This window comes from Helicobacter sp. WB40 (assembly GCF_027859275.1).
Taxonomy (GTDB): Bacteria; Campylobacterota; Campylobacteria; order Campylobacterales; family Helicobacteraceae; genus Helicobacter_D; species Helicobacter_D ibis.
The window spans coordinates 1-43,755 of the sequence record NZ_JAQHXS010000011.1 but is presented as its reverse complement, the minus strand read 5'-3'; the positions used below and the strand labels follow the sequence as shown (position 1 = coordinate 43,755).

Below are 43,755 nucleotides of genomic sequence, written 5' to 3'. Positions count from 1 at the left end.
CAAATAACATATAAACAAAAGCAAAACCAAGAAAAAACACTCCTAGCAGAAACAAAAGTATTGCAACAAGAAATAGACTCACTAAGAACTTAACATAAATCAATGCAATATTTTTTCTATCACTATACAATTCATATTTTAAACTTAAGGAGAATAAATGCTTGATTCAAAAACAATAGAAATAATAAAATCTACAATCCCGGCATTAAAAAATTGTGGTGAGGATATTACAAAGGTATTTTATAGAGAACTTTTTACAAGATATCCACAAGTGCAAAGTATGTTTGATATGGAAAAGCAAAAAAATGGAAAACAGCCAAAGGCATTGGCTGCTGCGGTTTTAAATGCTGCTATGAATATTGATAATTTAGAAAACATTAGGAAGAGTGTTGAAAAAATAGGCAAGATTCATGTTGAATTAAATGTAACTAAGGAGCACTATCCTTTAGTTGGTGAGTGTCTTTTAATAGCCATTAAAGAAGTCTTACAAGATGCGGCAACAGATGAAATAATGGAAGCCTGGGAGAAGGCATATGGAGAAATAGCAGAGTTCTATATCAATATAGAAGAAAAATTATATAAACAAAACTAAAATTTATAAAAATCTAACTTCATTATTTTTTTATTTACATTTTTCTGAAATAATATAAATTACACTTTGTAAAAGGAGAAATGATGAAGATTAGAAATTTACTCTTAGGTGCGTTGTTAGCTTCTAATGTGCATGCATTTGAAGTTAGCGAGCTACCTCCTGTAAGCTCTCGTGAGATGCCTGATGTATCTCAAAATAGAATCTACTCATATTATAATTCAATTAAAGATGCAAAAAATGCAGTTGTAAATATATCAACCCAAAAAAAAGTAAAAGCACCAAACATACAAGGACACCCACTCTTAAATGATCCATTTTTTAGGCAGTTCTTTGGTGATGCTTTTGGTTCTATAGTACCAAAGGATAGGATTGAGAGAAGCCTTGGAAGTGGGGTTATCATCTCTAGTGATGGATATGTTGTAACGAATAATCATGTAATAGATGGTGCAGATAAGATTCTAGTATCATTGCCAGAGAGCAATAAAGAATATGAAGCAAAATTGATAGGAAAAGACGAAAAAAGCGATCTTGCAATTGTTAAGATAAATGTTAAGAATCTTCCATTTTTAAAGTTTGCCTCAAGCAGTGATTTGCAAGTTGGCGATGTAGTTTTTGCAATAGGCAATCCATTTGGGGTAGGTGAGAGCGTAACTCAAGGGATAATTTCTGCTCTAAATAAATCTGGTATAGGAATCAATGATTATGAAAATTTCATTCAAACTGATGCTTCAATTAATCCCGGAAATAGTGGTGGTGCATTAGTTGATAGCAGAGGCGGACTAATAGGAATAAACACAGCGATACTTTCAAGAACTGGCGGGAATCATGGTATAGGATTTGCCATACCTTCTGAAATGGTAAAAAAAGTATCAAAGGCACTAATAGAAGATGGTGTAATAGAGCGAGGTTATCTTGGGGTTAGCATACAAGATATAAATAGTGATTTAAAAGATATGTATCAAAATCAAAGCGGTGCAGTTGTTTTAGCTATTGATGATAAATCTCCCGCTAGTAAAGCTGGATTAAAAGTATGGGATTTAATAACTCATATTAACAACAGGGCAATTAAAGGTGCAGCAGATCTTAAAAATGTAGTAGGAACATTTAGCCCAAATGATAAAATCACACTCACATATACAAGAGATAAAAGAGAGTATAAAACAACAATAGTGCTAAGCAAAGCTCCAAGTGGTAGCGATGGCAGTGTCGTATCTGGTGGAATCAAGGGGCTTGATGTAACAACTCTAAGTGCTGATATAAAGGCCAAATATGGAATCCCAAGCAATATAGCAGGTGTGTTTGTAGTAAATGTTGATCAAGGTAGTAAGGCGGATGAAATTGGATTTGTCGAGGGAGATATAATAGCTCAAGTTGAAAGCTACATGATAAAAGATACAAAAGACTTTAATGATGTAATGAATCGCTATAAAGGACAAGCAAAGAGAATGATTATAAATCGTGGAGGCAGAATCCTAACAATAGTAGCAAGATAAATAAATGCCAAACTCTTGGGTTTGGTATTTAGGACTTTTTATAAAAAGTCTGCTACCTGTTCATATAATAAAGGAAGTATCTGTAAACAAAACTATTGACTTATATATCCTTTATACCACACTTCTAATGCGTATAGATTCCATAGCATTTTGGCTCTTTTTTCCTCTCCATAATTTTGTGTGTTGTTACAAAGCGATAAAATCTCTCCTTGTGATAGAAAATTATTAGATATTTTTGGATTTGTTAGAGAATCTAAGATATTGTCTTTTAGGTCTTTATTTACCCATTTTTTAAGTGGCACTTCAAAGCCTCTCTTTGGTGCATTAAAGATTTCTTTTGGCAAATATTTTTGAGCTAGGATTCTAAGGATATATTTTGTCTCTCTGCCTCTTATTTTGAAATCATCATTGATTCTTGGTGCGAATTCTACAAACATCCTTGAAAGAAATGGACTTCTTGCCTCTAGTGAATGTGCCATTGTTGCTATGTCCATTTTTGGTAATAAATCGCTAAGTAGTATGTTTTTTGAATCTAATAGAAGCATTTTTGATAGCGGGGTTAGATTTGAGTTAAATATATCTTCTACTTCATTGCTAAATTTTTCTAGCATATTGCTTGATAGATTCATGTCAAATATATCGGTGGTAGATTTTAGGTAGTATTTACTTGGGTTTTTATCATAGTATTTTGCCATTTCCATAAGGCGATAGAAATATGTATAAAAAGAAGCTTTTTTGCTTGGTTTTGGCAAAAATTTGCTTATAGGTGCTAGATATGATACCTTTGGCATTAGCAGATGCCCTACATATCGTCTATATCCTCCAAATAATTCATCTGCACCATCTCCTGTTAGAATCACGCTTAGATGCTTTTTTGCCTCTTTTGCTACATAATAGCTAGGTATAGCACTGCTATCAAAAAATGGTCTTCCGTAATTTTGTAAAATTGTTTCTATATCATCTTTTAGATTTGTGCTTATTTTTATTGTTTTGTGGTCTGTGTTATATTTGTTTGCTGTTAGCTGTGCTAGATGAGATTCATCATAAGAATCTTCAAATGAAATTGTAAATGTTTTTAAATTTGGCTTTAGATTTGATGCTATTGCTACTATTAGTGAGCTATCAATCCCACCACTTAAAAATGCACCAACTTCTATATCTGATGATACAAGTCTGTTTTTTATGCTTTCTTTTAGTATTGATTCGCAGTTTTCTAGGATTTCATTTTCATCATTTATTTTATCCATTTCATAATATCTTGCTAAATCAAAATATTGATGAAATTCTAAGACATGGCTCTTTAAGTCATATATCCCATAGTATCCATTTGGAATTGAGTGCGTATGCTTATATGGTGTGCCATCATGGTAAAAAAATCCACTCTTTAAAAAGAAAGCTATATTATCTAACTCTAACTCTAGCTTAGTGATACTAAGGAGTGTGTTTAGCTCACTAGCAAATGCGAATTTGTCATTTTCTTTGTAGAAAAAAAATGGCTTTTTGCCCATTCTATCTCTAGCCATGAATAAAGTATGACTCAATCTATCATATATAACAAATGCAAACATTCCATCTAGCATATTTAAAAATTCACTACCATAATTATCATATAGTGCCAAAATCGTCTCTGTATCGCTATGTGTTTTAAAGTCAAACTTCAAGCCTTCTCTTAAGTGCAGATGATTGTAAATTTCTCCATTAAAAATTATGCTCAAATGCTTATAGTGCATAGGTTGAGAGGCACTAGTGCTTAAGTCTTGTATGCTAAGGCGAGAGTGAAATAAATTTAAAATTCCCCCCAAGCTCATCTCTTCTAAGAATCCCTTATCATTTGGTCCTCTATGATATAGCATGGATTCTATTTTTTCTCTATTTGTAGATATATTTAGGCTTCCGGCAATTCCGCACATTTATTAATCCTTTATTTTATACACTACGATTTTATCATTTTTTAGGATTAATTCCATTTCTTTATTGTTGTTAAATAATATCCATTGTAATACATTGCTATTTTTGTAGGTTTCATCGATTGTTAAGACATTGTTTTTGAAGTTAAAGATTCCACGATTTTGCAGTGTTTTTCCATTTTGTGGGTTGATATTTCTAAATTTATTTATATTTGCAACTAGAGGTATCATTCTATATGGAATAATCCAAAAAATATCATAGTTTGAATCTTTTTTGATATTAGTATTTTCTAGCATTTTTATGTATTCTAGCGGAGTTTGGTTATTGAGTGAGTTTGTAAATATAAAATTCCATTGCGACTTTTCCATGCTTTTCATGTTTTGTGCAAGTTTTATTGATAGATTTTTGGCGAATCTTTGATTTGTATTTAGCAGTATTTCTGCTATTGGATAGTTTATTATCCCTGCATGTCGTCCGCCATCTAGGAGTGTTATAGATTCCGTAAAATATGATATTGCATATCCATAGTCCCACCAAGAAAATGCAATATCTCCATTTTTTATTGGTAGCTTTTGCAAACTTTGTATTTCGCTCTTTGATAGAATTGGTTGTGGAATCTCATATTTCATACATGCTATAAATAAGCCAAGCGCTATGATTGACATGCCTAAGATTATGTTTTTGTATTTTTGAAGTTTATGCAACAAAAATGCTATTAATAAAACAATGCCAATAGCGATAATTGGGCTTAAAAACATGCTAAATCTAACCCCAAGCTTAAATGAGGCAATCCCTAGTAGTAAAAATGGTATCAAAAGCAAATAAATATATGCAAAGTTTCTATTTTTTAGTGCAAATATTAGTCCTATCACACAAAACCCAAAGATTCCACATATAAATACAATAATACCACCGCTTCTACTTGCCATATCTATAAAAGTCGCAGGTGTAGTCTCTAAAATCAAATTTACAACAGATGTATAAATATAGCTATTTGAATGCTGAATCTCTCCAAATAGATAAGCATTCACTTGAGAGATTATTGGGTTAAAAAGCCCAAAATAATACGCATAAATAATTGAAATTACTAGTATTAGATATTTATACTTTTTTAGCACAAAAACAATAAATAATGCAACAAAAGAATAGCTAAAGGGCGTTAGTGCAATTAAAAAAACACTTATTATATCTAGTTGTAACTCTTTTTTTATTGTGGTGTATAGCAAGTAGAGCATAAAGCTACTTAGAAGAATGCTAGAAATCCCATTGTGCCAATTTATAGAGGCAATAGAGAAGATTCCAAAGGCTAATAATGAGTAGCTCCTACCTTGTAAAATATATTTCCATAAAAATAAAATGCTAAGTAATGGTAGGGATAAAATTAACATATCAGTATCAAAATAGCCAATAATTGTTCTTTGAAAATAATGTGGAGCAAGCAAGCTTAGCATACTGCCTATAAGGGCTAGAATCTTATTTTGTGTTGTAGATTCAGTGTTTGTAAATTGCAAAATTTGCAGTATGCAAACATACATAATAATCCCAAAAATCACCCCAAATACAACACTGCTATATGTAAATGCAGTCTCTTTAAAGATTGCACTAAGTATCCCACCAAGTATAGAAAGTGGTGGTATGGAAGATAAAAGTGATAGTTGCTCTTTTATGTTTGATAGTGCAAATTCTTTTGCAAACTTTGCATAATAATATGAATCATAAGAAGTTAGAATAAGTGTGTCATTTATGAAATTCTGTGGATTTTGTGCAAATTTGTAGAACTCTAAATATTGAAATAAAAAATATACAAAACAAATAGTAAAAATAAATAAGCAGTGAAGATAAGCATCCTTGTGCTTGGAGAAAAAAGATTCCAAGATAGAATCTTTTTTATCTCTTTGAGAATTGAGGACTTCTTCTTGCCTTTCTTTTTCCGTATTTCTTTCTTTCAACAACTCTTGAATCTCTTGTTAATAATCCTTTTGGTTTTAGGATTGCTCTGAAGTTAGTATCATATGCTACAAGTGCCTTTGAAATACCATGTCTTAGTGCTTCAGCTTGTGCTGAATATCCACTTCCCATAGTAACTGCAACTATATCAACGCTCTTTTCTTGCTTAGTTAATAAAAGTGGTTGCATAACTTTCATTTTGATAGCCTCATGCCCACCTAGCCAATCATTCAAACTAACGCCACCATTTATTGTAAGCTTCCCTGTTCCCGGTGCTAACCAAACTTTAGCGACTGCTGTTTTTCTTTTTCCTGTTGCATAAATCTTTGCCATTATCTATCCTTATTTTGATACTTGCGCACTGTGAGGGTGAGTTTCGCTGTTATATACTTTTAGCTTTTTTATCATCGCTCTGCCTAGTTTTGTCTTTGGAAGCATACCTCTAACAGCTAGTTTATATAGCTTTTCTGGGTGCTTTTCTAGCATTTCTCTTAGTGTTTTTGACTTTGTGCTACCAAAATAACCTGAATGCGTAAAATACTCTTTGTCATCTAGCTTCATACCGCTAAACTTAGCTTTGCCAGCATTTATAACCACAACAAAGTCTCCACAATCTACATGAGGAGTATAGCAAGGTTTATGCTTACCTCTAAGTAGAGTAGCAACCTCTGTTATTAATCGTCCAAAAGTCTTGTCTTTAGCATCAAGAACAACCCATTCTCGTTTAATTTCGTTGGCTTTTGCCATTTTGGTAATTTTCATTTCTTTACCTTTATAACTTTAAGTTTTAAGTCGCAAATTATATTGAAAATTTGTTAAATTTTGCTTAAATTAAGTTTTGTAAAAGCTATTGTATTTCTTGTGGCATGAAGTTTTCGTTGTATTTTGTTATTTCTATTTCTTTGTTATTAATAATTGCTCTTGCTGGTTTTAATAATCCAGATTTACCACAATCAAACGCTCTTAAGAATCTGCTTCTATGCTCCAAATCCCAATTACTATCAAAAAGTCCATCATTCGGTAATTGTGATTTATAATAGAAGCTCCCACTACCTGTCATAGGTGTGCCTTTTAATTTTTCATTTAATAAATCTTGCAAAATCGATTCTAATGTCAAAACCCCAAGTTCTAGTTGCTCTTGTGTGAGTGATAAGAATGTATGATTTTTGTTTAAAATTATTTCTTTTTGCACTAGAATCTCTCCACTATCTATATTTTCATTGACCATATGCCATGTAATTCCGCTTTTTTCTTCATTGTTATATATACACCATAGTGCAGCATTTGAGCCTTTATATTTTGGTAGTAGAGAGTTATGGTAATTAATGATTGTTAGATTATGTTTATTTAGAATCTTTTTTGTAAAAATAAAATAATTATTTGCACTAATTACTAGAGTCTTTGAAGCAATTTGCATAAATATATTTTCTAGTTCATTTTTGTCATCTATGTTTTGATAGCCGATTTCTTGTTTTTTGCAAAAATTGCTAAATAATGATAACTTTGGTTCATGTTGGCTTAGGGCAAATAGTTTTTCTTTTGGTAGCTTATATTTTTCATATAGAAGTTTCATTATTTTTAGTGCCAAGTTTCCACTGCCTATTATGCATATTTTGTCAAACTTCATATTATTCCTTGTTAGTATCTATAAAGATTCTAACATAATATTTTCTCCATTTTTAAAAGTCCAAAAATGTTTAGGAGGCTCTTTAAGTAATAAAAATGGAGATTTTTCTAGCTCTTTTGTAACAAATTTAGAAAATTCTTTAGCCTTAAAATAATAGATAAAAGAAGCACCAAGTTTTTTTGATTTGATAACCCCTAAAGAGAGTAAAGCTTTAAACATTTTAGAATAATCTACCACAATCTCGCCATTAGATGGCAGACAAAAATGATAAAACTCTCCCCTATGTGATATTCCCTCTAAATCCACCACTTCACCAGAAAATGGCTTGAAATAGCGGTATTTAACGCCAAAATTTGCTTCCACAAACACCATAAAAGTGCAAACTCTAATATCAATCCCTAAAAACACCATTAAAGCATTTGAATCTAGCAATCTTTGATATACGCAATCTCCTAAAAATGGATTAGATTCTGCAGTTTTACCTATGCTTTCTCCTGTATTGGAGCAAAAGCTAAACATAGGGTGGATACTTCTATATTTAGCAACCTTTCTGTATGTTTCTGTTAGGATTCCAACCTCGCTTGGCAAACTCCTTAAATCGGCAAAATGTGTTTTTGGAAAGGAGTAGTTAAAACAAGGCATTAAAATTTCGCTATTGCATTTCAATAGAATATCTAAATAATTATCCATTATTTCTTGTGGTGGTATTTTTTGATTGTTTTTTGTGGGAATTCCTAAGTTTGCAATGGCACTATGTATTAGGATATTTTTAGAATCTTTTGTTTGTGTTTTTAAAAAAGACTCGAACTCTTCTAATGCATATGTTTTCACAAAAACTCTCCAAAGTTTTTAGCAATTTTCTCATAGCTTTGCGTAATTTCTTGTTTGAAATTTTCATTATTCCATGCTTTACGACTTAAAAGTAAGAATTCTAGTTTTTTGTTTAATGTGTTTATATCTTGTGTCAAATCAAGTTTTGCTAATAAATAAGAATACACAATCTCCAATACCTTAAAGGCAAATATAAGCTTTGGTTCATGCAAAAGTGGTTCTAATTTTTCTTTTAAATTTTCAAAAATTTCTTCTTTATGCTCCCTTACTAGTGTGCAAGGATGGTTTGTATCATTGTAAATTACATCAAAAAATGAAGCATATAAAAACCCCTCACATTCGCCTTTATACGATATTTTGGGGATAAAGGGATAGATTCTGCAAATTAATGGTCGCATAGAGTGAGGATTGCATAGTCCCTTACAATCACATATCAAATAATAAAGCGTAAGATTTTTGCCATTTAACAAGGTAAATTCTTCTTTTTTAATTTCATCTATATTGCTAATCCCGCCATTTTGTTCGTAGTAGCTATACTCATCTTCTAAGAGTGGAAGCGTTATTTTAGAAAGTATGGAGAATTCTTTGTTCATAGTGCAACAATATCCATTGCAAGTTAAATGGCAGTCTTTGAAGGCCACAAATTCTGTGTTGTAAATATATTCCCATATCATTTTAGGTTTTCCTTCTTTATTATCTCATACAGACCGTTTAAAGTACCAAACTCAACTGGGTCATATTCGCTAAAGTCAAGTTCTATTTTCAGTTCGTCTTCTAAAAAGCTAAGCAATTCTAAAAATCCAACAGAATCAATTCCATTATTTCCAAAAATAGCTCCTCCATCGAAGTTTGGATTTTTTGTTTTTATAAAATTTTCAATTTTTTCTTTCATTTTTATCCTTTACATAATTAAATTACTTCTTCAATTAATCCGCATTCTATGAACTTGTTTATATATTCTTTCATACTAAGCAAATTAAAGCTACAAATTTCTGCAATTTCTAGCAAATCTCTCTTACCATCGCAATACATCAACAAATTCCGCATATCTTTAATTGCTTTTATGCTTTCTTTAGTTGATAGTGTGGGATATAGTCCATATTTTCCAAGCTGTGGCTCACAAAGAATTTTGTTTTTATACACTCTATTTAGTTCTAGTGCTTCTAAGATTCTTTTTGCAAAAGTATATCCACCCTCTAAGCCCTCTTTGCTGATAAAGTCTAAATTGTCTAGTGAAGTGTGATATTCTTTATACTCGCCAAATTTTGTGCGAGAGATGGTGCAAAATGGCAAATCAATCCCCGGCGCACAATACTGCCTCTCATCACTCCCACGCTCCAAATAAGAATATTCCCTATATCCTTTATAATAGTGCTTTAGGATATGCCTTGTGCTCCTATCTGCTAGATTGTTTCCCATTTGAGAAGTGACAAAAGAGTAGTTTTGATTATCTCCTAAGCAAGTTAGCACAAATCCAGCTATGCAATTTTCTTGCATTTGTTTTAAATGTGTGGAGAGATAATAAATTGCCCCTATGGTTTCTGGCAAGAATAAGATTCTATAAGAATAATATGAATCTTTTTCTAACAGATATTTAGCTAAGTATGTTGCAACACAAATTCCAGAAATTTCATTGTTTGCCATTTGTGGGTGACAAATATATGTGCTAAGAATTATTTCTTTTTTGCTTTTTCCCTCTATTAGAATCTCTCCATAACTAAGAGAGCCATTTTCTAGACTAGAATTAATCACTACTTCAAACTTTTCTTTGCTGTTTTTGTATTTTTTTTCTAGCTTCTTTTTTAGTCTATCTTGCAAACAGAATCCCCAATATTCTTTATAATAAGAAGTGATATAAGGAATCGCCTCACTTTGACTTTCTAGCGAATGCAGATGTGTTTTTAGTTCATTAAACTCTAGCTTTAAATTTTGTGGCGTGGAATATCCAACTAAATGCAGATTATTTTCTTTAAAATCACATATTTTCTCACCATTTGGGGTTACAATATAGGCATCTTTTACATTCCATTCTTTTGGAATTGTCCAATCATAAGCCTTTGTGCCACTTGCAACTTCGCAAATTTCTAGCTTATGTTCTAGGATTTTATCAATTTCTTTTAGAGTTTGCCTATTGCCATCACCACTAAGAGAGCGTGGGATTTTAAAGAGGAGCTTGGCAAATAAATAGAGTTCATAGCCAATATCATTATGCCCCCCCCCCCCCCACCACTTATTTGCTAATTCTTGCATAAAATCTCTTCTTTAATTTTATTTCTATCTATTTTGCCATTTGCATTTAGGGGGAATCTCTCTAGCGTTACAAACTTGCTTGGTATCATAAAGTTAGGCATTTCTTCTTTGCATTTTGCTAAGATTTCTGCTTGGTTTATTTCTATAGCTTCTATTACGCCTATTAGCTTATTTATACCATTTTCTGTAATTACCACTGCAATACTAGGTAGGTTTGTGATTTTGCTAAGCTTTAAATCCACCTCTAAAAGCTCGATTCTATATCCTTGAATCTTTACTTGATCATCAATTCTACCACAATAGCAATACAAAAGCTCATTTCCAATCTGCTTTTTTATACCGATATCGCCTGTTTTATAATAATGTTTATTATTTATATATATAAATTTCTCATTTGTTTTTAGTTTATCATCTAGGTATCCTAGGGTTACTTGATCGCCACTTATCCAAATTTCCCCCATTTCCCCATTTTCTACTTCTTTGCCATTTTCATCTCTTAGGCTTATTTCTAAATTTTCTAGTGGAAATCCAAGTGGGATCCCCTCTACATTTAATGCTTCATTGCAAGGTTTGCCAAATTTATAGCACAGATATTGTGTGGCAGCAATTGTGGTTTCTGTGGGACCATAGAGATTATAAACTTCGCTTCTGTTAGCACATGTTGCCCACGCTTGTGCATTTTTTAAGCTTAGAGCTTCACCGCAAAATAATGATAGTCTAAGATTGCTTAATGCTCCAACTTTTAGTGCTTTTAGTTTATTTAAAAATGCTATTAAAGAAGGCACAGCAAAGAAAATGTTTATATTTTTATCTTGTATGAAGCGTATTGGATTTATTAGGATTTTATCAGGTATTACACACAATCTAGCCCCACTTAACAAGGTGCAGAAAATATCATGTATGCAAAGATCAAAAGTTATGTCAAAAAAGTTTGAGATTCTATCTTGTGGAGTTATTTTTAAGAGTTTTTGCATTTTTGAAATGTAGGCAAAAAGATTGTCTCTACTTACCTGAACACCCTTTGGAATCCCAGTGCTCCCAGAGGTAAAGAGTATGTAGGCAACTTCATTTTGTGTTACTTTATAAAGATTATTAGTGCTAGATTTTTTAATTGTGCTAAAAACTTCAAGTTCTAGCTTTAGCTCATTTTGTAATTCTAAAAAAAGCTCTTTGCAAGATTCATCTACTACGATTTTTGTGGCTTTTGCATTTTGTATCATTAGCTTTAGGCGTTCTTTTTTGAACTTCGGATTTAGTGGGATAAAGGTTAGATTTGCTTTTATGCAAGCTAAAATAGAAACATATGTAAGATAACTTCTAAAGCAAAATATTAAAACCCTCTCTCCTTTGTTTTCTAAAAGAGAATTAGCAAGAGTGCTAGAAACTCTATCTAGCTCTTCATAGCTAAAAGTCTTGTCGTCTATTTCAAGGGCGATTTTATCTTTGTGAAGCAAAAGAGATTCTAGGAGGGAATTTTTTAGATTCATTGTTGTCCTTGTGAGGCTAGATACTCTTCATAACTTCCACGAAAATCAACTATTTCATTGTTTTCTTTAAACTCTATAATCCTATTTGCATACGCATCAATTAACTCTCTATCGTGGCTTATACAAATGACATTTCCACTATATTTGTATAATGCCTCTCCAAGTGCGATGATAGCCTCTAAATCAAGGTGGTTGGTAGGCTCATCAAGCACTAAGAAATTCCCACCTTCTAGCATGAGCTTGCTTAACATCATTCTATGTTTTTCTCCACCGCTTAGGGAGTTTATGTTTTTTTCTTGCTCTTCTCCGTTAAATAGCATTCTACCTAGTGCGTTTCTTATCTCTGTGGCTTCTTTTTTCTTATCAAATCCTCTTAGCCATTCATAGAGGGTTTCTTCGCCCTTTATAAGCTCGGTGGTGTTTTGAGGGAAGTAGCCTCTCTCAATCGTCGCACCCCATTTTATGCTTCCACTTTGTGGCTTTAGGTTTTCACATATTAGCTCACAAAATGTAGTCTTGCCAATACCATTTCTCCCAATAAGTGCGATTTTATCACCCGGAAGTATGGTTAGGTTTAAGTTTTTAATCACTTCTAAGTCTTCATAAGAAAAGTTCAAGTTTTCAATGTTTAATGCCTCATTTCCTATGGTGCGGTTTGGCTTAAAAAGTATGCTAGGATCGCGTCTAGAGGATACTTCAAGTGCTTTTATGTCTAGCTTTTCTAGTTGTTTTTGTCTAGAAGTGGCTTGTTTAGCCTTAGAAGCATTTGCCGAAAATCTAGCGATAAAAGATTCTAGCTCTTCTTTTTCTTTTAGCTTTTTGTTTCTCTCCATTTCTTGTTGTTTGGCAATGAGAGTTGAGGCAATATACCAATCATCATAGTTTCCACTAAATTCTCTAACAGATTTAAAATCCAAGTCCAAAATATGTGTGCATACGCTATTTAAAAAGTGTCTATCGTGTGAGATTACTACAAGTGTGCCTTCATGGCGTCTTAATTGCTCTTCTAAGTAGGAAATCGTCTTTAAATCTAGGTTGTTTGTAGGTTCATCTAAGAATAAAACATCAGGTTTTGGGAATAGAACTTGTGCTAGAAGCACTTTAAACTTATCTCCACCCGTTAGCGTTTTCATAAGCTCATCGTGGATTTTAGCAGGGAATCCTAAGTCTTCTAAAATCTTTTCTATTTGCACATCATATTCATAGGTGGGATCTTCTTCAGCGCAAATCATCTCTAATTCACCTAAGCGTTCATTAACTGGGTCGCTAAAGTCTCCTGCTTCATAAAGCCTTTCTTTTTCTTTAATTGCTTCATAAAGTCTTTTATTGCCATAAAGCACACAATCTTTAATGCTAAAGTCCTCATATGCAAATTGATTTTGCCCAAGCACTCCAAGTCTAGCATTTGGGTCAAATGAAATATCTCCGCTTGTATGCTCAATCTCTCTACTTAAGATTTTTAAAAAAGTGGATTTTCCAGCACCATTTGCACCTATTAGCCCATATCTTTTGCCCTTATCAAGCCTTAAATTTACATTTTCAAAAAGTTTTTTGGTAGCATATTGCATACCAAGCCCGGTTATTTGAACCATAATAATCCTTAATTATCCGCCTAAATATCTCTTTTTTATATCAGGGTCGTTTAGTATATTCTCCGCTGTATCATTCATCGTTATTTTGCCATGCTCTAGCACATAGGCACGATTTGCTATTTTTAGTGCTGCAAATGCGTTTTGCTCTACTAGTAGTATTGTAATTCCATTTTCTCTTAAACTCGTTAATATCTCAAATAGCTCTCCAACTATTTTTGGCGCTAGACCCAAGCTTGGTTCATCTAGCATTAGCAATTTTGGCTCACTCATCAATGCTCTTGCAATGGCTAACATTTGTTGTTCTCCACCGCTCATTGTTCCTGCCATTTGCTTGTGTCTTTCTTTTAATCTAGGAAATAATGCATACATTTTTTCTTTCATAACAACAAAATTTTCATCATTGTTATAAGCACCCATTCTTAGATTCTCATCAACACTCAAGTTTGTAAAAACTCTCCTACCTTCAGGCACTAAGACCAAGCCTCTTTGAATTATTTTATGTGTAGGTATATTTGAAATATCAGCACCAAAAAATTTTACTTTACCCTTTGTTTTAACGCTATTTACTATGCCATTTAGAGTAGAAGTTTTTCCAGCACCATTGCTACCTATTAGTGTGATTATTTCGTGTTCTTCTATGTGGAAGCTAACACCCTTTAGTCCATTTATAAGTCCGTATTGAACTTCAAGATTCTCAACTTGTAGCATAATAATCTCCTAAATATGCAGCAATTACATCTTTATTATTAATAGCGTCAAATGGGCTACCGCTAAATAGTTTCTTACCATAATCTAAAACAAGAACCTCATTGCATAATTTATTTACAAAAGGCATATCGTGCTCTATTAGCAATATGCTTAAATTAAAATCTTTTTTCATTTTGAAAATTAGTGTTCCTAGCTCCTCTGTTTCTATTGGATTCATGCCTGCTGCTGGCTCATCTAGTAAAAGAAGTTTCGGATCTGTCGCTAATGCCCTTGCTATTTCTACCTTTCTGCTATTTCCATAGCTTAGAGAGTTGGCTTGCATGTCTGCCTTGTCTGCTATGCCTAGATAGTCTAGTAATTCTAATGCCTTTTGTCTTATTCGTCTTTCTTCTTTAAAGAATCTGCCTATTCTAAATGCTGCTTCAAAAAAGCTATATTTTGCATTATTATGTAAGCCTATTAGCACATTGTCCAACACACTCATTGAATTAAAAAGCCTTATGTTTTGAAATGTTCTTGCTATACCCAAATTTACTATTGTGTTTGGCTTATAGTTTGATATATTTTTGCCATTGAAGCTAACTTTTCCAGCGGTAGGTTTGTAATTTGCTGTAATTATGTTAAACATTGTTGTTTTTCCAGCACCATTTGGTCCTATTAAGCCAAAGATTGTGTTGTTTTCTATGCAAAAGCTTACATTATCTATTGCCTTTATTCCACCAAATGAGATACTAACATCTTTTAGCTCTAGCAATGCCATTTCTAGCCTTTAAAAAATTTTTTCTTTGGGTTTAAATCCCATAATTCTTTTTTTCCCATAATCCCCTCTCTTGCAAAAAGCATGATGCATAGAAGTATAAGTGAGAAAAACACCATTCTTAAGCCGGGATATGAACCAAAATCAGTCCCAAAAAACACAAGAGGTTGATCTAAGAATCTAAGCCATTCTCCACCACCTATAACTAAAATAGTTCCTAAAATGGCTCCAGTAGTGCTACCAAGTCCGCCAAGAACAATTATTATAAGCAACTGAAATGTAAGTTCAAAACCAAATATTTTTGGATCAATCGTAGTTAGCCAAACAGCCATTAATCCACCACCAACACCCTCTAAAAATGCACTTGTAGAAAATGCAAATGTTTTGATTTTAAATGTATTAATACCCATAGCAATTGCTGCATCTTCATCATCTCTGACCGCCTTCATTGCACGACCAAATTTGGAATATACAATCTGTAAAATCAATATAACCGAAGCTGTTGCAATAATGCCACTCCAAAAGAAAATTGTGATATTTGCTCCATTCTCAAAAGAATGAGTATATAAATATGACATGAAAGCTTTTATGGATTCTGGCATATTTGGTGAGTTTGCAATGCTATACATAAAGGCTTGTATAGAATTCATTATTGTGTCGTTGTTGTTTGGTATTTCATTTAGCCCAATAGCACCATTTGTCCATTCTGGGTTGTTGATTGCTAGGATTTTTATTATAAATCCAAAACCAAGAGTAACAATGGCTAGATAATCGCCTCTAACCCTAAAAACAGGGAATGCTAATAGTATAGAGATAAATGCAGCTACAAGACCGCTACACAATAATGCAGGTAACAACTCACTATACATGCTTAATACAAATGGGTGAGGATCGCTTAGCTGAAACATACCAAGCTTAGAATCTGAATCTAAAAGCATTAATGCAGTTACATAAGCTCCAATGGCCACAAAGCCATTTGGCTCTAGCGATAGCTGTCCAGTAACACCATTTATTAGGTTATAGCTAACTGCTAAAATCACAAAAATAAGTATATTATTAAATACTCTAAGCAAGTAATCATCAAGCACACTTTGTGCTAGAAATAACACAACAATCATTAGTATGTAGACTAGTATATGCCCACTAAATGTTGTGGCAGTAGGATTATTATGGTATAAATTTTTTACTTTCATGTATTAAAACCTACTTTTTTCTAATTTCCAATCACCCATGATTCCAACTGGGCGGAATAGTAAAACCAATATCAAAAATAAAAATGCAAATGCATCTTTGTAACCACCAAGATTTGGGAATATAGCCACAGCCATAACTTCTGTGAATCCTAAAATAAATCCACCAAGCACAGCACCGCCAACGCTCCCTATGCCACCTAAAACAGCAGCTGCAAATGCTTTTAATCCTATTAAAACGCCCATTAGAGGATCTATTGTAGGATATGAAACAGCATAGAAGATTCCACCAATACCTGCAAGAGAACTGCCTATGGCAAAGACTATGGCAATTATTGTATTTACATTTATTCCCATTAGCCCTATTGTGTGTATGTCAAATGCAGTTGCTCTAATTGCCATGCCTTGTTTTGTATTATATAAAAATTGCAACAACATAATTAATAGTAGAATTGTTACTGCTGGTATTATAATTGTTATATGTGTCAGGCTTATACCTACTATGTTTATGTTTTGGCTTAGAAACTCTGGTGCGTTAAAAAATTTCGGAGTTGAACCGAAAAATACATTAAATATATTTTCTAAAAAAAAGCTAATACCAATTGCAGTTATAAGCATTGATATTCTAGGAGCTGAACGAAGTGGCAAATAAGCTATCTTGTCTATTATAATACCAAGTAGTATGCATAGAAGTATTGCAAATATAGCAGATGCAATAAATGGAAGTCCAAGAGAGTTTATAGCAAAAAAACTCAAAAAAGCACCAACCATCATAATATCTGCATGAGCAAAGTTAATAAGTCTCAAACACCCATATACCATAGTGTATCCTATGGCGATTAGGGCATATGTGCTTCCTAGACTAATACCATTTATGCATTGCTGTATTAATGTCAAAAAATCCAAGTCTTATTCCTTATGGTTCAATAGTTGTTTTATATACCAATTTACCATTTTTTACTTCATTTATTACGGCACTTCTTATTGCTTCTCCATTTTGCAGAGAGAATTTTCCACTTATTCCTTCAAAATCTGTTACATTTCTTATTTTGTCATTTATGCATATTTTATCATTTGCACCACATGCCTCTATTGCTGATATAGCAAGTCCATACGCATCAGCTAACATTGCACTAAATGTGCTGACAGGCTCTTTATATGTTGCTTCATATTCTTGTATAAATTTTGCACCTTTCTCTGTTTGTTTTGAGCTAGTAGAATAGTAATCAGTAACCATATATCCTTCTCCAGCATCTTTTGCTACATCAAAGAATATTTTGTTTGAAACCAATCCATCGCCACCTATTACAGGCATATTTAGCCCCAATTGTTTTGCTTGAAGTGCTATTAATGCACCTTCATTGTAGTAGATAGGTAAATATATCATATTTGCTTTTGCTGCTTTTATGCTTGATAGTTGGGCTCTAAAGTCTTTTGTCCCAGCTTGTGCGTTTGTTTCTATTACTATTTCTCCGCCTAGTTTTTTGTATTGATCTCTAAAAGCTTTTGTTAGACCAATTGAGTAATCGCTACTATTGTCAAATAAGATAGCAGCTCTATTTGCTCCTAAGTCTTTAATTGCTAAATTAGCAGCGATGATTCCTTGAAAACTATCTGCAAATGAGATTCTAGATACAAATTTTTTACCTTTTGTTACTCTATCATTTGTAGCTACTGGAGATATTAGCGGAGTTTTGCTATCATCTGCTATTTTTGTCATGGCTAGTGCATTAGTAGAAATCATTGGACCAATTACTACACTTACTTTGTCGGTAGAAACTAGTTTTTGCATAGCATTAGCAGATTCTATTTTATCACTTTTGTTGTCTATCAATACCAATTCTATTTTGTCCCCATTTTTTGTTGTGCTTTGATTTTTATAAGCTATGTCAATACCCCTTTTACCTAGCTCACCAAACCCGCCAACAGCACCACTAATAGGTAATACAACTCCAACTTTGATTGTCTCTGCACTTACAGCACTTGCAAACATTCCAAATGCTAAAGTTAAGCTAACAAATACCTTTCTCATGACATTCCCTTATTTGTGATATTAAAATTTGCGATTTTATTAAAAAATACTTTTAATTCTTATTAATTTTTGGATTTTGAAAATTTCTTGCAGATATATAATCTGCAAGAATGGAGTAGATTATTGATTTGCTACTAGAGTTAGGATTAGCTTTACTTCATCGCCTACTAGGCTATCTTTTAGGCTAGATTCCCATACTACACCAAAGTCTGATCTTTTTATTGTTGTGTTTGCATTTATTTCTAGTGTTTTTCCATTTAGTTTGCTTTGACTATCTAAAATCACTTCTTTTGTTGTGTCTTTGATTGTTAGTTTCCCATATATTTTGCCATTTTCAAATTTAGTCATTTTAAATGTCATATTTGGAAATTTAGCAACATCAAATATATCTGGTGCTCTTAAGTGGTCATCTCTTTTTTGGTTTGCAGTATCTACAGATGCTACATCAATAGTGCCATCAAGTGCTTTAATAGCATTATTTTCATAGTCTATATTTCCACTAAACTTTGAAAAATTACCTTCAACTTTTGTGAGTTTTAAGTGAGATATTTCAAAGCCAACTTTTGATTTTGCCATATCTAGTGTGTATGGTGTTGCAAATAGAGCTAAATTTAATGCTCCAAAAATAGTAGTTATCATAAATAACTTTTTCATCGTTTTCCTTTGTGTTTAATTTAGCCCTACATTGTATCACATTTATTTTAGTTTTCTTGCTTTTAGGTATGCCCTTTGTGGTGCTTCATAGCCTTCTATGGTTTTTGTATGGGTGGAATCTAAAAAGTTTTCTAAGCTCATATCATTGCTCCATTTTGTTTTTCTTTGTTCGTTTATTTCTGTTTTTTGGGTTGCTATATGTTCTATATCAGAAAACCCACATCTGCTAAGCCAATTTTGAAATGTCTTTAGTGTGGGTATGAAATATACATTTGGCATTTTGGCATAGCTTCCATTTGGACATAGGGCTATTTCAGAATCTCCACTTATTATAATGCTATCAAATATCGCTTCGCCACCTACTTTTAGAGAGTTGTATATTGTCTTTATTGAATCAAGTGGGCTTTTTCTATGGTATAAAACTCCAAGACATAATAAAACATCAAACCTTATATCCATAAATTCTAAGTCTTCTATTCCAAGCAGTTCAAACTTAACTTTAGATTCATGTATGAAAAAATTTATAAAATCAAACTGCATTTTACATAGTGGCATTGGGTCTAGCCCTACTATTTGCTTTGGATTTTTTTCTAACATCTTAAACATATAGTATCCATTGTTGCAACCAATGTCTCCTATTATTTTATTTTCTGCATTTATATGTTTTGAGATTAGATTATATTTTATTGAGCTATCCCACTCGCTATTTATTTCTATATCATTTATTTTAAATGGTCCTTTACGCCATGGCTTTAGGCTTAATGCTACATCTTCTATGAGCTTTAGGGATTCTTTACTTATATTTGGTAGATTTATTTCTACAAAGTCATTTAGAGTTATATTGCATATTAATTCTTGCTTGTCTATGCTATTTAGCCTATTTATAGATTCTATTAGTGGTGTTATGTTTTTATAGCTTAGAAGTTTGTTTCTTTGTTTTTTAATTTGTTCTAGATTCATTAGTATATTGGTGCGTCAAATTGATCTTGGCTTTGTTGCAAGGCTTCATCTGTGTATATGACATTATCAGGGCATTTTTCTCTATAATTTCCTTGTGCGTCATAATAGTATGTCTTATCATCCCACACAGAGTTTCCATATCCACAAGCATTTCTATATAAACAACCACTAAAGATAAAAGCTACAATAAAGCTAACAAGCACAATTTTCATACAATACTCCAAAAGTAATTTCTAAAATTCTATCAAATTATAAAAACATTCAAAGTTACTCTTTGCAATAGCAAAAACCAAAGAATCTCTCACCCAAAAAGCTAGGGTCAATTAGTGTTCTTATTTTTGAAGATTCTTTGCTATAAGATTCAAAGCCAAAATGCTCAATATACCAATTACACGCCATATCAAGTCCCATATCAACTAAGATTCTATTTTGTCTGCCAAATAGGACTTCTTTTGCATTTAGGCTTAAAAAGTAGTCTTTTAATATCTCAAAATTTACTTCATAAGTTATATCGCATTGTCCAAAATCATGGATAAAATCTCTTTTATATTTTCTTTTATTTGGTGATAGAAAGAGATTCCTTGTTTTGTGGTTTTTGTAGAATCTTAGTGTAAATTCATCTTTTCTTTCAACAAGTCCATAATCAAAGCTTATAAAATACCATTTTTGCAAGGATTCTAGGTTTTTAAAAAAGTCATCTAGTATTGGTATTTCTCCTCTTTGTATATTGAATTTTTGTGCGATTTGTTTGATTTTATTGCTAGCTTTTTTAAATATAAGATTCCCATGTTCGATAAAAGCCATGTCCTCACTATCGTATATTTCGCAAGGAAATGCGTCAAAGAGTTCATTGCTTATAAAAATTATATTGTCGTATGACTTTAGAGATTCAAAGTTATCTGTAGTTATTAGCTCTTTGTCTTTTATGTGTTGGTTAAATGTATTTTGTTGAATCTTTACTAGCTCTTTTAGTGGTTCTATTGTTATGTATTTTGCTTCAATGTTGTGATTATTAAGAAAGTAAGCAACAGAGGCTATCAAATTTCCAGTATTTGCTCCTATTTCAACTATTGCAGCGTTTTTAGTAATTAGCTTTGAGATATAATTTGCTATGCTATAACCAAAAATATCACTAACGCTAGTGCTTGTGTAAAAATCGCCACTTACGCCTATTTTGCTATGTCTATAATAGCCATCTTTACCATATAGCCACTCTTGCATATATTTAGAAAATTCCATAGCTTATCCTAGGTTAAATATTGACTTATCTAGTGATTTTATATGATAACTAGTTCGATGAATCTCGCATAATCCATATTTTTCTATAGATTCTATATGTTCTTTTGTTACATAGCCTTTGTTGTTGTGAAAATTATATTGTGGGTATTTTTGACTTATTTCTATCATTTCGGAATCTTTTGCACATTTTGCAACGATACTAGCTGCACTTATTGGTTGTAGTTTGTTATCACCTTTTATTAGGGTCTCTAGCGTGTTTATTTTAAAGTTACAATTCCCATCAAAAATATATCTATCTGCACAAAGGTTATCAATTATTTCAAGCAAAGATTCTCTTATGCATTTGCTTAGCCCATATTTATCAATTTCTTTTGAATCTTTTTTGACTAAATGAAATTTAGAATTTTCCTTTATTGTATCAAGTAGCGAGAATCTCTGCTTTTGGGATAATTTTTTAGAATCTTTAAGCTCTGCTATATCGCATTTTAAAACAACTCCACAGACAAAAAGAGAACCAGCTATACAGCCCCTCCCTGCCTCATCTATACCACAGATTATCATTTTATAAGTATGTGTTCTAGCACTTCTTTGAAGCTTTCAACTGCGTAAATCTTCATTCCTTCTTTTACTTCATTTGGTATCTCATCCAAGTCTCTTTGGTAATTTTTCTTTGGGATTAAGACTTCTTTTATACCGGATTTATATGCGGCTATTAGCTTTTCTTGTAGCCCTCCTATTGGCAATACATCACCCCTTAAAGTAAGCTCACCAGTCATTGCAACTAAGCTTTTAATCGGTCTGTTTGATAGGATTGACGCTAGAGCACTACCTATTGCTATGCCAGCACTTGGACCATCTTTTGGTACTGCACCTTCTGGCACATGCAAGTGTATATCAAACCTATTGTATATTTCATTTGCTTCTGGTTTATATTTATCGTTTTTTTCTTTTTGTGTTAGAGGTATTAGTTTTGAATCTATTTTTAATACCCCATTATCTATTAGCGATTTTATATGAGAGTATGCTATTTTGGCACTTTCTTTCATCACATCGCCCAAGTTTCCAGTTAGATGCAATCCTCCTTTGCCCTTTATCTTTAGTGCTTCTATTTTTAGCACATCACCTCCGACACTTGTCCATGCTAGGCCATTTACTAAGCCTATTTCGTTCTTTTTGCTTATTTTGTCAAACTCAAAGACTATTTTATCTATGTAAGAATCTATATTTTTTGGTGTTATGGATATTTTTTGTTGTGGATTTTGCAAAATTTCTTTTGCTACTTTTCTTAGTATTTGTGCGATTCTTCTTCTTAAATTCCTAACTCCCGATTCTCTTGTGTATTTTTCTATTATTAGTTCTATTGCTGCTTTGCTAAATGATACTTCATTTGGCTCTAGCCCGTGTTTTTCTAGCTCTTGTGGGATTAGATATTTTTTGGCTATTTGCTCTTTTTGAGATGGAGTATAGCTATTTATGTTTATAAACTCCATTCTGTCTCTAAGAGGTGCTGGAATCTGTGATATATCATTTGCAGTTGCTATAAAAATTATCTGCGATAAGTCTATATCAAAGTTTGTGTAATAATCTCTAAATTCTTTATTTTGTTCTGGGTCTAAAATTTCTAGCAAGACAGATGAAGGATCTCCTCTAAATGAGTTATGTACTTTATCTATTTCATCTAACACAACTACCGGATTTAGTTCTTTTGCCTCTATTAGTCCTTGCACTATTCTTCCAGGCATTGCTCCTATGTATGTCCTTCTATGTCCTCTTAGTTCATTTACATCTTCTAGCCCACCAAGCGCGATTCTTACAAGCTTTCTCTTTAGGGCTTGCGCAATTGAGTTTGCTAAACTTGTTTTGCCTACTCCGGGAGGACCATAGAAGCATAATATAGTTCCTTTGCTATCGTTATTATTTTTCTTTCTTAATGCCAAGAGTTCCCTTGTTGCAAAGTATTCTACAATTCTTTCTTTTGGCTTTTTTAGTGCATAGTGATCTTTGTTTAGCTGTTTCTCTACTTCCTCTATTTTTAAGGCTTTTTTAGAATAGCTCCCAAATGGAATCTCTAGCACCACATCTATATAGTTTTGCAATAAATTTGCATCTGCGCTATCTTGGTGCATTCGGCTTAGTTTTTTTATTTGTTTAGATACTTCTTTGTATGCACTTTTGCTCATGTATTTTTTTATTTTTTCTAGCTTTGAGTGATATTCCTCTATTTCAGAATCTCTTGTAGCATCAGTGCCTAGTTCTTTTTGAATCTGCTTTAATTGCTCTTTTAGGAAATATTCTTTGTTGATTTTTTCCATTTGAGAATTAACTTTAACTTTTATTTCTTTTTGGATTTGTTGTGCCTTTATCTCTTCTATTATCGTATCAATTAGGGTTAATATCCTCTCTTCAGTGTCTTCTTCTTTAAAGATTCTATATGCTTGTTCTTTTTTTAGTTTTGTAGCACTTGCAATTAAGTCTATGGCTCTATTTGGTTCATAAGTTTCATTTATGCTTCTTAGTAAATCTTGCGGGAATGATTGTGATATGCTATGTAGTGTCCTTGTTTTTTCTTTTAGGATATTTAGCATTGCTTCTACTCTTGATTCATCATAAGGCTTGGGTAGAATCGGCATAACACTTGCGATTATTGGCTCTTTGTTTGTTAGGCTTATTATCTTTCCGCGAATTATCCCTTGAAATAGTATTTTTGTCCTGCCTTCTGGTAAGGACACTTTTCGCATTATATTGCCTATAACCCCTACATCATAAAAAGAATCTTCTTCATCTTCACTCTTTTTTGCTTTTAGTGTGGTAATTAGCACCATTTTGTCTTTGCTTTCCATTGCTAGTTCTATGGCTTTTAGACTCGCTTCATCTTCTATAAATAGCGGTGCAATCATAAATGGATATAAAAACATATCCTCTTCTACTATTATTGGTAGATTTTTTGGAAATGAATCTTTGTCTATTTGCATGTTTTCTCTCTTAGATTAATTAATTACCATTCGAATAATTTTTTATACCATGGTGTATTTACTTGATTAAAATATACATCTTTTACCCATGAGTTTTCGTCAATTTTTTCTTGATATAGTTTTGCTGCGTCTTCTTTTTTCTTTTTGGTATATAGATTTATTATTTCTCTATTTAGTGTTAGGTTTGCTAGTTCTAACTTTAAAAGCATTGTATCTACCATTGGTCTATATCTTGAGTATGGATACTTGGCACTAAACTCCTTTGCTTCTTGTATTGACTTTAGAAGCAGTTGTTGATCTCTAAATTGCTCTGCAAATGCAAAGTAGTTTGCTTGTAGTTTTAAAAACTTGATGAAGTCTATGTTAGATTCTGTTCCGAATCTTTTTGTGTATTCATCAAAATAATATCCTGCCAATAAATATTCTTCTTCTTGCATGTGTGCCCTACCTAAAATTAGCATAGCTTCAGATAGCAAGGGGGTGTTTAAATGTTCGCTTTGCAATGACACAAAGTAGCTATCTGCTTTTTCTAAATCACCATTACGAATCTCTTTTAACATATTTTGATACCAATAATCTGGTGTTTTATTTATTTCGTCTAAGTCTAATCCGCTATTTGACTTTGTAGTGCAAGATGCCAAAAACAACACAAAAAATAATCCGACCGCTGATACTTTCACTATTTTTAACACAACTTTTCCTCTAATTTTTGAGATTTAACGCATAAATAAATTGCAAAATGCTAATTATAGCTAATAAGAAATATAATTTTTCTAAAAACTATCTAAATAAAATTGATTTTTTGTTTTTCTTGCGATAAAATCACAATTACATAAAATAAACATAAAGCTTAGAGAGTTTAAGGAAAAAGTATGGAATTTGTGGTTAAATCACCGATTTTAGGGTTTGAACATATTGAAAAAATGAAGCTTGAGAGAATTTCAAAAGATGATGAAACTTTCATGCAGTTAAAGAGTTGTGGAGATGATGGCATATCTTTTACGCTGGTTAATCCATACGCTATGAGAGGTGATTATGAGTTTGAGATTCCTGCGCCAATTAAAGCACTCTTGGAATTATCTACCAAAACAAATACAGATACAAATAGCACTAAATTGGTAACTTTAAATATAGTATGCATAAAAGAACCAATCGAGGAATCCACGGTTAATTTTCTAGCTCCTTTATTGTTTAATTTTGATAATGCTACGATGGCTCAAGTTGTTTTAGAGAGCTTTAGATACGAAAACTTTGGTCTATCAGAGCCCATTTCTAAGTTTTTTGACTTTTCAAATAAAAACTCTTAAGCAAAAATGGAAACATTAATACTTGTCGGATATGGCAAGATGGCTAGAGCCCTCGCATTTGGACTAAGAGATAGATTTAAACTCAAAGTCTGCGGTAGAGATAAGCTTAAGATTTGTGCTTTTTGTGATGAGTTATCACAGGGCAACTCATTTAATGTAGAACCATACTTTTTAGACGACAACACCATAGATATACAAGATTGCCATGTTCTTTTGTGTATTAAACCATATGCTATTAGGGAGTTTTCATACAAAGGCAAAGCAAGGGTTGTGTATTCGATACTAAATGCAGTGAATCTAGATTCATTAAAAACAGAAATTAGTAGTGAAACCTACATAAGGGCTATGCCAAATGTAGCTGCACAATTTGGTAAATCAATCACAAGTCTTTGTGGTGATACAAAATCTAAAGACAAAGCGTTTGATATTTTTAGCACAATAGGTAGGTGTGTATGGATAGATGAGAAGAAAATGTCAATCGCAACAGCAGTTGGTGGTTGTTCTCCAGCATTTTTGGCAATTATTGCAGAATCGTTTATTGATAGTGCAGTTGCGTATGGGCTTAGTAGAGATGAGGCAAGAGAGGTAGTTCAAGGATTATTTTATGGGTTTTCTGCTTTGTTAGATGAGATTCACCCAAGCTTGATAAAAGAGAGTGTAATGAGTCCGGGAGGCTCTACTTCACAAGGTGTTTTGAGTTTAGAGAGAGATGGCATAAGGGGTGTGATTAGTAATGCCATTTTAAATTCTAAGAATTTTTCGTAGTGAGAGATATAGGACATATAGCAATACTTGGCGGTAGTGGCAGTGGCAAGACCAAGTTATCGCTTGAGGTTGCTAGTTTATTTGATTGTGCTATTCTGTCATTAGATTCACTTAGTGTGTTTAGAGAAATAGATATTGCTTCTGCAAAGCCAAGTAAAGAAGATAGAGGAGATATTATTCATTTTGGGCTTGATATTATTTCTCCAGCTAATAGTCATAATGTCAATACTTTTATTAATGAATATAATAAAGCAGTATCTTTTTGTAGGGATAATAATAAGAAACTCTTAATTGTTGGTGGTAGTAGTTTTTATCTAAAAACATTGCTTAGTGGCCTATCAGAGATTCCTAAGCTTGATAAAGATTACATACAAGAAGGGCTAGATAGCATAGGAGGTGTTGCAGAAAGATATATGTTTTTAGATTCAGTTGATAGTGAATATGCTAAAAATCTAAAACCAAGTGATACTTATAGGATAGATAGGGCTTTAAGCATATATTTTGCTACAAACACAAAGCCTAGTGTGTATTTTGCTAAAAATCCTCCAAAGCCAATAATAAAACAATGTGTAATCTTTGAGATTCTGCTTAGTAGAGATGAATTGCTAAAAAAAATACAGATTCGAACGCAAGATATGTTTGATAGAGGTATTATAGATGAGGTTAGATATTTGGTGGATAAATATGGAGAAACAAAGCAATGGATAAAAAGCATAGGCATTAAAGAATCTCTATCTTATATAAAAGGTGGAATCTCGCTAAAAGAAGCCCAAGAGTTGATAGTAACCCACACAATGCAACTTACAAAAAGACAAAGGACATTTAATAAAACACAACTTGAATCTCATTTGAAAGGTAATTATGATGAAATTTGCTCTAGTGTAATTGAGCATTTGAAAATGTGTTAAAATTCATTAAAAGTATTTATAAGGTTATATCATGGGTAAGAAGCTTTTGTATGTTAGTCCATTTAATTTGCACGATACTAGCTCTGGTGCTGCCTTGCAGGTAAGAACAATGCTTGAATCTTTGGTAAAAAGGGGTATTGAAGTTAAAGTTTTAAGCAGTTTTGTCTTTGATTCTCCTAGAGGCACTACTTATTTTGGAAATTTAGAAGAAGAGATAAAAAGGGGCGTTAATTCTCCAGCAATTATTCATGATAGTGGCATAGAATATAGATATCTTGTGTGCCAAAATAGAGATTTAAATTTAATGACTTATAAAGAGTTGTGGGATTTTTTCCAATACTTTACAATGATGTGCAATACATATAGACCTGATATTGCTATGGGATATTGTGTCGGAACAATAGGAGTAGCAATACAAGCAGAATCTAAAAAAAGAGGTATCCCATTTGTATATCCTTTGTGTAATGCAAATCATCCTCATTTTGAGTTTTGGGATTGTGATTTAATCTTTACAGAATCCAAAGCCACAGCTAATTTATATGGCATTAGGGATAGACTTAATGTATGTAGCACTGGTATTTTTATAGATAAGGATAAATGTGTAACACAAGAAAGAGATCCGCAATATATAACTTTTGTAAATCCTTCACCAAGTAAGGGTGCTACTATCTTTGCAAAAATAGCTGAAGTTTGCAAAAAAGAGTTACCTGATTTAAAGTTTTTAGTAATTGATACTAGGGTTAGTTTTGTTGAAGCTTTGCCTTTAATGCATTTATCAAGCAATAAAGAAAAGTGTCCATACAAGCCTCAACAATTTACAAATGTTGATTTTATGAAAGCTACAAATAATATGAAAGAAGTTTATAAAAGAACAAAGGTATTATTAGCTCCATCTATAGCTTATGAATCTTGGGGTAGAGTTATAAGTGAGGCAGTGCTAAATAAAGTCCCATGCGTAATAAGTGGTGGAAATGGCGGTATGGAAGAAGCAATGGCAGGAGCAGGTATAGCAGTAGCAGTGCCTGAAGCATGTAAAGAAGACCATCTAAGAATCCCTACTAATGAAGAAATTAAGCCATGGGTTTCTGCGATCAAAAAAGTACTAAAGAGTGATTTTAGCAAAGAGTTTGAAGAAGCAGAAAAACAACTAGATATAGAAGCTAGCACAGATAGACTGCTAGAGTTATTAGAACCATTATTTATGCGTAAGGCAAGTAATAGCCCTCATATAATCCATAATGGAAGCTTGAGAATGGGTGCTGATGGAAACTATAGATAAAGAAGTCTTTAGGAATATTCCTAAAATTGACAAATTATTAGAGCATGAATCTTTTGTTGGGTTTAATAGAGGATTTTTAAAAAAGTGTATAAATAAATTTTTAGAGATTTATAGGCAAGAATTACTTAAGGGTAGCAAGATTTTAAGCATTGATGAATGTGTGCTTGAAATATCAAAAATCTATGAATCTGTCTTTAGAAAATCATTAAAGCCACTTATTAATGCTACTGGAATTGTTGTGCATACAAATTTAGGAAGAAGTGTATTTTCCGAAGAATTATTAGATGAAGCAAAGCATGTTTTGAGTGCTTATAACAATTTAGAATATGATGAAAAATTAGCCAAGAGAAGTGAGCGATATATACACCTTAAAGAGATTTTTGTAAATTTGTTAGAATGCGAAGATGTCCTTGTTGTAAATAATAATGCAGCTGCTGTTTTTTTAATACTAAATACATTTGCAAAAAATAAAGAGGTGATAATCTCAAGAGGTGAGCTAGTAGAGATAGGTGGAAGCTTTAGGATTCCTCAAGTTATGGAAAATGCTGGTGCGATTTTAAAAGAAGTTGGCACAACAAATAAGACAAATATTTTGGACTACCAAGAAGCTATTAACCAAAATACTGCAATGATTTTTAAGGCTCATAAATCAAATTACGACATAGTTGGATTTAGTAGTGAAGTTTCATTTGAGGAATTAATTTTACTATCAAATAAGCATGATATTTTAGATTATTACGATTTGGGAAGCGGATTTTTAGAAACTAGTAGTAATTTTAATGTATGTGAAGATTCTTTAGAGACAATAGCTAAACTAAAACCAAGCCTAGTTAGTTTTAGTGGAGATAAGCTTTTAGGCGGAGCGCAAGCAGGGATTATATTTGGCAAAAAAAAATATATAGACCAATTAAAGAAAAACCAGCTTTTGCGTATGCTAAGGGTGGATAAATTTACTATTTGTCTTTTGGAATCTACGCTACTTTGTTATTTAAAGGGTGATATAGACAAAATACCAACTGCAAAAATGTTGAGCTATACATTAGATGAGCTTGAAAAAAGAGCAAGAACTTTATATGAAATGTTGCCAAAAAAATACAATGCCACAATAATTGAGGCAATAGGTTATAGCGGTGGTGGTGCTATGCCAAATAAGCAGTTAAAATCATTTGGAATCTCGCTTGTAAGTAAAGATGAATCAGAGCTTGAGAGGTATTTGCGAGATAGTGGAATAATTGCTAGGATAGAAAATGGTGCAGTTATACTTGATATACGAACGATATTTGATAGAGATTTTCTAAAAATAAAAGAGGTTTTAGAGGAATGCAAAATTTAATTATAGGCACTATTGGACATATAGACCATGGAAAGACAAGTCTAATAGAGGCTATAAATGGTTTTTGGGGAGATAGCAGAAAGGAAGAGCAAGAAAGAGGAATCACGCTTGATTTGAGCTTCTCTAATTGTCTAAGCAATAATAAAAATATTTCTTTTATCGATGTGCCTGGACATGAGAAGCTAGTAAAGCATATGATAGCAGGTGCGTTTGGTATGGACTATTGTATGCTTGTAGTAGCTGCAAATGAAGGGCTTAAGCCACAAAGTATAGAGCATATAAAAATTGCAAAATTGCTTGGAGTTAGTAGCTTTATAGTTGTTTTTACAAAATGTGATTTAGAAGATATAGATACTACAAATGCGACAAATGAGATACTAGAGCTAATCTCTCCTTTAAAAATATTTCACACTTCAATACATGATAAAAAAAGCATTGAATCTTTAAAAAATTATCTATTCTCACTACCAAATAAGATTCATAGAAATTTAGATGTTTTTAGATATTACATAGATAGGGTATTTACGCTAAAGGGTATAGGTTGTGTTGTAAGTGGGACATTGCTTGATGGAAGGTTGGCTTTAGAAGATAAAATTTGGTGTTGTAATTTAAATAGGGCATTAAATATAAAAAATATACAAAACCATGGCGAGTATCTAAAAGTAGCAAACATTGGAGAGAGAGTTGCTATAAACTTAAGTGGAGTATCACATAATGAGCTAAAAAGAGGCGATTTGCTAACAAAGAAGGGCTATTTTAGGGGATTTGATACTTTAGAAGTTAGTATTGAACTCTTTAGTGATGTAGCACATAATAGTGATGTAATATTTTATATAGGTGCATTAAAGTGCAACGCTAGAATCTTGTTTTTAGATGATTCTAAAAAGTATGCAACAATAAAAACGCAACAAAAGATTTTTGCAATTTTTGGAGAGAGATTCATAATAAGAGATGATAATGTAACACTAGGTGGCGGTAGCATACTTGGAGCAATAGCAGATCCTATGAAGAAGTCTCAAAAATTACATTGTGTAAAGCTTTTATATAAAAGAGATTTTAAAAATGCGTTTTTGTTGCTTTTAGAAGTGCATAAAAAAGGATTTGGACTTCTTAGTGCTACACAAAGATTTGCAATCTCAAAAGAAGAAGCACTAAATATTGCTAATACTTTGGAGAATTGCTATGTAGATAGCCTAAATTTAGTCGTATATCCAAAAAGCAGTATAGATGTTGTGCTAGGATATATTAAAGAAATATTACACAAGAATAAAAAAGCACTTCTATCAAGCACACTATTAACCCAAAAATACTCATGGGTATCGGAAAATCTTGCTGCACTTGCTTTAGAGTGTGCAATTAGCGATAAACTAGTTGTTAAAAAAGAATTTTTTTTTGTATCTCCTAGCTTTAATGATAGTGTGCATAGTTATGTGTATAATGAAATATACTCTATGCTACTTACCCAAGAGTATGAACCACTTGCACCATATAATATTTATGATGTTTTAGATATTGATAGAAAAACAGGTGATGATGCTTTAAAGATTCTAACTAAAGAAAAGAAGGTATTAAGACTTAGTCATAAGCTATTTATTACATCTAGTGCGTTATCTAAGCTACTTGAAGAGATGAGGTCTATTATAAAAAATGAAGGATATTTGGATATTAATAATTTTAAGAGACATTTTCCATTAAGTAGAAAATATTTAATTGCATATCTTGATTATCTTGATAGTTTTTCAGATATTATAAACACCAATGGAACAAGGACATTAAAGGATAGTTGATGTTTGATTTTTTGCATAATCCACCGCTTAATAGAGAACTAATAAATATGCTTGGTGGAGATAGAGTAAATATGCTAAGTATCACGCCAAATGCACAACAAAAATCCAAAAAAGACAATCAAGCTTTAAGCGAGACTTTGCATTGTGCTATATCGCGCCCTTTTAGTTTTAGTTTGGAATCTTTTTCTTTCTTGCTTAGTTTATGTGAGGCTTATGGTAGAGTTGGAGTAATTGCAAGTGCAAATAAAATGCTATATGAAGCCTCAAGAACACATAATAATTGCATACAAATTATCCCAAATATCGATAATGGAAGTGTTGAAAGCGGAGTAAGAGAGGCACTCTCTAATGGAGTTAAGTGTTTTTTTGTTCCGTATTTAAATGAAGATATTTTAACTTCGAATCTATATTTAGATGAAATACTTCATTCTTGCTTTAGTGTTTGGGATATTAGCTATGCATTAGCACTAAATTTGCCACTACCAAAAAATGCAAATTTCATGCTTATAAATGGTGAAAATCTAGGGGTTCTTAGAGGATATGGAATCTTGTGCAGTAAAAAGAGTGATTTTTTTGGGCTTAGTGCTTTAAGTATGTATTTAGAGATAGAAAATTTGTATGAAGTATTCATAAAAGCAATATCGCTAAAGCAAGAATGTAGCGGTATAGACTATGCTTGTAGATTTTTTGAGCATATAAAAGAAATATTGCATGATGATGTGTATAGATTCTACAACACGCCAAAAAATACGCTACCATTGGGGCTTGTATCTAGTAGGGCTAGAAATCTCATTCAAAGTTTGCTTTTTGATGATATATCTTTAATTAATGGGGTTGATTGTTTATATGGCTTTTCTAGTCCTTCTTTTGTTTTGCGACTTATGGGGTTTAGTGAAGATAGGGCTAGAGAGCTTTTATGTCTTAGCTTTAACAATCAAAATATAGATGATACAACAATAAAAGAAAGTGCAGTAAAGATAGCTAATAATTTTTTACAATTAAAAAAACTACAAGGATAAACATGGAATTAACACAAGCGATAAAAGCATTAGAATTAGCCGGTAGAAACTTTAAGCTAGAGACACAAATTTTGCCTCTATCTAGTTTAAATAAACGAATTTTAAGTGAGGACATTATTTGCCAAAAGTCTTTACCTGCGTTTGATAATTCTGCTATGGATGGCTTTGCTTGTTGTCTAAGTGATAGACAAAGCAAAGTGATAGGAACGATACTAGCTGGTGATTTTTCTTCTCTTAGCATTAAAAGTGGAGAATCTATAAAAATAATGACAGGAGCAAAGATACCTAATGGCGCAGACTTTGTAGTGCCATTTGAAGAGGTAGAAGGGGGCTTTAGTGCAGAGAAGATAGTATTAAATAAAGAATATCAAAAGGGACAAAATATTCGCATTATGGGAGAAGAAGTAAGCAAGGGAAATATACTCTTAAGTGTTGGAGATGAGTTAGATTCAAGTGCATTAATGATTCTAGCTTCACAAGGCATAAGTCATGCTAGTGTGTATGAGAAGCTAAAAATTTGTGTTTTTTCTAGTGGAGATGAGCTAAAAGAGCCGTGGGAGAGTGCAGCTGACTATCAAATATATAACTCAAATACAACAATGATAATAGAGAATCTAAAAGAAGTTGGTATAGAGTGTAGCTATGGTGGAGTATTAAGAGATGATAAGGATAGTATAAGGGCTATTTTAGATAGTGCTTATGATGTGATTTTTACAACTGGTGGAGCTAGTAAAGGCGAGGCTGATTTTATGCGCGAGATTCTAAGTGAAAATGGTGAGTTTATAGTTGATTTTATAAATATTAAACCAGGAAAACCAATAATGGTATCAAAATATAGAAGTAAAAATAGGGATAAGTTTATAGTAGCATTACCAGGGAATCCTTTAGCTTCTTGTGTGTTGTTAAAGTTTTTAATTATTCCATTTTTAAGGCAGCTTAGTGGTGCTAGTGCACATTATTTGCAATATATATCTCTAAAAAATACTGAATCTTTTAGAAAAAAAAATAGAGTAGAAGCTATGCTTGGAGATATTAAAAATGGAGAGTTTAGTGTGGTTAGGGGTTATACCTCTGGGGAGATTTTGCCTATTTTTAGAAGTAGTGCTATTGCTATTTTTTCACAAGATAGATGTGATATAGAAAGTAAAGATCAAATTAAAATATTGCCTTTTAAAAGTTTATGGGGCAAAATAGAATCTAATTACATAAATTAGGAGGGGTTATGAAAAAGATTTTATTTGCAATTGATGATACAAAGGCGTGTCAAAAGGCTGCTAGTTTTATTGTTGATTTTTTTGGGAAAGATGAACGCTTTAGCATTACTTTAGTGCATGTAAAAACGCCAATAATGCTATATGGAGAGGCAGCACTTGCAGCATATGAAGAGATAGAAAACAAAGAAAACAAAGAAAGTAGTAAGCTATTAGAAAAGTTTGTTGATATTTTTAGAAATAATAATATTGATGTTACAAGTGTTATGCTAGAAGGTGAAGCAGTAGAGGAAGTGCTAGAGTATTCTAAAGATTATGATTTATTGGCGATAGGACATAGTGAGAGTAGTATTTGGAATAGTATTTTTTCAAGCAATCAAAGTAGTTTCTCTGAAAAGTCTCCTATACCGATTCTAATTGTAAAGTAACATTTATATGTTACTTTATTACTCATATAAATATACTTGTTACTCTACTAAACATATATAAAACTATTTTCAAAAAGTAAGCTAGATTCAATTACTATTAGTATAAATTAGTGTAGGATATTATTAAACCTAATAACAAAGGAGTATTAATGGAGCGCAATAGCAATTATTACGAATCTATAAATAAATTTAAGAGATTTGTTACTTTAAGAAACAAAGTTGCCATTACACTATCAATAGTAGTGCTTATATGTTACTATGTTTTTGTAGCTGGAATTGGATTGTTTCCCGATGTGTTGGGTTATAGGCTTGGACCTAGCTCCATTACGCTTGGGATTATGGTTGGTATTTTTTTAATAATCTTATGTATTTTAACAACCGGACTTTATACATTTTTTGCAAATAAATATTTTGACAAAGTTCAACAAGAAGTTATAGAGGATTTGGAAAAAAGTGGTGCTTTAGATGATTTGAAGCTAGGCAAAACAAAAGAGAGGGAAAATTATGAATAAAATATTGTTAGGATTTATTATTAGTATTTCAAGTGTTTTTGGTGCTGCTGTTGATGTGGGTAGTGCTGGTATGTCTAGCTTCAATCCTATTGCAGTTAGTATGTTTGTGATATTTGTTCTTGCGACTTTGGGAATTACTTTTTATTCAAACAAAAAATCACAAAGTGCAAGTGGTTTTTACACTGCAGGTGGTAATATCACAGGATTGCAAAATGGAACTGCTATTGCAGGAGACTTTATGAGTGCGGCTAGTTTTTTGGGGATTACTGCACTTGTTTTTACAAATGGTTTTGATGGGCTTATTTATTCTATTGGTTTTTTGGCTGGTTGGCCTATTATTTTGTTTTTGATTGCTGAAAAATTCAGAAATCTAGGGAAATTCACATTTGCAGATATTACTGCATATAGATTAGATTCAAAGCCCATTAGAGTTATATCTGCTATTTCTGCACTTAGCGTAATTGTATTTTATTTAATCGCACAAATGGTTGGTGCAGGGCAACTAATACAAGTGTTATTTGGGCTTCCGTATGCTACTGCTGTTATTTTGGTTGGAATTTTAATGATTTGCTATGTTGTATTTGGTGGTATGCATGCGACAACTTGGGTGCAAATTATTAAAGCTATTTTATTGCTTGGTGGAGCGACTTTTATGTCGATTATGATTTTATATTTAACCAAATTTGATCTTAGTTATTACTTTGCAGAAGCGGTGAAAAATCACCCTCAAGGTGAGAAAATAATGTTACCTGGAGGATTTTTGCCTGATACTATTTCTGCTGTTTCTTTAGGACTTGCTTTGATGTTTGGAACTGCTGGGCTTCCTCATATTTTAATGAGATTTTTCACGGTTAAAGACGCAAAAGAGGCTAGAAAGTCAGTATTTTATGCAACCGGTCTTATAGGATATTTTTATATCCTTACATTTATTATTGGCTTTGGTGCTATTGCATTATTGCTTGGGAATCCAAACTTCTTAAACGAAGATGGAAGCTACAATGGTATTTCAAATATGATTGCTGTTACTTTAGCACAAGTGATTGGCGGTGATTTATTTTTAGGATTCATCTCTGCAGTTGCATTTGCTACTATTTTGGCAGTAGTTGCTGGACTTGCTATTTCTGGTGCTGGAGCTATAAGTCATGATTTGTTTGTAAATGTGTGTAAAAATGGAGAATGCGATCCAAAGTTAGAGATGAAGGTTACCAAAATTGCAACAATTGGCATTGGAATCTTGGCGATATTTTTAGGGATTATTTTTGAGAAGCAAAATGTAGCTTTTACCGTTGGATTGGCATTTGCCATAGCAGCTAGTGTCAATTTTCCTATATTATTACTTAGCATATATTGGAAAGAATTAACTACAAAAGGTGCATTTTTTGGTGGGTTAATAGGACTTATTTTTGTGGTTGTATTAGTTGTCTTAAGCCCTAGCATTTGGGTGAAGAGCTTTGGATTTGAAGAGGCTATCTTCCCATATGATCACCCGGCTATTTTTTCTATGCCACTTACTTTTGTGTTAATTTATGTTATTTCTAAACTTGATAATTCAAAACGAGCTACAATCGATAGAGCAGGATTTGAAGCACAAGATTTTAGAGCACAGAGCGGAGTTGGTATAAGCGAGGCAGTAGCACATTAGCATGATTAATCTCCAAAAATTTTGGAGATTATAATGGAACTAGAAAATATTGTAAAAATTTATGATGAATAATTTTACAAACAAGCAGAAGGCAGTTATAGATCTGCAATACACACAATAAATTTTTTGTAACCAAAAAGTGTCATTGATGTTGGTTGTGCGTTGGCACTTGGCTTAAAGCTTGGAGCGAGTTTGATTCTTCTATTAGGGTGTTTGGTATTGATGGGAATAATATGGAAGATTCTATGTTTTTTATCCCAAAATCAAATTATCAACAAGTAAATCTAACAAATGATTATCAAAAAATCTTAGAATCTTTAAATAATAATGAAACTTATAAAGCCTCTAGTATGCGGGGGGGGGGGGTGGGAGGATTAAGCCCTTTGATGTAGCAGAGAGCTTAGAAGTTGCAGAACATTTTGAAGTAAAATATGCTCAAAATTTCATAAATTTATTAACTAGTTTATCTTATATTATAATTTTTTCAGCTGCAATTCCTCTCCAAGGTGGAACTCATCATGTAAATGAGCAACCACCAGCGTATTGGGCTAATTTGTTTGCTAGTAATGATTATGTATGTTATGACTTTATAATACTAAATTTTGGAACAATGCAAATATATAATTGGTATAGGCAGAATATACTTGTTATTGCACATAAAATGTAAATTTTGGCGCTATCTCTCCAGTATCATCTCATAGCTTTTTAATAACGCTAGATATGTATTATAGGTATTTTATACAAAATCAATAGGATCTATATCGATTGTGCAATTCTCTCCACGCAATATTAGCAAAGAATCATGCAGATTCTTTGCTTCTGTACTTCTTAGCATGATACTAAATCTCCATTTGTTGGATAACTTTTGAATTGGAGATTCCCCATATCCTACTATTGTTGTCTTGCTTTTTAGATTCTGTTTTATTTTGGAGATTAATTTTTCCATTATTAAAATCGCTTTATCTTTGTTTATGTGTGAGATTTTTACAAGTGCTAAACGCATATATGGTGGGTATAGGTGCTCTCTAATTAGTAATTCATCTTTTAAAAAAGATTCGTAATCTTGCAGATAATTTTGTAAGTATTCTTTATTTTTGCTTTGAATTAGAACTAATCCAGAATCTTTTCTTCCGCTTCGTCCAGCTAGTTGCAATAGTAAAGATATTGCTTTTTCATTTGCCCTATAATCACAGCTTTGAGCTATGTAATCTATGCCTAAAATTACACTTAGTTTTACATTGTGATAATCATGTCCTTTTGATAACATTTGAGTGCCAACTAAAATATCTATTTTTCTTTTGTTAAACTCATTAAGAATGTGTGTTAGTTTTTTTTGTGTTGTTATCTCATCTCTATCAAAGCATTGAATTTTTGAATCTTTTAGATTGCTTTGTAGATATTTTACATATTCTTGTGTGCCTATTCTTTGGCTACTTAATTCACCTCCACAAGGACATCTTTGTGGGATTTCTTGTGTGTGTTGGCAATAGTGGCATTTTAGTTTTTTATTTTTTAAGTGCAAACTCATTCCAACGCTACAATTTGGGCAGTGTATGCTAGTGCTACAAGATTTGCATATTAAGTATTTGAAATTTGCCCTAGTTGGGAGAAATACTATTGCTTGATTATTTGAATCTATGGTGTTTTGTAGTGAGTTTATAATTATTTTATCTTCACTATTTTCACAAAATACGAATTTTTTGTTTGAATTATAGTAAGTGCCTTTTAGTCTATACATAGAATTATTTTCTTTGAATCTATAATATGTAGAGAGGCTTGGTGTTGCAGATCCTAGAAGTATTTTTATATTATGTTTTTGTGCAAGATAGAGTGCTACATCTCTTGCGTGGTATGTTGGGTTTGAGCTTGATTTGTATGCATCATCATGCTCTTCATCGATTATTATTAGCCCTAAAGAGTGTATTGGCAAAAACAATGCAGATCTTGCACCAGCTAAGATTCTTATTTTATTATCATAAATTAAGTTTAGTATTTCATTTTTCTTTTTTTTGCTAACTTTTGAATGCCAAAAGGCTAAAATGTCCCCAAAAACCGCCTTTAGTCTCTTTTCCATTTGTGGTGTTAGCGAGATTTCAGGCATTAGAAAGATTGCATTTTGTCTATTTTTTAGTGCTTCATTTATTAAATGTATGTATATTTCTGTTTTGCCACTTCCAGTATCACCAAATAAAAGTGTGCTTTGTCTATCTTTTATGAAGTTTAGTGCCAAATTTTGTGCTTGGCTTAGGCTTTGTAGTTTGAATTCTATGGAATCTAGCTTTGTATCTTTGTTTTTAAATGGTGTAAATAGCCCATAGCTAATGGCTCTTGTTGTAAAATAATAACTAGTAATAAATTCTGCTATTGATAATTGAATCTTGCTTAGAAAATATTCGCTTGCAACTGCCTCTTTGCATTCAAAATTTGGTTTATTAGATTCTAAAAATACAACACCATGTATTATCTTGTTTATTAACTCTACTTCTACTATTTGTCCTATTTTTAGTGGTATTTTAGAATAGTATGTTAGCTCTTGTAGATTATGTTTTAGTGGTAATATTTTATAGTAGAACAATTATCTGCTTTTTAACTTTGTGATAGCACATTGTATGTTTTGTTTTAAGCTTTGTGTTTCTTCGCTTGACTCTAAAAATGCTACTAGCAAATCGCGAGGATTCACATTGCCACTATCGTCTGCTAGATTTTTTAGTTTAGCTAAAGTTTCGCTTGATATATCCTTTGAAGGTATTTCATAGAATCTTCCATAGATACAAACGCGAAATGGACTATCCATAATCAACCCTTAATCACACTTTGAATCTTATCCTTGATTACTGCTAACTCTTTGTTTTGAGTTTCTAGGATCCTATCTTTTTCATTTATCTCATCACAAAGCGAGTTTATTTCTGATTTTTTTGCTTCATTTTCTGCTTTTAGCAATACAATTTGTTGTCTTAATTGTTGATTTTCTTCTTTAAAGAGCTTATATTCTTCAAGTAGCTTATCTATACCTTCTAAAAGTGTGTTCAATTCATTTTCTTCCATAGCAACTCCTATTGCATTGAATAAAGTGTGGTATTTTAACATAAACATATAATTTTTGCTAAAATACGCAATCTTAAAAATTGGAAAAGCATGAATTTCATCGAAGTAAATCAAGTTTATAAAAAATATGGCAAACTGGAAGTTTTAAAAAATATTAATTTAAGTATAAAGCAAGGTTCAATTTTTGGTCTTGTAGGACATAGTGGTGCTGGGAAGAGCACATTGCTTAGGACATTTAACGGGCTTGAGGGTATAAATAGTGGTAGTATTAAAATAGATGGAGTTGAAGTTACATCTCTAAAAAAGGAATCTTTGCGAAAGTTACGCAAAAATATTGGCATGATTTTTCAGCATTTTTCGCTTATGGATAGGAAAAGTGTGTATGAAAATATAATCTTGCCACTAGAATGTTGGGGAGAGAAGATAGATAAAGATAGAATCTATAATCTACTTGAGCTAGTTGGGCTAAAAGATAGGGCCAAGCATTATCCAAGTGAGCTTAGTGGAGGTCAAAAGCAAAGAGTAGCTATCGCTAGGGCATTGGTTATGAATCCTAAATTACTTCTTAGTGATGAGGCGACAAGTGCGCTTGATCCACTAATTACAAGTTCTATTTTAGATTTATTGCTAGAAATTAAAGAAAAGCTTGGTGTCACAATTGTTATTGTTACACATGAAATGGAAGTTGTAAAAAAGATATGTAGCGAGGCTGCATTTATGGAAAATGGAGAGATTCTAAAATGCGGAAGCATTGAATCGCTATTCCTAGAACCAGACAAAAAAATGAGAGAGTTTTTGGGAGAAAATGAGATATTACCAAGTAGCGGGGTTAATATAAGAATCTATTTTCCAAAGGAAGTAGCAAGCAATCCAATTATCACAAAAATGGCAAGAGAGCTTGATATAGATTGTAACATAGTATGGGGGAATTTAGAATCTTTTGGTGGTATCGCACTTGGTGTGCTTGTTATAAATATACAAGAGGATATAAAAGAGAAAGTCTTTAGTTACCTAAGCACACATGGGACAAATTGGGAAATAGTTGATTAAGGGATTTTATGTCGGTGATTACAACAAATATAATGCATGCAACTACAAGGGAGATAAATTTATTTACAAAGCATACTTTAGATTTAAAGAGTTATTTAGAGTTTGGTTGTGGAGGTAGCACATTTAATATGTTTTATCTAACTGAAGCTAATGTAATTAGCGTTGAATCTGATTTTAATTTTGCAAGGCAATTATTAAATAATTTAATGATTTTTGGCAATAGATTAAATATTTTTCATGTAAATATAGGTGCTGCTAAAGAGTGGGGAGTGCCAGTAGATGATAGTAGCAAAGCTTCTTTTTCATCGTATTCTTCTGCTATATTTAATGCGATTAATAGTGGGGGGGGGGGCGAAATTGATACTATTTTTGTAGATGGCAGGTTTAGGGTAGCGTGTGCATTGAAGTCTATCAAACACTATCCAAATTCTAAGATAATCATTCATGATTTTTTTGATAGATTGGAAATTTATGGTTGTTTGCTTGAGTTTTTAGAATGTATCGATAGAGTAGATACTCTTGGGATATTTTTTGTAAAAGATTGTAAGAAAGAAAAGCTAGAGAAATATTATGAGGAATATAAATATGATTTTAGATAAGGATTGTTATGGATTATAAATTGTTAAATATATTATTAGAAGCTACAATTGATACTCTTTATATGAGTATTGTAGCAACTACAATTGCTACTGCTTTAGCGATTATTCCCGCTATTTTGCTTGTGTTACATGCACCAAATGGACTATCTCCAAATAGAGCCATATTTGTTGTGCTAGATACTATTACAAATACTCTTAGGTCTTTTCCTTTTTTGATTTTGATGGTTGTGTTATTTCCATTTACGCAATGGCTAATAGGAAAAAGTATAGGTGCTAGTGCCGCTATTGTTCCTTTAAGTATTGGTGCTGCACCATTTATAGTTAGAATAATAGAATCTGCATTAAAAGAGGTTGATAGGGGTGTTATTGAAGCTTCACTTAGTTTTGGGGCTAGTAATTTGCAAATCATTTTTAGAGTAATGTTTATAGAGGCATTACCCAGCATTGTATCTGGCATTACACTTGCTTTAATACTTGTCATTGGCTTTAGTGCTATGGCTGGTGCAGTAGGCGGTGGAGGACTTGGCGATGTTGCTATAAAATATGGTTATTATAGATTTCAAAGCGATATTATGTTATATACTGTGTTGATTTTAATCTTCTTAGTTCAATTAATCCAAAGTTTTGGTGATTTTTTATATAGGAAATTAAAACGATGATTTTAACTGTAAGGGGTTTTGATGTTAAATAAATTGTTATTTTCGGTGTTTGGAGTTTTTTTGGCTGTTTTTTTTATAGCGTGCGGAGGGGATTCTGATTCTAGTGCTGACACTAAAGGAAGTGCAAAGTTAATAGTTGGAGCTACTCCAGAGCCGCATGCTACGATACTTTCACAGGTTGTTCCATTATTAGAAAAAGAGGGTGTTAGTTTAGAAATTAAAGAATTTACAGACTATGTAACTCCTAATTTATCACTTGAAGATGGATCTTTAGATGCAAATTTTTTCCAGCATAAGCCTTATTTGGATTCTTTTAATGCAGAGAAGGGGACAAAGCTAGTAAGCGTTGCTAGTATCCACTTAGAGCCAATGGGTGTTTATTCTAAAAAAATTAAAAGCCTAGATGAGCTAAAAGATGGAGATGTAGTTACAATACCAAATGATCCATCAAATGGTTCTAGAGCATTGAGAATCTTAGAAAAAGAAGGTATTATCAAGCTATCAGAAGGGAATTTAGTGTCTCCACAAGATGTTATACAAAATGATAGAAATTTGAGCTTTAAAGAGGTTGATGCACCACAATTAACTAGGACGCTAGATGATGTTACAATCTCGGTTATTAATACAAATTTCGCACTTTTGGCAAATCTAAATCCTCTGCAAGATGCAATAGCAATTGAAGATAAAGAATCCCCATATTCTAATATTTTGGTTGTAAAAGAGGGTAGAGAAAATGATGAAAATATTCAGAAGTTAGTTAAAGTTCTACAAAGTGATACAATTAAAAATTATATAAATGAACAATACAAAGGTGCTATTATCCCAAGCTTTTAATAGCTTGGTTTAGATTATTGTAGATATTTTTCATTACTTAATTTATATATAAGGGGAGAGCTATGTTTAAAGGAATTTCAAATAAGTTGACAATGTATATGGGTATATTTATTGTGCTTGTTTTGATAGTAGTTAGTGGCTATAGTTATTTTCAGTCAAAAAGAAATGCATATGATTTATTGACACAAATTCAAACAAAAACGGTTGACGATATTGTAATTTTCTTTTCATATTATGATTATGTAAAGCGTAATGCAGTTAAAGCTGCAGCTAATGAGATTGCAAGAAATCCAAATATGACATTACAAGAAATATATTCTGTTGTGAAAAGTGTTGGTGAAGCTAGTAACTTTGCTGTATTTTATGCGGGATTTGAAGATGGTAGTATGATAAGATCTAATGGAAATCATCAGACGCCAGCAGATGGGTATGATCCTAGAGGCAGGACTTGGTATAAAGAAGTAAAAAATAATCCAAATGAAGTTTTTGTATCAGATCCATATATTGCTCCTAGTTTAAAAGCCCCTTCAATGTCATATTCGTATCCAATTGTATCAAATGGTAAATTCATAGGTGCTGTTGGCGGTAATTATGATTTATCTGAATATTCTGCAAATGTTCTTAGTATGGGCAAATCAAGAGATGGTTATAGTGTTGTTTTGGCAAAAGATGGTACTGTTATGTTTAGTGAAGAAGTTGGTAAAATGCTACAGAAAACAAAGTTAGCAGAAAACATAATGGAAGCATATTTGCAAACACCAGAGGGCAAAGATGGGAAAATATCAAAAGAAACATTAATAATAGATGATGGTGAGGGTGGTAATAGAGCAGTTATATGCGAATCTCCAAAAATGTCAAAATATTATGTGTGTTCAATTATGGCTGAAAGTGTCTATACAAATACGATAGAAGATATATTTTTTAAACAGCTTTTAGTCGGGGTGTTGTCGATAGTTGTTGCTTTGATTTTAATTAAATTTTTAATTAGTTTAAATTTAAAACATTTATCAACTATCCAACAAGGTCTACTTTCATTCTTTAAATACATAAACTATGAAACTAAACAAGCTCCTAAACCAATAGCTATAACATCTAATGATGAATTTGGTTCTATGGCTAAAGCCATAAATGATAATAT

Annotated in this window: 45 protein-coding genes; 19 read left to right on the top strand and 26 right to left on the bottom strand. The window is 32.3% G+C overall.

The window, feature by feature from the left end; all coding sequences use genetic code 11:
• Positions 1-157 precede the first annotated feature (157 nt).
• On the top strand, positions 158-592 hold the full coding sequence (locus PF022_RS07975; RefSeq protein WP_271021925.1) for a globin domain-containing protein: 435 nt from the start codon (positions 158-160) through the stop codon (positions 590-592).
• An 83-nt stretch (positions 593-675) separates the two neighbouring features.
• Positions 676-2,085, top strand: coding sequence for a Do family serine endopeptidase (locus PF022_RS07970; RefSeq protein ID WP_271023455.1), 1,410 nt, complete (start codon positions 676-678; stop codon positions 2,083-2,085).
• A gap of 92 nt (positions 2,086-2,177) precedes the next feature.
• Here the strand turns inward: PF022_RS07970 and asnB are convergent, their stop codons facing one another.
• The 23 genes from asnB to PF022_RS07855 all read right to left on the bottom strand — a co-directional run bounded on the left by asnB (position 2,178) and on the right by PF022_RS07855 (position 24,931).
• On the bottom strand, positions 2,178-3,995 hold the full coding sequence (gene asnB, locus PF022_RS07965; RefSeq protein WP_271023454.1) for an asparagine synthase (glutamine-hydrolyzing): 1,818 nt from the start codon (positions 3,993-3,995) through the stop codon (positions 2,178-2,180).
• Between the two features lie 3 nt (positions 3,996-3,998).
• On the bottom strand, positions 3,999-5,942 hold the full coding sequence (locus PF022_RS07960; RefSeq protein WP_271023453.1) for an STT3 domain-containing protein: 1,944 nt from the start codon (positions 5,940-5,942) through the stop codon (positions 3,999-4,001).
• Positions 5,881-6,273 (bottom strand): 30S ribosomal protein S9, encoded by a 393-nt coding sequence (gene rpsI, locus PF022_RS07955; RefSeq protein ID WP_271023450.1) that lies wholly within the window; start codon positions 6,271-6,273, stop codon positions 5,881-5,883. The genes PF022_RS07960 and rpsI overlap by 62 nt, the downstream gene beginning before the upstream one ends.
• Before the next feature lie 9 nt (positions 6,274-6,282).
• The gene (rplM, locus tag PF022_RS07950; RefSeq protein ID WP_271023449.1) at positions 6,283-6,702 is read right to left on the bottom strand and encodes a 50S ribosomal protein L13; all 420 of its coding nucleotides are present in this window, start codon (positions 6,700-6,702) and stop codon (positions 6,283-6,285) included.
• 85 nt (positions 6,703-6,787) lie between these two features.
• Positions 6,788-7,567: a formyltransferase family protein gene (locus PF022_RS07945; RefSeq protein ID WP_271023448.1), complete on the bottom strand. Its 780-nt coding sequence runs from the start codon at positions 7,565-7,567 to the stop codon at positions 6,788-6,790.
• 18 nt (positions 7,568-7,585) lie between these two features.
• Positions 7,586-8,398 carry an AAC(3) family N-acetyltransferase gene (locus PF022_RS07940; RefSeq protein ID WP_271023446.1) on the bottom strand — a complete coding sequence of 271 codons (813 nt, stop codon included), beginning with the start codon at positions 8,396-8,398 and terminating at the stop codon, positions 7,586-7,588.
• Positions 8,395-9,072 carry a hypothetical protein gene (locus PF022_RS07935; RefSeq protein WP_271023444.1) on the bottom strand — a complete coding sequence of 226 codons (678 nt, stop codon included), beginning with the start codon at positions 9,070-9,072 and terminating at the stop codon, positions 8,395-8,397. The genes PF022_RS07940 and PF022_RS07935 overlap by 4 nt, the downstream gene beginning before the upstream one ends.
• Entirely contained in the window at positions 9,069-9,290 is a 222-nt protein-coding gene (locus PF022_RS07930; RefSeq protein WP_271021916.1) for an acyl carrier protein, read from the bottom strand. Before PF022_RS07930 ends, PF022_RS07935 begins: the two co-directional genes overlap by 4 nt.
• Positions 9,291-9,307: 17 nt before the next feature.
• Complete coding sequence (locus PF022_RS07925) at positions 9,308-10,648, bottom strand: DUF4910 domain-containing protein (RefSeq protein WP_271023443.1); 1,341 nt, start codon at positions 10,646-10,648, stop codon at positions 9,308-9,310.
• Positions 10,636-12,135 carry an AMP-binding protein gene (locus tag PF022_RS07920; protein ID WP_271023441.1) on the bottom strand — a complete coding sequence of 500 codons (1,500 nt, stop codon included), beginning with the start codon at positions 12,133-12,135 and terminating at the stop codon, positions 10,636-10,638. The genes PF022_RS07925 and PF022_RS07920 overlap by 13 nt, the downstream gene beginning before the upstream one ends.
• On the bottom strand, positions 12,132-13,727 hold the full coding sequence (locus PF022_RS07915; RefSeq protein ID WP_271023440.1) for an ABC-F family ATP-binding cassette domain-containing protein: 1,596 nt from the start codon (positions 13,725-13,727) through the stop codon (positions 12,132-12,134). The genes PF022_RS07920 and PF022_RS07915 overlap by 4 nt, the downstream gene beginning before the upstream one ends.
• Positions 13,728-13,739: 12 nt before the next feature.
• Positions 13,740-14,435 carry an ABC transporter ATP-binding protein gene (locus tag PF022_RS07910; protein ID WP_271021913.1) on the bottom strand — a complete coding sequence of 232 codons (696 nt, stop codon included), beginning with the start codon at positions 14,433-14,435 and terminating at the stop codon, positions 13,740-13,742.
• Positions 14,422-15,195: an ABC transporter ATP-binding protein gene (locus PF022_RS07905; protein ID WP_271021912.1), complete on the bottom strand. Its 774-nt coding sequence runs from the start codon at positions 15,193-15,195 to the stop codon at positions 14,422-14,424. Before PF022_RS07905 ends, PF022_RS07910 begins: the two co-directional genes overlap by 14 nt.
• 2 nt (positions 15,196-15,197) lie before the next feature.
• On the bottom strand, positions 15,198-16,385 hold the full coding sequence (locus PF022_RS07900) for a branched-chain amino acid ABC transporter permease (protein ID WP_271021911.1): 1,188 nt from the start codon (positions 16,383-16,385) through the stop codon (positions 15,198-15,200).
• A 3-nt stretch (positions 16,386-16,388) separates the two neighbouring features.
• A complete protein-coding gene (locus PF022_RS07895; protein WP_271021910.1) occupies positions 16,389-17,288 on the bottom strand; it encodes a branched-chain amino acid ABC transporter permease in 900 nt (299 codons plus the stop codon).
• A 10-nt stretch (positions 17,289-17,298) separates the two neighbouring features.
• Positions 17,299-18,414 carry an ABC transporter substrate-binding protein gene (locus tag PF022_RS07890; RefSeq protein WP_271021909.1) on the bottom strand — a complete coding sequence of 372 codons (1,116 nt, stop codon included), beginning with the start codon at positions 18,412-18,414 and terminating at the stop codon, positions 17,299-17,301.
• A 120-nt stretch (positions 18,415-18,534) separates the two neighbouring features.
• Entirely contained in the window at positions 18,535-19,068 is a 534-nt protein-coding gene (locus PF022_RS07885; protein WP_271021908.1) for a YceI family protein, read from the bottom strand.
• Between the two features lie 42 nt (positions 19,069-19,110).
• Entirely contained in the window at positions 19,111-20,028 is a 918-nt protein-coding gene (gene cmoB, locus PF022_RS07880) for a tRNA 5-methoxyuridine(34)/uridine 5-oxyacetic acid(34) synthase CmoB (protein WP_271023438.1), read from the bottom strand.
• Complete coding sequence (locus tag PF022_RS07875) at positions 20,028-20,240, bottom strand: hypothetical protein (RefSeq protein ID WP_271021906.1); 213 nt, start codon at positions 20,238-20,240, stop codon at positions 20,028-20,030. Before PF022_RS07875 ends, cmoB begins: the two co-directional genes overlap by 1 nt.
• Positions 20,241-20,295: 55 nt before the next feature.
• Positions 20,296-21,267, bottom strand: a complete 972-nt coding sequence (locus PF022_RS07870) for an SAM-dependent methyltransferase (protein ID WP_271023436.1) — start codon at positions 21,265-21,267, stop codon at positions 20,296-20,298.
• Positions 21,268-21,270: 3 nt separating this feature from the next.
• Positions 21,271-21,828: a ribonuclease HII gene (locus tag PF022_RS07865; RefSeq protein WP_271021904.1), complete on the bottom strand. Its 558-nt coding sequence runs from the start codon at positions 21,826-21,828 to the stop codon at positions 21,271-21,273.
• A complete protein-coding gene (gene lon / locus PF022_RS07860; protein ID WP_271023435.1) occupies positions 21,825-24,239 on the bottom strand; it encodes an endopeptidase La in 2,415 nt (804 codons plus the stop codon). Before lon ends, PF022_RS07865 begins: the two co-directional genes overlap by 4 nt.
• A 23-nt stretch (positions 24,240-24,262) precedes the next feature.
• Complete coding sequence (locus PF022_RS07855) at positions 24,263-24,931, bottom strand: outer membrane protein assembly factor BamD (protein ID WP_271021902.1); 669 nt, start codon at positions 24,929-24,931, stop codon at positions 24,263-24,265.
• A 180-nt stretch (positions 24,932-25,111) separates the two neighbouring features.
• Between PF022_RS07855 and fliW the strand changes: the two genes are divergently transcribed.
• The 12 genes from fliW (at position 25,112) to PF022_RS07795 (ending at position 36,822) form a co-directional block, all read left to right on the top strand.
• On the top strand, positions 25,112-25,546 hold the full coding sequence (gene fliW / locus PF022_RS07850; protein ID WP_271021901.1) for a flagellar assembly protein FliW: 435 nt from the start codon (positions 25,112-25,114) through the stop codon (positions 25,544-25,546).
• Between the two features lie 6 nt (positions 25,547-25,552).
• Positions 25,553-26,311 (top strand): pyrroline-5-carboxylate reductase, encoded by a 759-nt coding sequence (locus tag PF022_RS07845; RefSeq protein WP_271023434.1) that lies wholly within the window; start codon positions 25,553-25,555, stop codon positions 26,309-26,311.
• The gene (gene miaA / locus PF022_RS07840) at positions 26,311-27,219 is read left to right on the top strand and encodes a tRNA (adenosine(37)-N6)-dimethylallyltransferase MiaA (protein ID WP_271023433.1); all 909 of its coding nucleotides are present in this window, start codon (positions 26,311-26,313) and stop codon (positions 27,217-27,219) included. Before PF022_RS07845 ends, miaA begins: the two co-directional genes overlap by 1 nt.
• A 31-nt stretch (positions 27,220-27,250) precedes the next feature.
• Positions 27,251-28,498 carry a glycosyltransferase gene (locus PF022_RS07835; RefSeq protein ID WP_271021898.1) on the top strand — a complete coding sequence of 416 codons (1,248 nt, stop codon included), beginning with the start codon at positions 27,251-27,253 and terminating at the stop codon, positions 28,496-28,498.
• Positions 28,482-29,831, top strand: coding sequence for an L-seryl-tRNA(Sec) selenium transferase (gene selA, locus PF022_RS07830; protein ID WP_271021897.1), 1,350 nt, complete (start codon positions 28,482-28,484; stop codon positions 29,829-29,831). Before PF022_RS07835 ends, selA begins: the two co-directional genes overlap by 17 nt.
• Entirely contained in the window at positions 29,819-31,618 is a 1,800-nt protein-coding gene (gene selB / locus PF022_RS07825) for a selenocysteine-specific translation elongation factor (protein WP_271023432.1), read from the top strand. The genes selA and selB overlap by 13 nt, the downstream gene beginning before the upstream one ends.
• Positions 31,618-32,637 carry a nitrogen fixation protein NifS gene (locus PF022_RS07820; RefSeq protein ID WP_271023430.1) on the top strand — a complete coding sequence of 340 codons (1,020 nt, stop codon included), beginning with the start codon at positions 31,618-31,620 and terminating at the stop codon, positions 32,635-32,637. The genes selB and PF022_RS07820 overlap by 1 nt, the downstream gene beginning before the upstream one ends.
• Before the next feature lie 2 nt (positions 32,638-32,639).
• Positions 32,640-33,851 carry a molybdopterin molybdotransferase MoeA gene (locus tag PF022_RS07815; RefSeq protein ID WP_271023428.1) on the top strand — a complete coding sequence of 404 codons (1,212 nt, stop codon included), beginning with the start codon at positions 32,640-32,642 and terminating at the stop codon, positions 33,849-33,851.
• Between the two features lie 8 nt (positions 33,852-33,859).
• Positions 33,860-34,276 (top strand): universal stress protein, encoded by a 417-nt coding sequence (locus tag PF022_RS07810; protein ID WP_271023426.1) that lies wholly within the window; start codon positions 33,860-33,862, stop codon positions 34,274-34,276.
• A 149-nt stretch (positions 34,277-34,425) separates the two neighbouring features.
• A complete protein-coding gene (locus PF022_RS07805) occupies positions 34,426-34,788 on the top strand; it encodes a DUF485 domain-containing protein (protein ID WP_271023425.1) in 363 nt (120 codons plus the stop codon).
• The gene (locus tag PF022_RS07800) at positions 34,781-36,430 is read left to right on the top strand and encodes a cation acetate symporter (protein ID WP_271021891.1); all 1,650 of its coding nucleotides are present in this window, start codon (positions 34,781-34,783) and stop codon (positions 36,428-36,430) included. Before PF022_RS07805 ends, PF022_RS07800 begins: the two co-directional genes overlap by 8 nt.
• 233 nt (positions 36,431-36,663) lie before the next feature.
• Entirely contained in the window at positions 36,664-36,822 is a 159-nt protein-coding gene (locus tag PF022_RS07795; RefSeq protein WP_271023424.1) for a hypothetical protein, read from the top strand.
• 344 nt (positions 36,823-37,166) lie between these two features.
• Here PF022_RS07795 and PF022_RS07790 read toward each other — a convergent pair whose 3' ends face one another.
• From PF022_RS07790 to PF022_RS07780, 3 genes are read right to left on the bottom strand one after another with little or no spacing between them, the layout of a single operon-like run.
• Positions 37,167-39,005, bottom strand: coding sequence for a primosomal protein N' (locus PF022_RS07790; RefSeq protein WP_271021889.1), 1,839 nt, complete (start codon positions 39,003-39,005; stop codon positions 37,167-37,169).
• A complete protein-coding gene (locus PF022_RS07785) occupies positions 39,006-39,224 on the bottom strand; it encodes a hypothetical protein (RefSeq protein WP_271021888.1) in 219 nt (72 codons plus the stop codon).
• A gap of 2 nt (positions 39,225-39,226) precedes the next feature.
• Positions 39,227-39,475, bottom strand: coding sequence for a hypothetical protein (locus tag PF022_RS07780; RefSeq protein ID WP_271023423.1), 249 nt, complete (start codon positions 39,473-39,475; stop codon positions 39,227-39,229).
• Positions 39,476-39,565: 90 nt separating this feature from the next.
• Between PF022_RS07780 and PF022_RS07775 the strand changes: the two genes are divergently transcribed.
• From PF022_RS07775 to PF022_RS07755, 5 genes are all read left to right on the top strand, one after another.
• The gene (locus tag PF022_RS07775; RefSeq protein WP_271021886.1) at positions 39,566-40,525 is read left to right on the top strand and encodes a methionine ABC transporter ATP-binding protein; all 960 of its coding nucleotides are present in this window, start codon (positions 39,566-39,568) and stop codon (positions 40,523-40,525) included.
• An 8-nt stretch (positions 40,526-40,533) separates the two neighbouring features.
• Entirely contained in the window at positions 40,534-41,124 is a 591-nt protein-coding gene (locus PF022_RS07770) for a hypothetical protein (RefSeq protein ID WP_271023422.1), read from the top strand.
• A gap of 8 nt (positions 41,125-41,132) precedes the next feature.
• Positions 41,133-41,783, top strand: a complete 651-nt coding sequence (locus PF022_RS07765) for a methionine ABC transporter permease (protein ID WP_271021883.1) — start codon at positions 41,133-41,135, stop codon at positions 41,781-41,783.
• A gap of 21 nt (positions 41,784-41,804) precedes the next feature.
• A complete protein-coding gene (locus PF022_RS07760; RefSeq protein WP_271023420.1) occupies positions 41,805-42,617 on the top strand; it encodes a MetQ/NlpA family ABC transporter substrate-binding protein in 813 nt (270 codons plus the stop codon).
• A gap of 62 nt (positions 42,618-42,679) precedes the next feature.
• Positions 42,680-43,755 (top strand): PDC sensor domain-containing protein (locus PF022_RS07755; RefSeq protein ID WP_271021881.1); only part of this gene is annotated, 1,076 nt, incomplete at its 3' end.

Coding starts and splice junctions, on each gene's coding strand:
- PF022_RS07975 (WP_271021925.1), top strand. CDS start 158: ATGCTTGATTCAAAAACAATAGAAATAATAAAATCTACAATCCCGGCA.
- PF022_RS07970 (WP_271023455.1), top strand. CDS start 676: ATGAAGATTAGAAATTTACTCTTAGGTGCGTTGTTAGCTTCTAATGTG.
- asnB (WP_271023454.1), bottom strand. CDS start 3,995: ATGTGCGGAATTGCCGGAAGCCTAAATATATCTACAAATAGAGAAAAA.
- rpsI (WP_271023450.1), bottom strand. CDS start 6,273: ATGGCAAAGATTTATGCAACAGGAAAAAGAAAAACAGCAGTCGCTAAA.
- rplM (WP_271023449.1), bottom strand. CDS start 6,702: ATGAAAATTACCAAAATGGCAAAAGCCAACGAAATTAAACGAGAATGG.
- PF022_RS07945 (WP_271023448.1), bottom strand. CDS start 7,567: ATGAAGTTTGACAAAATATGCATAATAGGCAGTGGAAACTTGGCACTA.
- PF022_RS07935 (WP_271023444.1), bottom strand. CDS start 9,072: ATGATATGGGAATATATTTACAACACAGAATTTGTGGCCTTCAAAGAC.
- PF022_RS07930 (WP_271021916.1), bottom strand. CDS start 9,290: ATGAAAGAAAAAATTGAAAATTTTATAAAAACAAAAAATCCAAACTTC.
- PF022_RS07925 (WP_271023443.1), bottom strand. CDS start 10,648: ATGCAAGAATTAGCAAATAAGTGGTGGGGGGGGGGGGGGCATAATGAT.
- PF022_RS07920 (WP_271023441.1), bottom strand. CDS start 12,135: ATGAATCTAAAAAATTCCCTCCTAGAATCTCTTTTGCTTCACAAAGAT.
- PF022_RS07915 (WP_271023440.1), bottom strand. CDS start 13,727: ATGGTTCAAATAACCGGGCTTGGTATGCAATATGCTACCAAAAAACTT.
- PF022_RS07910 (WP_271021913.1), bottom strand. CDS start 14,435: ATGCTACAAGTTGAGAATCTTGAAGTTCAATACGGACTTATAAATGGA.
- PF022_RS07905 (WP_271021912.1), bottom strand. CDS start 15,195: ATGGCATTGCTAGAGCTAAAAGATGTTAGTATCTCATTTGGTGGAATA.
- PF022_RS07900 (WP_271021911.1), bottom strand. CDS start 16,385: ATGAAAGTAAAAAATTTATACCATAATAATCCTACTGCCACAACATTT.
- PF022_RS07890 (WP_271021909.1), bottom strand. CDS start 18,414: ATGAGAAAGGTATTTGTTAGCTTAACTTTAGCATTTGGAATGTTTGCA.
- PF022_RS07885 (WP_271021908.1), bottom strand. CDS start 19,068: ATGAAAAAGTTATTTATGATAACTACTATTTTTGGAGCATTAAATTTA.
- cmoB (WP_271023438.1), bottom strand. CDS start 20,028: ATGAATCTAGAACAAATTAAAAAACAAAGAAACAAACTTCTAAGCTAT.
- PF022_RS07875 (WP_271021906.1), bottom strand. CDS start 20,240: ATGAAAATTGTGCTTGTTAGCTTTATTGTAGCTTTTATCTTTAGTGGT.
- PF022_RS07870 (WP_271023436.1), bottom strand. CDS start 21,267: ATGGAATTTTCTAAATATATGCAAGAGTGGCTATATGGTAAAGATGGC.
- PF022_RS07865 (WP_271021904.1), bottom strand. CDS start 21,828: ATGATAATCTGTGGTATAGATGAGGCAGGGAGGGGCTGTATAGCTGGT.
- lon (WP_271023435.1), bottom strand. CDS start 24,239: ATGCAAATAGACAAAGATTCATTTCCAAAAAATCTACCAATAATAGTA.
- fliW (WP_271021901.1), top strand. CDS start 25,112: ATGGAATTTGTGGTTAAATCACCGATTTTAGGGTTTGAACATATTGAA.
- PF022_RS07845 (WP_271023434.1), top strand. CDS start 25,553: ATGGAAACATTAATACTTGTCGGATATGGCAAGATGGCTAGAGCCCTC.
- PF022_RS07835 (WP_271021898.1), top strand. CDS start 27,251: ATGGGTAAGAAGCTTTTGTATGTTAGTCCATTTAATTTGCACGATACT.
- selA (WP_271021897.1), top strand. CDS start 28,482: ATGGAAACTATAGATAAAGAAGTCTTTAGGAATATTCCTAAAATTGAC.
- selB (WP_271023432.1), top strand. CDS start 29,819: ATGCAAAATTTAATTATAGGCACTATTGGACATATAGACCATGGAAAG.
- PF022_RS07820 (WP_271023430.1), top strand. CDS start 31,618: ATGTTTGATTTTTTGCATAATCCACCGCTTAATAGAGAACTAATAAAT.
- PF022_RS07815 (WP_271023428.1), top strand. CDS start 32,640: ATGGAATTAACACAAGCGATAAAAGCATTAGAATTAGCCGGTAGAAAC.
- PF022_RS07810 (WP_271023426.1), top strand. CDS start 33,860: ATGAAAAAGATTTTATTTGCAATTGATGATACAAAGGCGTGTCAAAAG.
- PF022_RS07805 (WP_271023425.1), top strand. CDS start 34,426: ATGGAGCGCAATAGCAATTATTACGAATCTATAAATAAATTTAAGAGA.
- PF022_RS07800 (WP_271021891.1), top strand. CDS start 34,781: ATGAATAAAATATTGTTAGGATTTATTATTAGTATTTCAAGTGTTTTT.
- PF022_RS07795 (WP_271023424.1), top strand. CDS start 36,664: ATGGAAGATTCTATGTTTTTTATCCCAAAATCAAATTATCAACAAGTA.
- PF022_RS07785 (WP_271021888.1), bottom strand. CDS start 39,224: ATGGATAGTCCATTTCGCGTTTGTATCTATGGAAGATTCTATGAAATA.
- PF022_RS07780 (WP_271023423.1), bottom strand. CDS start 39,475: ATGGAAGAAAATGAATTGAACACACTTTTAGAAGGTATAGATAAGCTA.
- PF022_RS07775 (WP_271021886.1), top strand. CDS start 39,566: ATGAATTTCATCGAAGTAAATCAAGTTTATAAAAAATATGGCAAACTG.
- PF022_RS07770 (WP_271023422.1), top strand. CDS start 40,534: ATGTCGGTGATTACAACAAATATAATGCATGCAACTACAAGGGAGATA.
- PF022_RS07765 (WP_271021883.1), top strand. CDS start 41,133: ATGGATTATAAATTGTTAAATATATTATTAGAAGCTACAATTGATACT.
- PF022_RS07760 (WP_271023420.1), top strand. CDS start 41,805: ATGTTAAATAAATTGTTATTTTCGGTGTTTGGAGTTTTTTTGGCTGTT.